We start from the raw sequence: 55,749 nt of genomic DNA on the forward strand, positions 1-55,749 counted from the left end.
TTCAGCTCGCCGCCGTGCTGGGCGCGCAGCGAGTAGAAGATGCGGGGCATGACGGGGAAGTCGAACGCCATGTGGCACTCGGGCTCGTCTTCGGTGCCGAAGAACGCGGCGGTCTCGGCGGGCCACTGGTTGGCCTCGGCGATGAGCACCCGCCCCGGGAACTCCTCGTCGACCATCGCACGCAGGCGCTTGATGAACTCGTGGGTCGCGGGCTCGCCCTCGCCGTTGCCCTCCTCGGTCTCGAAGAGGTACGGGATGGCGTCGAGTCGCAGACCGTCGACGCCCATCGACAGCCAGTGGCGCACGACGTCGAAGACGGCCTCCTGGACGGCGGGGTTCTCGAAGTTGAGGTCGGGCTGGTGCGAGAAGAAGCGGTGGAAGAAGAACTGGCGTCGCACCGGGTCGAAGGTCCAGTTCGACTCCTCCGTGTCGACGAAGATGACGCGGATGTTCTCGTACTCGTCGTCGGTGTCGCGCCAGACGTAGAAGTCGCCGTAGGGGCCCTCGGGGTCTTCGCGGCTCTGCTGGAACCACTCGTGCTGGTCGGAGGTGTGGTTCAGCACCATGTCGATGACGATGCGCATGTTGCGCTCGTGCGCCTTGGTGACGAGGTCGCGGAACTCGTCGAGCGTGCCGAACTCGGGCAGGATCGACTTGTAGTCGGCGATGTCGTACCCGCCGTCGCGGAGCGGCGACTGGAAGAACGGCGGCAGCCAGAGCGCGTCGACCCCGAGCCACTGGAGGTAGTCGAGGCGGGAGTGCAGACCCTGGAGGTCGCCCGCCCCGTCCCCGTTGCTGTCGACGAACGAGCGGACCATCACCTCGTAGAAGACGGCACGACGGTGCCAGTTCGGGTCGAGGGTCAGTCCGGGCTGCTGAATCGGGGCAGTGAAGCTCACGCGTGCAACTCTACGGTGGCTCGCGTCCCTTCGCGCGTCGGGTTCAAGGTGCGGCTCGTAGACTCGCGGGGTGATCGTCCGAGAGCCCCGCGTCCCGTCGCCCTACCGTTCGCGCCTCGCGGCGTTCGATGTCGAGGAGCGGGTCGCCGAGGTCGCCGGCAGCTCGACCCGCTACTGGACGTACGAGCCCGTGGGCCCCGAGGAGGCGCGGGTCACCGTCGTCGCCGTCCACGGCTTCCGCGGCGATCACCACGGTCTCGAGCCCGTCGTTGCGCATCTCACCGGGGTCCGGGTGATCATGCCCGACCTTCCCGGCTTCGGCGAGTCGTCGCCGCTCGCGGGCGAGCACAGCGTCGAGGCCTACGCGGCCTGGCTGACCGCGTTCGTCGAGGCGATCGGTCTCGGCGACGACGTCGTCGTGCTGGGTCACTCGTTCGGGTCGATCGTGACGTCGGCCGCCGTCGCCTCCGGGCTCCGCGCCTCCCGACTCGTCCTCGTCAATCCGATCGCGGCGCCGGCGCTGCAGGGCCCGAGGGGCGTGGTGACGCGCCTGGCCGTCTTCTACTACTGGGCCGGGGCCGCGCTGCCCGAGCGCTCCGGGCTCGCCGCCCTGCAGAGCCCTCTCGTCACGCGGTTCACGAGTCTCGCCATGGTCAAGACGCACGACCGCGGTCTGCGGCGGTGGATCCACGATCAGCACGACTCGTACTTCTCCCGGTTCTCCGACCGCCGTGTCGTGCTCGACGCCTTCCGCGCCTCCGTCTCGAGCGATGTCAGCACGTACGCGGCTGGCGTCGACGTGCCCACGTTGCTCGTCGCGGCCGATCGCGACGACATCACGGCTCTGCCCGCGCAGCACGAGCTCCGGGCGCTCTTCCCCGACGCGACCCTCGCTGTCATCGACGGGGTCGGTCACCTCATCCACTACGAGAAGCCCCGCGAGGCCGCCGCCGCGGTCGAGGCGTTCGTGCGATGAGGGTCGTCGTCGACTGCCGCTACATCAGGGTCGGGCGCCACGACGGCATCAGCCGCTTCACCGCGGGGGTGGTCGGGGCCCTGGCGACGACCCACGACGTGACCCTGCTCGTGAGCGACCCCCGGCAGCTCGACAAGCTGCCCGATCGACCGCACGTGCTCGTCAGCGCGCCCACGAGTCCCCTCGAGCCCCTCGTGGCGCTGCAGGTGAATCGTCTGCGACCCGACGTCGTGTGGTCGCCCATGCAGACGATGGGTTCGTTCGGGCGCCGCTACCCGCTCGTGCTCACGCTGCACGACCTCATCTACTACGCCAACCGCACGCCGCCCCCCGAGTTCGCCCTGCCGATCCGGCTGCTCTGGCGGCTGTACCACCTCGCCTGGTGGCCGCAGCGACTGCTGCTGAACCGCGCGGACGCCGTCGTGACCGTCAGCCGGACGACCCTCGACGAGATGCGCCTCCATCGACTCACCCGCCGACCCGTCACGGTCGTGACCAACGCGGCGGACCCGGTCGAGGCCGCGCCCCCACGCGCGGCGCCTCGTCACCGCGACCTCGTGTACATGGGCTCGTTCATGCCGTACAAGAACGTGTCGGCGCTGGCGAGGGCGCTTCCGCTGCTCGACGGGTACCGGCTGCATCTGATGAGCCGGGTGTCGGAACGCGAGCGCGCCTCCTTGTCGGCCCTGGCCCCCGCCGGGTCGCTGGTGTTCCACGACGGTGCGAGCGACGACGAGTACCGCGACGTGCTGCTCGGTGCGACGGCGGTCGTGACGGCCTCGCGTGCCGAGGGCTTCGGCATCCCCCTGGTCGAGGGGATGGCGCTCGGCACCCCGGCCGTGGTCAGCGACATCCCGATCTTCCGTGAGATCGGCGGCGAGGCCGCGGTCTACTTCGACCCCGAGTCGCCCGCCTCGATCGCCGCGGCGGTGCGTCGGCTCGAGCGCGAGTGGGCCGCCCGGTCCGCCGCCTCGATCGCCCAGGCCGGGCGATTCGCCTGGGACGCCTCGGCGTCGGCCCTCGCCGACGTGCTCGAGTCGGTCTCGGCGGCGCGCGGCACCACGACCCGCAGCTGACCCCTCCGAGGAGGCGCGGGCTCAGTCGCGCCCGCCGGCCTCCGACTCGAGGGCGTTCTGATAGTCGAAGTCGAACGTGCCGGGTCGCTCGGACTCGACCTCGATCGGGTCGTCGAACTCGCGCAGCACCAGATCGCCCCCGTCGGAGGCGAACGAGTGGATCGATCCGTTGCGGATCGGGATGCCCGCATGCGCCTCCGTGTCGGGGGAGACGTGGTTGACCACGGCGCGGATGACCGCTCCGTGCGTGGCCACGACGACGAGCCCGCCGTCGTGCCTGCGGGCGATGTCGGCCAGGGCGGGCAGCACCCGGGCCACCAGGTCGGTGCGGCTCTCGCGTCCTGGCACGGGGGTGCCCGCCGGGAAACGGGCTTCGACCTCGGTTCCGGTCAGGCCCTCCGCCTCGCCGTAGCGGCGCTCGGCGATCGCGGGGACGTGCAGAGGAGCGGGGAGCCCCAGGACGTCGGCGATGATCGCCCCCGTCTCGGCGGCGCGCACGAGGGGGCTCGCCACGACCGCGGTCACCCGCCTCCGCGACAGGAGGTCGCCGGTCTCGCGGGCCTGCGACCGCCCCAGGTCGTTCAGGGGGATGTCGGTCGCGCCCTGGATGCGCCGCGCACGGTTCCAGTCGGTCTCACCGTGTCGCACCAGGTACAAGAGGGTCACCGTCGTTCCTCCGATCGGCGGAACGACCCGTCAGGGGATCAGACGCTCCGCGAGGGCCGCCAGCGTCTCTGACGTGCCGGAGTTCAGCTTAACCGCGGCCCGACCGTCGCCCTTCGTGACGCCGCGGTTGACGACGACGACGGGCAGACGTCGACGCGTCGCCTGGTCGAGCAGGCGGATGCCCGAGTTGACGACCAGCGACGAGCCCGCCACGAGCAGCGCGTCGGCGGCGACGACGAGCGAGCGCGCCTCGGCGAAGCGCTCGACCGGCACGAACTCGCCGAAGAAGACGACGTCGGGTTTCAGCATGCCGCCGCACACCGTGCAGACCGGCACCTCGAACGAGTCGATGTCGTCCACCTCGACGTCGCCGTCGGGCGCGAGCCGGACGCTCTCGGGATGCTCGAGCCAGGGGTTCGCCGCCGCGAGTCGGGCGGCGACCATGTCGCGCGCGAACGACTGGCCGCAGGTCAGGCAGATCACCCGGTCGACCGTGCCGTGCAGATCGACGACCCGACGCGAACCGGCCCGCACGTGCAGGTTGTCGACGTTCTGCGTCACCACGCCGTTGATCACCCCGGCGCGCTCGAGGTCGGCCAGCGCGCGGTGGCCGGTGTTCGGCTCGGACGACCGGAAGGACTTCCAGCCGAGGTGGCTGCCGGCCCAGTAGCGCTTCCGATAGCGGTCGCTCGAGAGGAACTGCTGGAACGTCATCGGGTTGCGCGGGGGAGCACCCGCACCGCGGTAGTCGGGGATGCCCGAGTCCGTGCTGACACCGGCGCCCGTCAGCACGGCGACGCGGCGGCCTCGGAGGACCTCGACGGCGGCGTCGAGCGAGGCGGCATCGGCGGCGGGCTCGACGGCGCTGCTGCTCGAGGACGTGGCGTCCGGCACCATCGGGGCTCCTTCGGGTCGGTGGACGTTAGCCTAAACGTCGTCACCCCCCGTTTTCCTTCCGCCGGCCGGCCACGGCCCGGACCTCACCGCCCCGGAGCACCGTGCGCATCACCCGCATCACCGATCTCGACCACCCGGCTCTGGCCGACTACCGCCGACTCACCGACGTCGCGCTCCGCCGGGTGACCGAGCCGGAGGGCGGCCTCTACATCGCCGAGTCGTCGAAGGTGATCGAGCGGGCCCTCCGGGCGGGTCACGTGCCCCGGTCGGTGCTCATGACCGACCGCTGGCTGGCCGACATCGAACCGCTCGTGGCCGACCTCGAGGGCGAGATCTTCATCGGCGACGCCGCCCTGCTCGAGACGCTGACCGGCTACCACCTGCACCGCGGCGCCCTCGCGGCCATGCACCGCCCCGCGCTGCCCGAGATCGCCGACGTCCTCGCCGGCGCCCGCCGGGTCGTCGTGCTGGAGGACATCGTCGACCACACCAACGTCGGGGCGATCTTCCGGGCCGTGGCCGGGCTCGGCGCCGACGCCGTCCTCGTCACCCCCCGCTGCGCCGACCCGCTCTACCGCCGGAGCGTCCGCGTCAGCATGGGCACCGTGCTCCAGGTGCCGTGGACGCGCCTCCCCGACTGGCCGGAGGGCGGAGAGCTGCTGCGCGCCGCGGGGTTCGAGGTGGCCGCCCTCGCCCTGTCCGACGACGCGGTGCCGCTCGACGCCTACGCCGCCGATCCTCCTGAGCGGGTGGCGCTCCTCCTCGGCACCGAGGGCGACGGACTCAGCCGCGCGGCCCTCCGATCGTCCGACGTGGTCGTGACGATCCCCATGCTGCACGGCGTCGACAGCCTCAACGTCGCCGCGGCCTCGGCCGTGGCCCTCTGGGCCCTGCGCGTCCCGGCCGCCACGGTCGAGGGTCGATGAGCCGGCGCCCCGGGCGACCGCGCCGTCGTGTGGTCGCCGCGGCCGTCGCCGTGCTCGTCGTCCTGACGGGGTCGTACACGTCCCTCGCCCTCGCCGGCCCCACGTCGCCGCAGTCGGCCACCGCCTCCGTCTTCGAGGCCCCCCGTCAAGCCGCCCCGGCGCTGACGTTCCCCGATTACGGGGCCACGGCGGTCCAGGCGCTCGGCTACGACGACAGCCTGACGACGAGCGGCGACGACCGACCCCGACCGATCGCCAGCATCAGCAAGATCGTCAGCGCCCTCGTCGTGCTCGACGCGAGACCCCTCGACGGCGGCGACGGGCCGGTCATCACCTTCGACGCCGACGATGCCGCGCTCTACGACGCGTACCTCGCCCGGAACGGCAAGGTGGCGCCGATGCCAGCCGGTCTCCGTCTGACCCAGCGTCAGGCCCTCGAGGTGTCGCTGATCGAGTCGGCCAACAACTACGCCGACGCCCTGGCGCTGTGGGCCTTCGGCAGCACCGACGCGTTCGTCGCCGCGACCGACGCGTGGCTCGACGAGAACGGCCTGACCTCGACGACCATCGTCGAGCCGACGGGCATGTCGCCGGCGAACACGAGCACCGCGACCGACCTCGTCGCCCTCGGCCGACTCGCCCTCGCCGACCCCGTCGTCGCCGAGATCGTCCGCACCGACGCCGTGACCGTCCCCGGCGTCGGCGAGATCGAGAACTCGAACGAGCTGCTCGGACTCGACGGCGTCACCGGCATCAAGACCGGCACCCTCGACGAGGCCGGCGCCTGTCTGCTCTTCTCCGCCGACTACGCGATCGACGATCAGACGGTCACGGTGGTGGGCGTCATGCTCGGCGGCGTCGACCACGACGCCCTCGACGTCGACGTGCAGGCCCTGCTCGCCAGCTCGGTCGCGCGCTTCCAGACCATCGACCTCGCGCGGGCGGGCGACTCGTTCGGACGGTACGACATGCCGTGGGGTGCCGAGGGCGAGGCCGTCGCCGCCGACGACGCCTCGGTGCTCGTCTGGGGCGACGAGGCGGTCGACGCCGTCGTGACGACGGAGCCGATCGGGCCCGACGCGGCGGGGGCCGAGGTCGGGTCCGTGCGCTTCACGGTCGACGACCAGGTCGTCGACGTGCCCCTCGAGCTCGATCGCGACATCCCCGAGCCGGGGGCGTGGTGGCGGTTGACGCACCCGCGTGAGATCGCGGCCGGGCTCAGCCGCGCCTCCTGAATCGCACAGCCCCCCTTCGGCCTCACGAGGCGGACCGGGGGAGGACGGATCTCAGGGCTCGTCGCGGTGCACGACCATGACGGCGTCGGGCCGCTTCGCCTGCCGACCGTCGCCCGACGACTGGTGCCGGATCCGACGGACCACCCAGGGCACGAAGTACTCGCGCGCCCAGCCCATGTCTTCCGAGCGCGCCTGCCGCCACGGGCGCCGCGCGAGCGGCTCGGGCCGGTAGGGCTCGAGGTCGTTCTCGACGGCGAGGGAGGCCAGGACCATCCGCGCGATGGTGTGATGACCCAGCGGGCTGAAGTGCAGCCGGTCGGGTGCCCACATGCCCGGCCCGGAGAGCTCGCGGAGCGCCCACATGTCGGCCACCACGGCGTCGTGCCGCGCCGCGATCGAGTGCACGTGCTCGTTGTAGATCGCGACCTTGCCGCGCAGTCGGCCGAGCACGGGGGTGGACCCGATGTCGGGCCCGGTGAAGACGACGACCGTGGCCCCCTCGCTGCCGAGACGCTCGACGAGCCCCTCGAAGCCGGCGGCGACCCGGTCGGGGTCGGTGCCCGGGCGGATGATGTCATTGCCGCCGGCCGAGACCGTGACGAGGTCGGGGCGCAGCGCGAGCGCGGCGTCGGCCTGCTCGTCGATGATCTGCTGCAGCAGTCGACCGCGGACGGCCAGGTTGGCGTACGCGAAGTCCTCCGTCGACGACCCGAGGACCTCGGCCACCCGGTCGGCCCAGCCCCGGTGCCCGCCCGGCGAGCGTTCTTCGGGATCGCCGATGCCCTCCGTGAACGAGTCGCCCAGGGCGACGTAACGAGACCACGGATGTTGCTGCGACATGCCCACCACGTTACCCGCCGGGCGGATTACTCTCGACCCGTGCACGAACCAGGCCCCGTCTCGCCCATCACCCGCGGCACCACGCCCGATGAGGCGCTGCCCGACGAGCTCCTCGAGCGCTTCCGGCAGCGGGCGGCCGTGTCCGATCACGAGAACGCGTTCCCGGTCGACGACCTCGACGAGCTCAGGTCTCGCGGCTGGCTGCGACTGTTCGTCCCGGAGGACCGAGGAGGCGCGGGTCTCGGACTCGAGGCCGTCGCGGCCCTGCAGAGTCGCCTGGCCACGGCGGCCCCGGCGACCGCGCTGGCCGTCGGCATGCACCTGGTGTGGACGGGCTGCGCCGCACTGCTGCACGCCCGCGGCGACGACTCGCTCGGGTACGTGCTCGACGAGGCCGGCCGCGACGAGATCTTCGCCTTCGGCGTCAGCGAGCCGGGCAACGACCTGGTGCTCTTCGACTCGGTCACGAGGGCCGAGCCCGACGGCGAGGGCGGCTACCGGTTCACCGGCACCAAGATCTTCACCTCGCTCTCGCCGGTCTGGACCCGCCTCGGCGTGTTCGGCCGCGACGACGGCGACCCCGACGCCCCTGCGCTGGTGCACGGGTTCCTGCGACGCGAGGACGGCGGACACGAGTCGCTGGGGGACTGGGACACCATCGGCATGCGGGCCACCCAGAGTCACACCACGCGTCTCGAGCAGGCTCCCGTCGCGGCGTCGCGCATCGTCCGTCGTCTGCCGGTCGGACCGAGCGCCGACCCGTTCGTCTTCGGCGTGTTCGCGGTCTTCGAGACGCTGGTGTCGGCGGTGTACCGGGGGATCGCCCGGCGTGCCGTCGAACTGGCCGTCGAGTCGGCCACGACCCGGGGGTCGCGTCGAGCCGGCGGGGCGCCGCTCTCGGACGACGCGATCGTCCGCTGGCGGATCGCCGACGCGGCCATCGCGCTCGACGGCATCGAGCCGCAGGTCGACTCGATCGCCCGCGACGTCGACTCGATGGTCGACCACGGAGCGTCGTGGTTCCCCCGCGTCGTGGGGCTGAAGACCCGCACGACCGAGACCGCCCGCGCCGTCGTCGATCAGGCCGTCTCGGTCGCCGGCGGCGCCTCGTACCGCAGGTCGTCCGAGCTGGGACGCCTGCAGCGCGACGTGCTCGCCGGCAGGTTCCACCCCTCGAGCACCGACTCGGCGCACGCCACGACGGCAGCCTGGCTGCTCGGGCCCGTCTCCTGAGCAGCGGATGTCGGAGGCCCGTGTGAGGATGCACGGGTGAGCAAACAGGACGGCAGCGGGCGGCTGGTCACCACCGTGCCCACCGACGATGCGACCGCGCCGATCCTCCACGTCGACATGGACGCCTTCTTCGCGTCGGTCGAGCTGCTCGACCGCCCCGATCTGCGCGGACTCCCGGTCGTCATCGGTCACCGGTCGGACAGGTCCGTGGTCACGGCGGCGACCTACGAGGCCCGCAAGTACGGCGTCAACTCGGCCATGCCCATGGCGATCGCCCTGCGGCGCTGCCCGCAGGCGATCGTCCTCGAACCGCATGGCGAGAAGTACCGGCACTACTCGTCGATCGTCATGTCGATGTTCGACGACGTCACGCCGATGGTCGAACGGCTGGGCATCGACGAGGCCTTCCTCGACGTCTCGGGGGCGATCCGACTGCTCGGGTCCGTCTTCGACATCGCGACGGAGCTCCGTCGGCGCGTGCACGCCGAGACGGGTCTGCACTGCAGCATCGGCGCCGCGTCGACCAAGTTCGTCGCGAAGCTCGCCTCGAGCGTCGCCAAGCCCGACGGTCTGCTCATCGTGCCGCACGAGGCCACACTCGCGTTCCTGCACCCGCGTCCGATCAGCGGGCTCTGGGGGGTCGGCGGCAAGACGGAAGAGACCCTGCTCAATCTCGGCCTGCGGACGATCGGCGACGTCGCGGGCGCACCCCTCGACACCCTCGTCCGAGCCGTCGGGCCTGCCGGCGGCGCCAAGCTGCACTCGCTGGCCTGGGGCCGCGACCCCCGCTCCGTGACGACCACGGCCGAGGAGAAGAGCGTCGGGCACGAGGTCACCTTCTCGACCGACGTCACCGACCCCGTCGAGATCCGGCGCGAGCTCCTCCGCCTCAGCGACAAGGTCGGCGTGCGACTGCGCGCGGCGGGGATGAGCGGCCGCACCGTCGTGCTCAAACTGCGCACCACAGACTTCGCCACGATCACCCGGTCGAAGACGCTGGCCGAGCCGACCGACCTCGGGCGCCGCATCTACGACGAGGTGCGCGCCGTCTACGAGGCGACGGGCAAGCAGCACGAGCGCATCAGACTGGTCGGGGTGCGCGTGGAGCAGCTCGTACCCGGCGGGGGCGGCGGGCTCTCGCTCGGCCTGTGGGACGACGACGCCGACTGGCGCGAGGCCGAGTCGACGATGGACGCCCTGCAGGCCCGATTCGGTGCGGCCATGCTGACGCCGGCGTCGCTCCTCCGCCAGGGCACCGGTCGACCGGGCTCGGGCCGACCCGGCTCGGGTCGTCCGCCGCGGGGCCGTCCGGGGCCTTCGCCGGTCGAGCCGTCCGTCGACCCCGGGTACAGTGGGGTCGAGTGAGCACAGCTAGCGTGGACGACCCTTCGGGGCCCGACGACATCCGCGACGACGGCACTCTCGATCTGACCGACGTCGGCGTCTCGGCCGGCAACTCGGCCGCCGAGCACCTCTCGCCCGCGTTCCCCGAGAGGGCGGCCTGGGGCACCGCCGCGAAGCTGCGCGCCTGGCAGGCCGAGGCCCTCGAGCAGTACTTCGCCACCGACCCGGTCGACTTCCTCGCCGCAGCCACCCCCGGTGCCGGCAAGACGACGTTCGCCCTGCGTCTCGCCACCGAGCTGCTCTCGCGCGGGGTCGTCGACCGGGTGGTCGTCGTCGCGCCGACGGAGCACCTCAAGCGCCAGTGGGCCGACGCGGCCGACCGGGTCAACCTCCGACTCGACCCCATGTTCAAGAACGCGGACGTCACCTTCGGTCGGCACTACCACGGTGTCGCGGTCACATACGCCCAGGTGGGCATGAACCCCGAGGTCCACCGTGCGCTCACCGAGGCGGGTCGCACTCTCGTGATCCTCGACGAGGTCCACCACGGCGGCGACGCCCTCAGCTGGGGCGACGGGATCCGCGAGGCCTACGGCAAGGCGACGCGGCGACTCTCCCTCACCGGAACCCCCTTCCGATCGGACACCGCGGCCATCCCCTTCGTCACGTACTCGGCCGACGAGCACGGCATCCGGACGTCGCGGTCCGACTACGCCTACGGCTACGGTCGCGCCCTCGCCGACGGGGTCGTCCGGCCGGTGCTGTTCATGGCCTACGCCGGGCAGATGCGGTGGCGGACGCGCATGGGCGACGAGATGAGCGCCTCCCTGGGCGAGGCCGTGACCAAGGACATCACCGCGCAGGCCTGGCGGACGGCCCTCTCGCCTCAGGGCGACTGGATCCCGGCCGTGCTCTCGGCCGCCGACAAGCGCCTCACCGAGGTGCGTCGCGGCGTCCCCGACGCCGGCGGGCTGGTCATCGCCACCGATCACACGGTCGCGCGTCAGTACGCCGCCGTGCTGCAGAAGATCACCGGCGAACGCCCGACCGTGGTCCTCTCCGACGAGAAGGCGGCCAGCGACCGGATCCAGGCGTTCTCCGAGAGCGAGAGCCGATGGATGGTCGCGGTCCGCATGGTCTCCGAGGGCGTCGACGTGCCGCGGCTGGCGGTGGGCGTCTACGCGACCTCCGCCTCCACGCCGCTGTTCTTCGCCCAGGTCGTCGGTCGCTTCGTGCGTGCCCGTCGTCGGGGTGAGACCGCGTCGATCTTCCTGCCGAGCGTCCCGAGTCTGATGGCGCTGGCCGGGCAGCTCGAACTCGAACGCGACCACGCGCTCGACCGCCCGACGAACGCCGACGACGGCATCTTCGCCCCCGAAGAGGACATGATGGCGGCCGCCAACCGAGAGGAGAAGGCGTCGAGCCTGCTCGAGCAGCAGCCCTTCGAGGCCCTCGACTCGCAGGCCTCGTTCGACCGTGTCCTCTACGACGGCGGCGAGTTCGGCACCGGCGGCGAGATCGGGAGCCTCGAAGAGCTCGACTTCATCGGGATCCCCGGCCTGCTCGAACCCGACCAGGTGCGCGACCTGCTGCGGCAACGGCAGGCGACGCAGGCACGTCGTTCATCGAAGACGGGTCTGCCGACGGTCGCCGCCCCCGTCGAGACGGCCCGCCCCCTCTATCAGACGATCAAAGAGCAGCGTCAGGAGCTCAGCCGGCTGGTCTCCATCTGGTCGCGTCACTCCAACGAACCGCATGGTCTCATCCACGCCGACCTGCGGCGCATCAGCGGCGGCCCCTCCGTGGCGCAGGCCAGCACCGAGCAGATCCAGAAACGCATCGACGTGCTGCGCGGCCGCATCGGCAACCGCAAGTGAGTCGGACCCGGCCGAGGGCGCAGCTCCCCGCCGGGTCCGAACTGCGACGCAGCCGCTGGCGCTCCCGCCGCGTACGATCGGGGGATGCTGGATGAGATCGGTCACGATCGGTGGTTCGTCCGCCGCGACGCCGACGCTGCACCTCAGGCCCTGATCGAGCGGTTCGGCGGCGGGTACCGCCTGACGCTGTGGTCGCTCGTCGAGACCGAGCAACGGCCGCTGGGTGTCTTCACCTCGGCCGAGCAGGCGGAGACCGCGTGGTGGCGTCATCTCGACCGGGAGCGGGGTCAGCGCAGGGGGAGCACCTCCGCGAGGGCCAGGCGCCTCGGCGAAGACTGACCACGGGTCTGTCGGGCGACCGCCCTGCTGATCACCCGGGCCCGTTCGTCGCTCTGGTCGGACGTCCCTGCTCCCTGGGCGGACCACGATGTCACGCCGTCGTCCGAACAGCCCAGCACGGACCGTACGACCAGACCGCCCGTAGCACCCAGGGCGAGCAGGGCGTCGCGCCACGCGAGATCCGACTCGCTCGCGGTCGACGCGCCCGGTCGTTCGACCACGAAGGCGAGCCACGCCACGTGGAACTCGGCCACGACGGCCTCGAGGGCGACGCCCCAGTCGTCGACGGCGCGAGGTGACGGCCACTCCGAGATCCCCTCGAAGGGGACCATCATGGGCAGCTGCACATCGTCGGCGTCGAAGAAGAGCGTCCACAGCTGACGCCGGATGGCCACCGGCAGCAGCTCGGACGCCCGGGCGGCGAGGGCCGCCTCGTCCGGCACGGGGCGGTGAGGATCCGGGGGTGTTCGACAGGTCATGGCACCAGCGTGCCGAGGCGCGGACGTCGTCAGGACGCCGTCCACAGCCCGGACACGTGGGGGAGTCAACCGACCGAGGTGGGGAGGGAACGTCAGGGGCGGGTGACGAAGCCCTTGTCGACCATCCAGTCGAAGGCGACGTCCGCAGGCTCCTCGCCTTCGACGTCGACCCGCAGATTGAGCTGGCGGAGCTCCTCGTCGGTCAGCTCGGGCGAGATCTGGTCGAAGACGTCCGCGAGCCCGGGGTACGTCTCCAGCGTCGCGGCCGACAGCACCGGGGCCGCGTTGTAGGCGGGGAAGAACCCCTCGTCGTCCTCCAGCACGGTGAGGTCGAGCGCGTCGATGCGGCCGTCGGTCGTGAAGATCTCGCCGAAGTTGCAGTTGCCCCGGTCGGTCGCCTCGTAGACCGTCCCGGTGTCGAGGATGCTGACGTTGTCGGTCGGCACGCCGTCGGGGGCGCCCAGCTCGAGTCCGTAGCGCTCGAGCATGGGCTTGAACCCGTCGGCACGCGAGTTGAACTCCGCCTCGACGCAGAACGTCCGCTGCTCGACCGGGAGGGCCGCGATGTCCGAGAGCGTGGCGACGTCGCCCAGCTCGGCCACCGCCTCCGACCGGACCGCCATGGCGTACGTGTTGTTCAGCGGTGCCGGCTCGAGCCAGGTCAGGCCGTTGGCGACGTCGGCGTCGCGCACGGCCTCGTACTGCTCCTCCTGGTCGGGGATCCCCTCCGCCTCGCCGAGGTACGTGAGCCACGCGGTGCCGGTGTACTCGTACGTCATGTCGGCGTCGCCGTCGAGCATGAGCTGCCGCACGGCGACGCTGCCGGGCACGTTCGTGAGGTCGGTGACCTCGAAGCCCGCCGCCTGCGCCGCGAGGACGGCGATCTTGCCCAGCACGAGCTGCTCGGTGAAGTTCTTCGCCGTGACGGTGAGCGCGGCGTCGTCGGGCAGACCCTCGATCGCCTCGATCGAGCCGGGTGCCACGGCGGGGACGAAGGCCGTCGCCGGCTGCAGACCGCACCCGGTCAGTCCGGCCACGGTCGCGACCGCGACGAGGCAGGCGGCCGTTCCGCGGACGACCCCGAGGCGTCGCAGGCGGCGAGGTGTCACGAGGGCTGGGCGCCCGGTGGGGGTCGATGCCATGGGTCAGAGTCCCTTCGGACGGGCGACGTGCTCGACGAGTCGCCCCAGCCAGTCGATGAGCAGTGCGAGCAGTGCGATGAGGATCGCACCCGAGACGAGCACGCGCGGGAGGAAGAGGTTGACGCCCGTGGTGATCAGCAGCCCGAGCCCGCCCGCCCCGATGAACGTGGCCAATGCGGCCGAGCCGACGAGCAGCACGAGAGCCGTCCGGATGCCCGACAGCATCACCGGCACGGCCAGGGGCAGCTCGACCTTCATCAGGACGGAGAACGCGCTCATGCCCATGCCCCGGCCCGCCTCGACGAGGCGGGCGTCCACGCTCTGCAGGCCGATCATCGTGTTGCGCAGCACGGGGAGGACCGCGTAGAGCACGAGGGCCACCACCGCCGCCCGGAACTCGAAGCCGAGCCAGAACGCCAGGAGGACGATGAGGCCGATGGCGGGGGCGGCCTGCCCGAAGTTCGCGACCGCGAGGATGCCGCCGCTGACCTTCACGAACGGCTTCCGTGTGAGGAGGATGCCGAGCGGGATGGCGATGACGAGCACGATGAGCGCCGAGACGAACGTCAGCGCGAGGTGCTCGCGCATCAGCGACAGGAGGGTGTCGGTGTTCAACGTGGTGCGTTCGCCGGCGGTGAGGTCGGCGACCGACAGCCAGACCGCGAAGGCGACGAATCCGAGGAGGACCGCGATCGGCTGGGGCAGGAGAGCCAGCCAGGCCCGGCGTGGTCGCCCGCGCGCGCCGGCGACGGGGGCGGCGGCCGCGGCGCTCACGGTCGGCCGCCGTCGGCAGGACGCGCGTCGCCGCCCGGCGCCGCCTCGGAGTCCGCCGTGGGGAGTGAGCCCGCCGTCGACGTCGGCAGGGCGTCGAGGGGGCCCGTGTTCGTGCCCACGGGCGTGTAGTCGGCTGCGACGGCGGCGGCCTTCCGCGCCCTCGTGATGGCCTCCATCACGACCTCGACCGTGATGACGCCGATGAAGGAGTCCCGGCGCCCGGTCACGAGGGCCGCACCGGCGCTCGAGACGAGCATGGTGTCCAGGGCGTCGTTCAGGGTGGCGCCGCTGCCGATGACGGGCAGATCGTCGTCGACGGTCGACGGCACCGTGGTGAGTCGCGAGAGCTGCCTCGTGGAGGGCCAGGCGATGGGCCGGTTGCGCTCGTCGACGACGACGGCGTGATTGTGACCGGCGGCCTTCGCGCGGGCGAGCACCTCGGCGCCGGACTCGCCGGGAGAGGCGACCACCGCCTCCTCGAGATCCACGTCGCCGACGCGGCTGAGGGTCAGCTGCTTCAGCCCCGCACCGGAGCCGATGAAGTTCTCGACGAACTCGTTCGCCGGCTCGGCGAGGATGCGCTCGGGGGTGTCGTACTGGACGATGTGCGCGCCCTCCGAGAAGACCACGATCCAGTCGCCGAGCTTCACGGCCTCGTCGAAGTCGTGGGTGACGATGACGATCGTCTTCTGCAGCTCGTGCTGGATGTTGATCAGCTCGTCCTGGAGGCGCTGGCGGGTGATCGGGTCGACCGCGCCGAAGGGCTCGTCCATGAGGAGCACGGGCGGGTCGGCGGCCAGGGCGCGCGCCACGCCGACGCGCTGCTGCTGCCCGCCGGAGAGCTCGCGGGGGAACCGGTCGCGGTACGTCGCAGGATCGAGCGAGACCAGCTCGAGCAGCTCGTCGACGCGGGCCGCGATCCGCTCCTTCGACCAGCCGAGCATCTTGGGCACGATCCCGATGTTCGTCGCCACCGTCATGTGCGGGAAGAGCCCGCCGGCCTGGATCACGTAGCCGATGCGACGTCGGAGATCGTCGCCGTCGATGTCGGTGACGTCGTCGTCGCCGAGCACGATGCGGCCCTCGGTGGGCTCGATCAGGCGGTTGATCATCTTCAGCGTCGTGGTCTTGCCGCAGCCGGACGGGCCGACCAGCATGACGATCTTGCCGGCCGGGATCTCGAGGGTGATGCCGTCGACGGCCGGGGACGCCTGACCCGGGTACCGCTTGGTCACCTGCTCGAGTCGGATCGCCTTGCCGGAGACGTCTCCGGTGGACGGGACGGCGGGGGAGTCAGTTCTGGACACGGATACCTCGCGAGATGGTCAGGCGGCCGAGGCCGACGAGCAGGAGATCGAGCACGGCGGCGAGGACGACGACGCCCACGACCCCGGTGACGACGGAGGCGAGCGCGTTCGCACCCCCGGTTCGGGACAGACCCGAGAAGATGAAGCCGCCGAGACCCGGCCCCAGGCTGTAGGCCGCCACGGCGGCGATGCCCATCACCATCTGCGCGCTGACGCGGACGCCGGTGAGGATGATCGGCCAGGCCAGGGGGAGCTGCACCGTCAGCAGCGTGCGCATCGAGCCCATCCCCGCGCCGCGCGCCGACTCGAGCAGCGACGCGTCGACCTCGTTGAGCCCGACGACGGCGTTGCGCAGGATGGGCAGGGTCGCGAAGAAGGTGACGATGGCGACGGCCGGCGGCACGCCGAATCCGAGGAATGGGATCAGGAGGCCGACGAGCGCGAACGACGGGAGGGTGAGACCCACGGCGGACACGCCGTTGGCCACGGCACTCAACCAGGCGCTGCGGTGCACCAGCACCGCGATGACGACGGCCAGCACGACGGCCAGGACGACGCACTGCACCACGAGGGAGAAGTGCTGCCACGAGGCGAACCAGATCTGGTCCCACCTCGCGGCCACGTAATCGAACACCATCGTCGCCCGCCCCTCGTCTCGACGGGACCTCGTGGCCCGTCACCCCACGACCGACGAGGACGCGAAGGTGTTCCACCCTAACCAGGATGCGAGAGCCGTGTCATCGCGGGCTGGGCCCCCACTACGAGGCCGTCGCCGCGCCTCCTACGGTGAATCGGGCCCCGTGGTGCTCGGCGGGCAGCCGGTCGCCGCGTCCGAAGAGCTTCTGGCGGAGGGTGCCCGGCTCGTACCCGGTCGGGTAGACGCCGCGGGCCTGGAGCACCGGGATCACGTACTCGACGATGTCCTCGAACGTGCCGGGCGTGATGGCGTAGGCGAGGTTGAAGCCGTCGACGTCCGTCTCGTCCACCCACTCCTGGAGCTGGTCGGCGATCTCCTCGCCCGAGCCGACGATGCGCGGTCCGAGGCCGCCGATGCCCGCCGCCTCGGCGATGTCGCGGATGGTCCACTCCTTGCCCGTGTCGCCCGCCTGCGCCTGGAAGTTGGCCAGCGCCGACTGGATCGCATTGCTCTCGACGTCGCCGACCGGGTCGTCGAGCGAGTAGGTCGAGAGGTCGACGCCCATCCAGCCCGACATGAGCGTGAGGGCGCCCTCGTGCGACGCGTACCGCTGGTACTCCTCGTGCTTCGCCGCCGCCGCCTCGGGCGTCGCGTCGGTGATGATCGTCAGCAGCGTGTAGATGCGCGCCGAGTAGCGGTCGCGCCCCGCCGCCTCGAGGGCGTCGCGCAGCTTCGCGACGGTCGCCGCGAGGCGCTCCTTCGTGGGCGCGGCGACGAAGATCGACTCGGCGTTCCCGGCGGCGAACCGGATGCCGCGGGGGGACGCGCCGGCCTGGTAGATGACCGGCGTCCGCTGCGGGCTGGGCTCGGCGATGTGGATGCCGGGCACCTTGTAGTACGTGCCGTCGTGATCGATCGAGTGCACCTTCGACGGGTCGGTGAAGACGCCGCTCTCGCGGTCGCGGACGACGGCGTCGTCCTCCCACGACCCCTCCCAGAGCTTGTAGAGCACCTCGAGGTACTCGTCGGCCTGGTCGTAGCGCGTGTCGTGGTCGAGCTGGTCGTCGGCTCCCATGTTGCGGGCCGCGCTCGGCAGGTAGCCGGTGACGACGTTCCAGCCGACGCGCCCCTCCGTCAGGTGGTCGAGCGTCGACATGCGGCGGGCGAAGGGCACGGGGTGCTCGTAGGCCGTGCCGGCGGTGATCCCGAAGCCGAGGTGCTCGGTCGCGGCCGCCATGGCCGAGACGAGCAGGATGGGGTCGCCGACGGGGGTCTGGGTTCCGTTCCGCAGCGCGGCGTCGTGGTTCCCGCCGTAGACGTCGTAGGTGCCGAGCACGTCGGCGATGAAGAGCCCGTCGAAGACGCCCTTCTCGAGGAGGCGCGCGAGCGAGGTCCAGTAGCTCAGCTTCGTGTAGTCCGCCGAACGGTCGTCGGGGTGGCGCCACAGCCCGGGGGACTGGTGCCCCACGCAGTTCATGTCGAAGGCGTTGAACCGGATTCGTCGAGTCATGCGTCCATTGTTCGGGCACTCGCGCGACGTTTCACGGGCGGCGACACACGGCGTCACACAGTGCTCGTCGCCGGCCGGCTCAGGCCCCCGGGTGGACGATGAGCCAGGTGGCCACGGCGTCGACCGCGCCGAGGTTGCCGAGCCGGTGGGGCAGATCGCACGGGAACGTCACGGAGTCGCCCGCCCCGACGACCACGCGCTCGTCGGGGAAGTCGATGGTGAGCTCGCCCGAGACGACGGTGCCGACCTCGTACCCCTCGTGCGTGACGAGGTCGTTGACCCCGGTCGCCGAGGCTCCGGGCGGGTAGGTCGACTCGAAGAAGTCGACTCCGCGGAGGTGGCCGGGCGACAACCGCCGGAAGACGACCCCGTCGCCGAGCACGACCGGCCGGGTCTCGTCGGCCCGGGCGACGACCGGGCCCCGAGGAGGCGCGGTGTCGGTCTCGTCGAGCGCCCCCGCCGTCTCGGCCTCGAACACGTCCGCCAGCGGGACGCCCAGCACCTGCACGATGGTGAGCAGCCGGCTCACCGACGGCCGTCGAGCACCGCGTTCGAGCTGCGAGACGGCGCTCGGCGAGATCTCGAGCCTGGCGGCGAGCGATCGCAACGACATGCCGCGGGCGAGGCGGAGCTCTCGGAGGCGCGACCCGAGCACGGCCGCGTCGAGCTCGACGGGGTCGACGGAGGGGCGGGGCAGGCGCGGAACGGTCACGGTTCGCCGATCGGTCGGGTGTGAAGCGACTGCTGTCACACGCTCGTTACAAGCCGGAAACCGACGACGCCGTGTGAAGCCATAGATTCACAGCACGACGAGGATCACCTCCCACTCACGCTACCTCGTCCCTCAGGAGGCAATCGTGGCATCGAACACCGCACCGCCCGTCGAGACGGCAGCGCAGCACCCGTCGGGGGCGGCCACCGCCGCGAAGGCGGGCTACCACCCCGATCTGACGAACGACGACCTGGCGCCGCTCGCCCGGCAGACCTGGGGCGGCTACAACATCTTCGCCTTCTGGATGTCCGACGTGCACTCCGTCGGGGGCTACGTGACGGCGGGCAGCCTGTTCGCCCTCGGTATCGCCAGCTGGCAGGTGCTGGTCGCCCTCGTGGCCGGCATCCTCATCGTCAACGTCTTCACCAACCTCGTCGCCAAGCCCAGCCAGCGGACCGGCGTGCCCTACCCGGTCGTCAACCGAGCGGTCTTCGGGGTCCGCGGGGCGAACATCCCGGCGATCATCCGCGGACTCATCGCGACGGCCTGGTACGGCGTGCAGACCTATCTGGCGTCGCAGGCCCTGACCATCGTGTTCCTCAAGTTCCTCCCCGCCAGCGCCGCTCTGCTCGGGCCGTCGTTCCTGGGTCTCGACGCCCTCGGCTGGATCAGCTACGGCATCCTCTGGGTGGCTCAGGCCGCGCTGTTCTGGCGGGGGATGGAGTCCATCCGCCGGTTCATCGACTTCGCGGGCCCCGCGGTCTACGTCGTCATGATCGTCTTGGCCGTCTACCTCGTCTCGCAGGCCGGCTGGGGCGCCATCAGCCTGAACCTCTCCGCGGGGCCGCCCCTGGAGTTCGGAGCCTCGATCCCGCTCATGCTCTCGGCGGTGGCGATCGTGGTCAGCTACTTCTCCGGTCCGATGCTGAACTTCGGCGACTTCGCCCGGTACGGTCGCAGCTTCCGCGCGGTGAAGAGGGGCAACCTCCTCGGTCTGCCCGTCAACTTCCTCTTCTTCTCGCTGCTCACGGTGATCTGCGCCTCCGCGACCGTCCCGGTGTTCGGCCGTCTGATCACCGACCCCATCGAGACCGTCGACGCCATCGGGACGCCCTTCGCAATCCTGCTCGGCGGGCTGACGTTCATCACGGCCACCGTCGGCATCAACATCGTCGCGAACTTCATCTCGCCGGCGTTCGACTTCACGAACGTCAGCCCGCGTCGGATCAGCTGGCGCGCCGGCGGCATGATCGCGGCCGTCGGCAGCGTCGCCCTCACCCCCTGGAACTGGTACGGCGACGCGCAGGCGATCCAGTACTCCCTCGGGGTGCTCGGCGCGCTGATCGGCCCGCTCTTCGGCATCCTCATCGCGGGCTACTACCTCGTCGGGCGGCAACGCATCGCGGTCGACGACCTGTACACGATGGGCCCGGCCGGGCGGTACTGGTATCGCGGGGGAGTGAATCCGAACGCCGTCCGTGCGCTCGTCGGGTCGGGTCTCGTGTCCGTGGCGATCGCCGTCGTCCCGGCCCTGGTCGTCGACCTCGGCGGGCCGTCGGCGACCTGGATCAGCGACTACAGCTGGTTCGTCGGCTGCGGGCTCGGTCTCGTCTCCTTCCGGTTCCTCGAACGACGCCGGCCGCAGATGCCGTCGCTCGACGCCCACGACGAGACCGTCGACGACGGCACGACCGTCGACGACGGCACGATCGTCGCCACCGCCTGAGGAGCCCCGCACCATGCACGTCCGCGTCGTCAATCCGAACACCAGCGTCGGCATGACCCGATCGATCGGCATCGCGGCGCGGGCCGCGGCCTCGCCGTCGACCCGCGTCACGGCCGTCAACCCGACCATGGGGCCGGCCTCGATCGAGAGTCACTACGAGGAGGCGCTGGCCGTGCCGGGCCTCCTCGAGCAGATCGCACTGGGCGAGCGCGACGGGGTCGACGCGTACGTCGTCGCGTGCTTCGGCGACCCGGGTCTCGACGCCGCCCGCGAGCTCGCCCGGGGCCCGGTGATCGGCATCGCCGAGGCCGCGTTCCATGCCGCCTCGTTCGTCGCGCGTCGGTTCGGGGTCGTGACGACGCTCGGTCGCACGACCGGCCGCGCCCGCGAGCTGGTCGACCGCTACGGCTTCGGGCCGGCCTGCGTCGAGGTCAGGGCCTGCGAGATCGCCGTGCTCGAGCTCGACGACCCCGCCTCGGAGGCGCGGCGGGTCGTCGCCGACGAGTGCCGCGCCGTGTTCGCCGCAGGGGCCGACGCGGTCGTCCTCGGCTGCGCGGGGATGGCCGACCTGTGCCACGACCTGAGCGACGAGCTCGGCGCCCCGGTCGTCGACGGCGTCGGAGCCGCGACCGCCTTCGCGGAGTCGCTCGTCCGGCTGCGCCTGCGGACGAGCACCCGCGGCGAGTACGCCGCACCGCCGCGCAAGGACTTCGCGGGTCTGCTCGCGCCGTTCTCGCTCGCGGGCGCGCGCGTCTGACCGCGGCCGGGCACGTACCCTGAGGGGATGTCGACCCCGGTGCCCGACGCCCCCACCGCCTCCCCCCGTGTCCGTCTCGGACGCGACGTCGTCGTGCTCGGCGTCATCGCCTTCTTCGTGATGGTCGGCTTCGGCGTCGTCGTGCCCGTGCTGCCCGTCTACGCCCGGAGCTTCGGGGTCGACAACACCCTGGTCGGCGCCGTCCTCTCGGCGTTCGCCCTGATGCGCCTCGTGGCGAGCCCCTTCGTCGGCAAGCTGCTCGACCGGGCCGGCGAGAGGCTGGTGCTCTCGGTGGGGATCGGCATCGTGGCCGTCTCGAGCGGTCTGGCCGGGCTGGCCGAGACGTACCCGCAGCTGCTGCTGCTGCGCGGACTCGGCGGCATCGGATCGGCCATGTTCAGCATCGCCGCCATGACCCTCCTGCTCGCCACGACGGCGCCCTCGCACCGGGCGCGCGCCATCGGCTTCTACCAGGGCGGGTTCCTGGTCGGCGGCATGGCCGGGCCGGCCCTCGGCGGCGTGCTGGCGACGATCTCGCTGACGGCGCCGTTCTTCTTCTACGCCGCCACGCTGCTGATCGCCGGTCTCGTGGGCGTCGTCCTGCTGCGCCCTGCGAGAGGGCGCACGTCGACGACCTCGACCGAGCCGCCCGTGCCGTTCGCCGTGGTGCTCCGCGACATCCGGTTCCGCGCCGCCTGCGTCGCGAGCTTCAGCCAGGGGTGGTCATCGCTCGGCGTGCGGAGCGCGCTGGTGCCCGTCCTCGTCGTCGAGGTGCTCAAGGGCACGACCGCCTGGACGGGCATCGTCTTCGCCGTGGCCGCCGTCGCGCAGACGCTCGCCCTCGCACCGGCCGCGAAGCTGGTCGACACGGTCGGTCGCCGCCCGGCGATGATCGGGGCGTTCGCCGTCGCGGCCGTGACCCTCGCGGCGGTGGCGTTCTCGACCGACATCGTGATGCTCGGCGTGCTGCTCGCGGTCTACGGCGTCGCGACGGCCTTCATGGGCACGGCCCCGGCGGCTCTGGTGGGCGACGCGGCGGGCGGCCGCGGCGGGCGCCCGGTGGCCGTCTTCTCGATGTGCTCGGACCTGGGCGCCATCGCGGGCCCGCTGGTGGCGGGGCTGCTCGTCGACACGACGTCGTACGCGGTCGCCTTCGGGTCGGCCGGGGCCCTGCTGGCCGTGAGCGCGATCATCTCGCTGCGCCTGCCCCGGGGTGCGGCACCGACCCCGCAGACCGAGGAGGCGCGCCCCGGTTCCCCGGGACGCGCCTCCTGATCGATCGCTCGAGCGTTACTTCTTCTTCTTGGCTCCGCCGTCGGCCGGGACCGACGGGGTTACCTTCAGGAAGCCCGCGCGCGGGTCGGCCATGCCGACCAGCGGCGTCTGATCGCGTCCGCCGAAGAAGTTGGTGATCCAGCCCGTGAGGATGCGCCACTTGCGATTGAGCGTCGGCATCGCGTACAGGTGGTAGCCCCGGTGGGCGAGCCAGGCCGGGACGTTCTTCATCTTGACGTCCTTGATGTTCGCCGCGCCCTTGCCGATGCCGAAGCTCGCGACCGTTCCGACGGACTCGTGACGGTACTCGGCGATCGGCTGACCCGAGAGCTGCGCGATGATGTTGTCGGCGACGGTCACCGCCTGTCGGACGGCGTTCTGCGCGTTCGGCGGGTAGTAGGCCGGCTGCTGCTCGCTGAGCAGATTCGGGACCTGGGCGCCGTCGCCGAGCGACCAGACGCCGTCGAGGACGTCGCCCTCGTCGGTCTGCACCTGCAGCGTGGCCGACACGTTGACGTGGCCGCGCGGCCCGAGGGGCAGACCGAGGTCGGCGAGCACGGGGTTCGGCTTGACGCCGGCCGTCCAGACGATGGTGCCCGCGGGGATGGTCTCGCCGTCGCTGAGGACGACGTCGCCGTCGATGCACGAGGGCATCGTCGTCTTGAGGCGGATGTCGATGCCGCGCGAGCGCAGGTGCCCGAGAGTCCACTTGGACAGCTCGGGGCCGACCTCGGGGGCGACGCGGTCGAGGGCCTCGACGAGGACGAAGCGGAGCTCGTCGCGCGACAGGTTCGGGAACGAGTCGACCGCGGCCTTCGCCGCGTCGTCGAGCTCGGCCATCGCCTCGACGCCGGTGTAGCCGCCGCCGACGAAGACGACGGTCAGGAGCTTGCGTCGCGTGGCCGGGTCTGAGACCGAGGCCGCCTCGGCGATGTTCCCGAGGATGCGGTCGCGGACGTACTGGGCCTCCTCGACGCTCTTGAACCCGACGCCGTTCTCGGCGAGCCCGGGGGTGGGGAACGTGCGGGTGACGGCGCCGAGGGCCACGACCAGCTGGTCGTAGGCGATGGTGCTCGTGACGCCGTCGCCGGTCGTCACCGACACGGTCTTCGCCGCGCGGTCGTGACCCGAGACGGCCGCCTCGACGACCTTGGTCTTACGGAGCGCCTTGCGGAGCGGCACGGTGACGTCGCGAGGCGCGATGTGGCCGCCGGCGACCTCGGGCAGGAACGGCTGGTACGTGAAGTACGGGGCCTGATCGACGAGCGTGATGCTCGCGTTCTGCGGGGGTCGGCGTTTCTGGAGCTCGAGAGCTGTGGTGAGCCCGGCGGAACCGCCGCCGAGAATTACGATGCGCGTTGTCATAGATGTTTCCTCCCGCGTCGACCGTACCGTGCGTGATGCCCGGCGGTCCGACGCGCACGAAGTCCGTCGGGGATGCATCGACCCGGCGACCGCCGCGCGAGGCGCAGCGGTCGCCGGGTCGTCGTGGTGGTCAGCGGTCGGCGGGGATGTCCGAGTCGGTGAACTCGCCGTCGGCCTCGTCGGACTTCGCGCCGTGCGCCTCGTGCCCCTCGTCCCCGTCGGCGGGGATGTCGCTGTCGACGTACGAGCCGCTCCGCTCGGTCGTGGTCTCTTCGGTGCGCGTCACGGTCGCGTCGCCCGCACCGCCCGTCTTCTCCGTCTTCTCGGTGTGCTCGACGTTCTCGTTCGACTCGTTGCCCATGGTTGCCTCCGTCGGATGGTTCGCACGACGTGGTCGCCGCGCGTGTCGCTCACAGTAGGCCCGACCACGGGCCCGCGGGTCAGAAGCCCTCGTTCTCGCGCGTGACGTAGGGGGATTCGAGCGCGTCGAGCTCGTCGTCCGTCAGCCACAGGTCGACGGACGCGACCGCGTCGTCCAGGTGCTGCATCTTCGTCGCTCCGACGATGGGGGAGGTGACGGCGTCCTGCTGCCGCACCCAGGCCAACGCGACCTGCGCGCGTGAGACGCCCCGCGCCTCCGCGACCTCCGCGACGGCGGCGGCCACCTGGCGGTCGCCCTCCTCACGCTGACGGTAGAGGGTGCGGCCGAACTCGTCGGTCTCGCTGCGCGAGGTGGCGGCGTCCCAGTCGCGCGTCAGACGGCCGCGGGCGAGCGGCGACCAGGGCAGCACGCCCACGCCCTGGTCCACGCAGTAGGGGTGCATCTCGCGCTCCTCCTCCCGTTGGATGAGGCTGTACTGGTCCTGCATCGACACGAAGCGGGTCCACCCGCCGAGGTCGGCGGCGTGCTGCATCGACGCGAACTGCCAGGCCCACATGCTCGACGCGCCCAGGTACCGCACCTTGCCGGCGCGCACCAGGTCGTGGAGCGCCTCCATGGTCTCCTCCACCGGCACCTCGGGGTCGAAGCGGTGGATCTGATACAGGTCGATGTGATCGGTGCCCAGACGACGCAGGCTGTCGTCGACGGCGCTCATGATGTGACCGCGGCTGAGACCGGCGCCGTTCGGCCCGGGGCGCATCCGACCGTGCACCTTGGTCGCCAGCACCACCTCGTCACGCGTGGCGAAGTCGCGCAGGGCCCGGCCGACGATCTCCTCGCTGGTGCCGTCGGAGTACACGTCGGCGGTGTCGAAGGTCGTGACGCCGAGCTCGAGGGCGCGGCGGATGAACGGCCGGCTGTCGTCCTCGCCGAGCGTCCAGGCGTGCGAGCCCCGCTCGGGGACTCCGTAGCTCATGCAGCCGAGGGTGACGGCCGAGACCGTCAGTCCGCTGGTTCCGAGTCGTGCGTACTCCATGGGGGTCCTCTCGTCGTGTGCTGGCCCGAACCCTACGCCGGCGGCACCTGCGACCGCGGAAACCAGAAAGACCCGATCACCAGTGGTGATCGGGTCTTTCGTCTGTCTCAACACAGACCGTGTGAAGTTCGCCTGCAAGGCTTGTCTTCGGTGTCCGAGGGGGGACTTGAACCCCCACGCCCTATACGGGCACTAGCACCTCAAGCTAGCGCGTCTGCCATTTCCGCCACCCGGACTGGATGGTGCCGGCCGAAGCCGACCACGAAACATTAGCACGGCTCGAGAGGGCCTCTCGACCACAGGGCGGGTGGGCCGCTCGTCGCGGCCCGGCGACAGGGCCGAGGAACCCTCCGGGTAGCGTGGTCGCCATGACGACGACACCTGCGCAGCCCCTCGACGGCGACACCGCCGGTTCCGCCCCGGAGCCCGAATTGGACGAGACGGCGACGATCGCCCGCGACCTCATCCGCTTCGACACCTCCAACTACGGCGGGGGCCGGTCGAACGGCGAGGCCGAGGCGGCCGACTACGTCGCCGACCGGCTGCGGGCGCTCGGCGTCGAGCCGCAGCTGTTCGAGTCCGAGCCCGGGCGTGTCAGCGTCGTGGCCAGGATCGAGGGTCGCGACCGGGCCAAGCCGGGCCTCGTCGTGCACGGGCACCTCGACGTGGTGCCCGCCGATCCGGCCAACTGGTCGGTCGATCCGTTCGCCGGCGTGGTGCGCGACGGCATGCTCTGGGGCCGTGGTGCCGTCGACATGAAGAACATGGACGCGATGATGCTCTCGTCCATCGGCGACATCCTCCGGTCGGGCGAACGACCGGCGCGCGATCTGGTCGTCGGGTTCCTCGCGGACGAGGAGGCCGGGGGAGTACTCGGGTCGCACTTCCTCGTGAAGGAGCACCCCGAGCTCTTCGACGGGGCCACCGAGGCCATCAGCGAGGTGGGCGGCTACTCGACGTTCATCGACGGCCGACGGTCGTATCTGCTGCAGACGGGCGAGAAGGCCCTCATCTGGGTCAAGCTGATCGCCCGCGGAACGGCCGGCCACGGATCCCAGATGATCGAGGCGAACGCCGTCACCCGGCTCGCCGAGGCGGTCGCCGCGCTGGGGCGTCGACAGTGGCCGATCACGCTGACCGACACCACCTCCGCTCTGCTGCGGCAGGTGGCGCGGATCCTCGACGTCGACGTCGAACAGGTGTCGCCCGACGAGCTCGTCCTCCAGACGGGCACGGCCAGGGGATTCATCCGGGGGTCGCTCCGCACGACCACGAACCCCACGATGCTGACGGCGGGCTACAAGCACAACGTCGTCCCGGACACCGCGGAGGCGCTGGTCGACATCCGCTGCATGCCCGGTCAGGAGGCGGCCGTCCTCGACGAGGTGCGCGACCTCGTCGGCGACGACATCGAGATCGTGACGATGCACACGGACATCGGGCTCGAGACGCCGTTCTCCGGGCCCCTCGTCGAGGCCATCGAGGCCACCCTGCACCGTCACGATCCGGGTGCCCCGGTGCTGCCCTACCTGCTCTCGGGCGGCACGGACAACAAGGCGCTGAGCCTCCTCGGGATCGCCGGCTACGGCTTCGCCCCCCTGCGTCTCGACGAGGGCATGGACTTCCCCGCGATGTTCCACGGGGTCGACGAGCGCGTCCCCCTCGACGCACTATCCTTTGGCAGTCGCGTCCTCCGGGACCTCCTCGCGACGTACTGAGCACCACGCACCAGAAGGATCCCCATGGAGCAACTCCTCCAGGCACTCCTCCTCGGCCTCGTCCAAGGCCTCACGGAGTTCCTGCCCATCTCGTCGAGCGCGCACCTCCGGATCGTCGGCCTCCTGTTCTCCGATCCGAACAGCACGGTCGAGTTCGACCCGGGGGCGACGTTCACGGCCATCACGCAGCTGGGCACGGAGCTGGCGGTGGTCATCTACTTCTGGCGCGACATCAAGCGCATCGTGGTCCGCTGGTTCCAGGGCGTCACGGGCCGGATCCCGCGCACGGACCCCGACGTGCGGATGGGCTGGCTCGTCATCATCGGCACCATCCCGATCGTGGTCGTCGGATACGTCGCGCAGGAGTACATCCGCTCGGTCTTCCGGTCGCTCTGGATCGTCGCCGTCGTCCTCATCGTCTTCGGCATCCTCCTGGGTCTCGCCGACCACCTCGGCAAGAAGGCGGCGCGTTTCGAAGACATGTCGTACGGTCACGGCATCGCCGTCGGCGTCGCGCAGGTGCTCGCGCTGATCCCCGGCGTCTCGCGCTCGGGTGCTACCACGACCACGGCTCTCGCCCTCGGCTACACGCGGCCCGCGGCAGCGCGGTTCTCGTTCCTGCTCGCCGTGCCCGCGGTCTTCGGCAGCGGTCTCTACGAGCTCGTCCAGAGCTTCAGCGACCCCGGCCCCTACTCGCTGGGGCTCACGCTGGCGGCCACCGTCGTCGCGTTCGTCGTCGGGTTCCTCGTCATCGCGTTCTTCATGAACTACATCTCCCGCCGCAGCTTCATGCCCTTCGTCGCCTACCGGCTCGTCCTCGGCGTCGTGCTCATCGTGCTGCTCTCGACGGGCGTGGTGACGGCGTGAGGTCGTGGGCCCGCCCCCGAGTCCCCACGCTCCCGGGCGCCGGGCGTCTGCCGATGCTGCACGACACCGCCACCGGCACGCGCCGCGCCCCCGCGATCGTCGACGGCACGGCATCGTTGTACGTCTGCGGCATCACCCCCTACGACGCCACCCACCTCGGGCACGCGTCGACCTACCTCGCGTTCGACACGCTCGTCCGCGTCTGGACGGACGCGGGCGTCGACGTCACGTACGCACAGAACACGACCGACGTCGACGATCCGCTCCTCGAGCGGGCGACCGCGACGGGCGTCGACTGGCGCGAGCTGGCGGCCTCCCAGACCGACCTCTTCCGGTCCGACATGGAGCACCTCGCCGTCGTGCCGCCGACGCACTACGTCGCCGTGACGGACGTCGTGACGGACGTCGCCCGAGCCGTGGCGCGCCTCCTCGACTCCGGATCCGCCTACCGCGTGCCCACCGAGGGCTCCGCGGTCGACGACGTCTACTTCGACGTCCGGGCCGCCGAACGCGACACGTCGTGGCACCTCGGGCTCGAGAGCCGACTCGACCCCGAGACCATGGCGCGTTTCTCCGCCGAACGCGGCGGCGACCCCGGCCGCGCGGGCAAGCGCGACCCGCTCGACCCCCTCCTGTGGCGGGGCGCCCGGGAGGGCGAGCCCTCCTGGGAGTCCCCGGTCGGCGAGGGGAGGCCCGGCTGGCACATCGAGTGCACGGTGATCGCCGAGCAGACCCTCGCCTCGCCGATCACGGTCAACGGCGGTGGCAGCGACCTGGTGTTCCCGCATCACGAGATGAGCGCGGCGCACGGCCAGGCGCTGACGGGGGCTCCCTACGCCGACGTCTTCGCCCACACGGGCATGGTGGCGTATCAGGGCGAGAAGATGAGCAAGTCGCTCGGCAACCTCGTGAAGGTGAGCGAGCTCGTCGCCGGCGGGGCCGACGCCAGGGCCGTTCGTCTCGCCGTGGCCGCGCACCACTACCGGTCCGACTGGGAGTGGTTCGACAGCGACCTCGTCGACGCCGAGGCCCGCCTGCGCGTCTGGGAGACGTGGGCCGACACCGCGCCGACGCGGCCCGACGCCGCTGCGGACCACGCGACGACGTCGCCCCTCGGCGCGACCCCGGTCGAGTCCGTTCCCACCGGTCTGCTGACGAGCCTCCGCGCCGCCCTCGCCGACGACCTCGACACGCCGTCCGCGCTCGAGGCCGTGGACCGCTGGATCGCCTCCGGCGCCGACGCGACGTCCGTCGACCTCGACGCCGTCACCGCTCTGCTCGGCGTGGACCTGCTCGGCGTCGACCTGCCATCCCGTGCTGACGAGGCCACTGCCTGACTGATCCTCACCTAGGTCGCCGCTCTGGCAGACTGGCGTGGTCATGTCGCCCCGCAGCTCCCGTCCCGCCGCGCCCTCCGGCGCCGACGGCCCGTCCCGGGGCTCGATGCGGCGCGAGCGGGTCGTCGACTCCGCGCTGGCCGTCGGGTTCCTCGTGCTGGCGCTCGTCACCTCGGCGCTGGCGTCGGTGATCCTGAGCTCCGACGGGCACGCCATGCCCTCGACCCTCGAGACCCTGGCGGGCGCGGTGGCGGTGAGCCTTCCGATCGCGTTCCGCCGGAGGTTCCCGGTGTCGGTCATGATCATCGTCTCGACGGCGTTCATCGTGCTCGGGGTGAGGGGCCATCCCGACGACCTCCTGCCCTCCATCGCCGAGTTCCTCGTCGTGTTCTCCGCGAACGTCTGGTCGCCCTCGCGGCGCCGTGCGCTCGTCTGGAGCCTGGTGGTCGTCGTCGCCATGTTCGCCTGGCTCGCCATCGACATCGCGGCGCAGGTGAGCGACGACTCCGACTCCGCCGACGTCGTCCTGGCCTCCAGCCTCTACTCGGTCGTCCTGAACGCCCTGTTCTTCCTCGCCGCGATCCACTTCGGCCGCGTCTCGCGTGAGTCGAGGTCACGCCGGCGCGCGCTCGAGAGGTCCGACGCGGCCCTCCGTGCGGCCAACGACCGGATCGCCGAGCAGGCGATCGGCGACGAGCGCGCCCGCATCGCCCGCGAGCTGCACGACGTGGTGGCCCACCACGTCGCCGTCATCGGCATCCAGGCCGGTGCCGCGCGGCGCACGCTCGACCGCCCCGAGATCGCCCGTGGCGCACTCGCCGCCGTCGAGGACACCGCACGCACGACCATCGACGAGCTCGACCGCCTCCTGACCGTCATGCGCTCGCGCGACGGGCTGCCTCCCGAGCCCGTGGCCGGTCTGGCCGCCCTCCCCGACCTCGTGGCCGACACCCGCGCCCTCGGACTCGACGTCCGACTCGAGATCGACGGCGACACCGGCGACGTCCCCGACGGCGTCGGCGCCACGCTGTACCGGATCGCCCAGGAGGCGCTGACCAACACCCTGAAGCACGGTGCGGCCAGGTGCGCCGTCATCCGGGTCGTCCACGGCGAGGGGTCGGTCGGCCTCGAGGTCGTCGACGACGGACTCGGCTCGAGCGGGCATGCTGCACGCGCCGGGGGAGCCGGCCGAGGCGCGACCGGTGCGCTCGATCCGGCGGCGGCCCCCTCCGGTTCGGGTCTCGGGCACCGGGGGATGCGCGAACGGGTGGATCTGCACGGCGGTCGCCTCACCGTGGGCCCCCGCGAGGGAGGCGGCTACCGCGTCCGCGTCGACCTCCCCGTCGTGGCCCACCCTCCGAAGGGGGCTACCCTCTTCGAGGGGGAATGAGCATGGAGAAGACGAACGACCGGCCGGTGCGGGTGCTCCTGGCCGACGACCAGGATCTCGTGCGAGCGGGGTTCCGGATCATCCTCGAGACCGCCAGGGGCGTGACGGTCGTGGGGGAGGCGCGCGACGGCGTCGAGGCCGTCGACCTGGCCGCGAGCCTCGAGCCGGACGTCGTCGTGATGGACATCGAGATGCCCGGCATCGACGGCGTCGAGGCCACCAGGCGCATCCTCGGGTCGTCGGGCGAGCACCGCCCGTCGGTGCTGATCCTCACGACCTTCGCCCGGGGCGACTACCTGTTCCGGTCGCTCCAGGCCGGGGCGAGCGGCTTCCTGCTGAAGACCGCCGGCCCGGAAGAGCTCATCGAGGCGATCGGCGTCGTCGATCGCGGTGACGCGCTCGTCTGCCCCGAGCTGACCCGTGCAGTCGTCACCCGTGCGCTCGTCGACACGACGGAGAACGCCGTCGTGCCGAACGCACGGCTGAGTCTCCTCACGGGCCGCGAACGCGAGGTGCTCGACGGCATGGCTCGGGGCGCCTCCAACGCCGAGATCGCACGCGGGCTGTTCGTCGGCGAGGCGACCGTGAAGACGCACGTCTCGAACGTCCTCGCCAAGCTGGCGCTGCGCGATCGCACCGCCGCGGTCGTGTTCGCCTACGAGAACGGCGTCGTCGTCCCCGGCGAGCTGGGCGACGGAGGCGCGGCGGGGGTCGACTAGGTCAGCCGCGTCGATGGGCGGCGCCCTCCGCCCGGCGCTCAGGGGGCCGGCGGGTACCGCGGGTCGTCGCCCTTGCCGTCGCGTCGGCGGAGGTACTGCTCGAACTCCTGCGCGATGGCCTCGCCGCTCGCCTCGGGGGAGTCGACGGTGTCGCGCGCCTGCTCCAGCTGCTCGATGTAGCCCGCCATGTCGTCGTCGTCGGCCGCGAGGGCGTCGATACCGGCCTCCCATGCGGCGGCCTCCTCGACGAGGTCGCCGCGGGGCACGCTCACGGCGGACAGCTCGTCGAGCTTCTCGACGAGCGCGAGCGTCGCCTTGGGCGAGGGGGCGTTGTGCACGTAGTGCGGGACGGACGCCCAGACCGACAGCGAGGGCACGCCGGCCGTCTCGACGGCGTCGCCGAGGACGGAGAGGATGCCCACCGGGCCCTCGTACGTGCTGCGCTCGAGGCCGAGCTGACCTCGGACGTCGGCGTTGTCGCTGCTGACGAAGACGGAGATCGGCCGGGTGTGCGGGACGTCGGCGAGCATCGCCCCGAGGAACACCACGGAGGTGATCGCGTGGACGTCCACGAGGTCGACGATCTCGGCCGCGAACCCGCGCCAGCTGCGCGACGGCTCGGCGCCCAGCAGGACGAAGACCTCGGTGTCGGACCCGACGTCGGACGACGCGGCGATGACCTCGGAGGAGTCGGGTGCGGCGAGCAGCTCGATCCGCGGCCAGACGAGCGTCCGCCCGCCGTCGTCGTCGAGCCCGATCTGCGGGCGGTTGAACTGGTAGTCGATGTACCGCTCGCCGTCCAGCTCGGCCACCGGCTCGAGGCCCAGCGACTCGACGAGGCTCCGTGCGACCCCGCTGGCCGCCTCGCCGGCGTCGTTCCACCCCTCGAAGGCGACGACCAGGAGTCGCCCCTTCGCGAAGTCCGACGTGTTCGACGTGTTCGTCACCTGTGTCCTCACCGAGCCGGGCCCGCTGCACCGGCGTCTTGACCCTCCACAGTAGACCGTGCGTCGCCGGGTCCCCGGCCGGGTCGGCCGGACCGCCGGGCGCCTCCCGTAGACTCGATGCCCGTGACCTCCTCTCTTCCCGCCGCGGTCCTCTGGGACATGGACGGCACTCTCGTCGACACCGAGCCCTACTGGTACGAATGCCAGGTCGAACTGGTCGAGTCGTTCGGTGGAACCTGGACCAGAGCCGACGGCGACGCCATGATCGGCACGGGCCTGTGGGACTCCGCCCGGGTCATCCAGCAGCACGGCGTCGATCTCCCGCTCGACGAGATCATCGACCGCCTGACGACCGGGGTCCTGGCGCTCGTCGCCGACGACGTCCCGTGGCGACCCGGCGCCCGAGAGCTCCTCGCCGAGCTGCGGAGCGAGGGCGTGCCCACGGCGCTCGTCACGATGTCCATCCGGCGCATGGCCGACTTCATGATCGAGGCGATCGACTTCCCGGCCTTCGACGCCGTCGTGGCCGGCGACGAGGTCGAGAACAGCAAGCCCCACCCCGAGGCGTACCTGCGCGGCGCGGCCCTGCTCGGCGTCGACATCGCCGACTGCGTCGCCATCGAGGACTCCCCGCCCGGGGCCGCGTCGGCCGTCGCGTCCGGCGCCGTCGTCCTCGGCGTCGAGCACGCCGCACCGCTCGTCGACGACGCCGGGTACACCCGTGCCACGACCCTCCGCGGTGTGACCGTGGCCGACCTGCGCCGGCTGCACGCCGCGGCACGCGACACGAGCCGACCACCCGCCTCCGCCCTCTGACCGCGGGGAGCCGATCGGCGCCGACCCGCGCCTCCTCGGCTCCCGGCCCTCGACCGAGCCGCCCCTCCGACCGAAAGCAGCACCGCATGACCGCCACCCGTCGCCAGTCCGGCCCCTTCCTCGAGGGCGACAAGGTCCAGCTGACCGGCCCGAAGGGCAAGATGAACACGGTCGTGCTGACCCCCGGCGCGGTGTTCCACACCCACCGGGGCATGATCGCCCACGACGCGCTCGTCGGTCTGCCCGACGGCTCGGTCGTGGCGAGCACCACCGGCGACGAGTACCTGGCCCTGCGCCCGCTGCTCAGCGACTTCGTCATGTCGATGCCGCGCGGTGCCGCCATCGTCTATCCGAAGGACGCCGCCCAGATCGTCGCCTTCGCCGACATCTTCCCCGGCGCCACCGTCGTCGAGGCCGGGGTGGGGTCGGGCGCCCTCTCGCTCTGGCTGCTGCGGGCGATCGGCCCCGAGGGCAGACTGGCCTCGTTCGAGCGCCGTCAGGAGTTCGCCGACGTCGCCGAGGGCAACGTCGTCAGCTTCTTCGGCTCGGAGCAGCCGAACTGGAGCGTCACGGTCGGCGACCTCGTCGACGAGCTGCCGAAGACGATGCCCGACGGCACGGTCGACCGCGTCGTGCTCGACATGCTCGCCCCCTGGGAGTGCGTCGACGCGACCGCCGCCGCACTCACGCCCGGCGGACTGGTCGTCTGCTACGTCGCCACGGCGACCCAGCTCTCGCGCGTCGCCGAGGCCCTCCGCGCATCCGGCGTCTTCACCGAGCCCGACGCCTCCGAGACGCTCGTCCGCGGTTGGCACGTCGAGGGGCTGGCCGTCCGTCCCGACCACCGCATGATCGGGCACACCGGGTTCCTCATCACGGCACGACGGCTCGCGCCGGGTGCCGAGCTGCCGCAGCTCAAGCGCCGTCCGTCGAAGTCCGACTACTCCGACGAGGACGTCGAGCTCTGGACCCCCGGCGCCCTCGGCGACCGCACGGCCAGCGACAAGAAGCTGCGCAAGACGGCGCGCCAGGCGAGGTCGGCCGCCGACGCCGCCGTGGCCGCGACGGAGTCCGACGCGACCTCGAGGTCGGCCGGCGACCCGTCGCCCTCCGCCTGAACGGCGCCGATCTCCCCGCCCTCCCACCCCGACTAGGCTGTTCCCGCATCCGCGGCCCCGGCCGCCTCCCGGCCCGCCGGCCGCCGCAACGAAATGAGTACCCGTGCGCAAGATCCCCGCACTCGTCGTGACCCTCGGCCTCGTGGCCTCCCTCTCGGCATGCGCGACCAGCGCCGCCCCCGGGTCGGCCGGCTGCCCGCCCACGGGCGACGCCGCCTCGGTCGTGACCGCGACGGGTGCGTTCGGTGAGAAGCCCGAGGCGACCGTGCCCAGTCCGATCGTCACGACCGAGACCCAGGTCTCGACGGTGATCGAGGGCGACGGCGCCCGTCTGGTCGACGGCTCGCCCGTCCTCATCGACTACACGCTGTTCGACGGCAGCACGGGCACGGAGGTGGAGAACAGCGGCTACGACGGTTCCATCGGCAACCCGGTGACCGTCGGCGGCTCGGCCCTCGCGCCCCTGGCCGACGCGTTGGAGTGCTCGACGGTCGGTTCGCGCGTGGTCGTCGCCCTGAAGGCCTCCGAGCTCCAGGCGTCGCTGTCCGGCTCGACCGCCCCCGCGAGCGACGACCCCGACGCCGCGTACATCGCCGTGGTCGACATCCGCCAGTCGTTCCTGGCCAAGGCGAACGGACGCCTCGTCCCCGGGGCCGACGGCCTGCCCGCCGTGGTGACGGCACCCGACGGCGCCCCCGGCATCACCGTCCCCGTCGCCCCGGCGCCGACCACGCAGCAGACGCACCTCGTCCGCGAAGGAGACGGGTCGCGGCTGACCGCCGACTCGACGGCGGTCGTGCAGTTCACGGCGGTGACCTGGGCGGAGCCGTCGACCGTGGCCGGGTCGACGTGGACGAACGGCGACACCGCGACGACGGTGGCGCTCGACGACCAGACCCTGCCCGCCGCGCTCCGCGACGCGCTGGTCGGTCAGACGGTCGGGTCGCAGGTCATGACGGTCGTCCCCGCCAGCGACGAGAACCCCAGCACCTACGTCTACGTCTTCGACGTCCTGGGTTCGCTCTGACCGGCACGTCGATCCACGCGCCGCGACGGCCGGGGCGCCCCACCCCGGCCGTGGCCTAGGCTCGACCCGTGTCAGCCGCCCGCGCCCCTCGCGTACCCGTCGAAGAGCGCCTCTTCAGCCTCGTCCTCGCCCTCCTCGCGACCGAGCCCGGCCTGACGAAGTCCGACATCCTCGCCACGGTCCAGGGCTATCGGCAGAAGTACTCGCCGAACGGCGACAACACCGCTCTCGAGCGTCAGTTCGAGCGCGACAAAGACGACATCCGCGAGCTGGGCGTGCCGCTCGAGACCCTCGACGACCCGGCGGCGTCGGGCAACAACCAGATGCTCCGCTACCGCATACCCCGCGGCGCGTACGAGCTTCCCCTCGACATCGCCTTCTCATCGGAGGAGACCGCGCTGCTGACCCTCGCCGCCATGGTCTGGCGCGAGGGGACGCTCTCGGGCGAGAGCAGACGCGCGCTCCTCAAGCTCCGCTCGCTCGGCGGCACGGCGACCGTCCCCGGGCTCGACTACGCCCCTCGCATCCGCTCGCGAGACGCCGCCTTCGAACCGCTGCGCGACGCGCTCGACCGTGGAGTGCTCGTGCGGTTCCCCTATCTGAAGCCCGGCGAGTCCGAGGCGAGGAGGCGCGAGGTCGCTCCGTTCGCCCTCATCCAGCATCAGGGCCGCTGGATGGTCTCGTGCCTCGAGCCCGACACCGGCCGCCGGAAGACCTTCCTGCTGTCGCGCATCATCGGCCCGGTCGTCATCACCGCGGTCGCCGTCGAGCGTCCCGTCGATGCGACGGCGGAGTCGGCCCTCGCGGCGCTCGACGAGGTCTGGCGCACCAGGACGGCGCTCATCCGCGTGGTCGCCGGCTCCGACGCCGAGACCAGACTGACCAAACGACGCTCGACGGTGGTCCGCGACGACTGCCTCCTCGAGATCCACTTCTCCGACGAGCAGATCGTCGCCGACGAGCTGGCGTCCTTCGGGCCCGAGGTGACCGTGCTCGAGCCCGCCTCGGTCAGGGACCTGGTGATCGCGCGGCTGCGTCGGCTCGTCGCCGTCCACACCGAGGTCCGCGCCGCCGGGGGGAGTCACCATGGCTGAGAAGAGATCCGCCCTGCACGCCACCGACAAGCTGGCCTTCCTGCTCTCCCTGGTGCCGTACCTCATCGATCGGGGGCGGGTCTCCGTCGCCGAGGCCGCCGAGCACTTCGGCGTGTCCGTCGGGGAGATCCGCCGGGCGGTCGAGCTGATCGCCGTATCCGGCGTGCCCGGCGAGACGAACCAGTACCAGCACGACGACCTCTTCGACATCGCGTGGGACGACTTCGAGCAGAACGACGTCATCGTCCTCACGCACATGGTGGCGATCGACGAGTCGCCTCGCTTCTCGGCCCGTGAGGCCGCGGCGCTGATCGCGGGTCTGCAGTACCTGTCGTCGCTTCCCGAGAACGCCGATCGCGCCGCCATCGCCACCCTGATGTCCAAGCTCGCACGGGGCGCGTCGTCCGCTCCGAGCCAGGTCGCCGTCGACCAGCGCGAGACCAGCGACGTCCTGTCCCTCGTCGAGCTGGCCGTCGCCCAGGGTCGCCAGCTCGAGTTCGACTACGCGGGGGTCCGTGACGTCGTCGAGCGGAGGCGCGTCGACCCTCTGCGGGTCGAGTCCGTCGACGCCGACTGGTACCTGCGCGGCTACGACCATCTGCGACACGCGTTGCGGACGTTCCGGCTCGACCGGATCGCCCGACCGGCCCTGACCGACGAGCCGCTCGCGCACCGCCCGTCGGACGTCGTCCTGCCGGACACCCTCTTCGAGGGGTCGCCCGACGACGAGACCGTGACGATCGACATCGATTCGGCGGCCGCGCCCCTCCTCGCCGACTACGCCCCGGACGACGTCGAGCCCCTCGACGACGGTCGCTCCCGTCTGAGAGTGCGCGTCGGCCAGTTCGGGACGGTCGCGCGACTCGTGGCGGGCCTGCCCGGCGATCCCGAGGTCGTCTCGCCGATCGCCGCCCGCGCAGCCGTCGGCGACTGGGCCTCACGGGCGCTGGCCGGCTACGACGCCGACCCGCGTTCCTGACGACCGCTCGGGCTTCAGCTCGGGGGAGTGGAGCCGGGGTTAGACTGAGACCTCCCCTGCCACGCAAGGAGAACACCTCATGCTCGGAAACCTCACCGGATTCCACCTCATCATCGTCCTGGCGATCATCCTCCTGCTGTTCGGCGCTCCCAAGCTGCCGGCGCTCGCGAAGAGCATCGCCCAGTCGATGCGCATCTTCAAGAACGAGGTCCGCGACGACGACAAGGCACCGTCCGACGACTACACCCGTCGCGACGACGCCCGCCGCGACGAGTACAGCCGACGCGACGACGCGACGGCTCGTCCGACCACCGACGGTCCGGTCGTCCGCCCGTCGCAGAGCGACCTCCCGCCGAAGTCCTGATCCGTGGCCACGACGACGACTCGTGGCCGCAGCGGCGGAGAGCAGCAGCCGAGAAGCAGGGCCAAAGACGGTCGCATGTCTCTCGGGGCGCATCTCATCGAGCTCCGCAAGCGGCTGTTCCTGGCCGCACTCGCCCTCATCGTGGCGAGCATCGCCGGGTGGTTCCTCTCGCAGTTCGTCCTCGACTTCCTGCGTGAGCCCGTGACCCGCATCGCCGAGGCCCGCTCCCGCGAGGCGACCCTGAACTACCCCGGCGTCAGCTCCAGCTTCGACCTGCGCATCCAGATCTCGGTGACGGTCGGGGTCATCATCTCGAGTCCCGTCTGGCTCTATCAGATCTGGGCCTTCATCGTCCCCGCGCTCGTGCGCCGCGAGAAGCTGTACGCCATCGGCTTCATCGGCACGGCCATCCCGCTGTTCCTCCTCGGCTGCACGAGCGGACTCTTCGTCCTTCCGCACATCGTCGAGGTCCTCACCGGTTTCGCGGCGCAGCAGGACGCCGCCATCATCGACGCGAAGCAGTACTACGACTTCGTCCTCAAACTGGTCCTCGCCGTGGGCATCGCCTTCGTCCTGCCCGTGTTCCTGGTCCTCCTGAACTTCGTGGGCGTCATCTCGGCCGTGTCGATCATCAAGGGCTGGCGGGTCGCGATCCTGCTGATCACCCTGTTCACGGCGATCGCCACCCCCGCGGCCGACGTCTTCTCCATGTTCCTCCTCGCCGTCCCGATGGTGGTGCTCTACTTCGCCGCCGCCGGCGTGGCCTGGCTGCACGATCGCCGGGTCGCGAAACGTGCGGCGGCCCTCGACGCCGAACTCGCGACAGGATGACCTCATGAGCACCGAAGCGAGCCCCGCCGAACGATTCGCCGCCTCGAAGAACAGGGTGCGCACGCCGCAGCTGCAGTCGTTCCGCTCCCGTCTCGGCTTCGCCCTCGATCCGTTCCAGATCGCCGCATGCGAGTCGGTCGAACAGGGCAACAGCGTGCTCGTGGCCGCCCCGACCGGGGCCGGCAAGACCCTCGTCGCCGAGTTCGCGATCCATCTCGCCATGCAGCAGGCCCGCGACAAGGTCTTCTACACGGCGCCGATGAAGGCGCTCAGCAACCAGAAGTTCCAAGAGCTCGTGGCCGAGTACGGTGCGTCCGAGGTGGGCCTCCTGACCGGCGACACGAACGTCAACTCCCGTGCGCGCATCGTCGTGATGACGACCGAGGTGCTCCGCAACATGATCTACGCGGGGTCCGAGATGCTCGACGACCTCCGCTACGTCGTGCTCGACGAGGTGCACTTCCTGGCCGACCGGTTCCGGGGCGCCGTCTGGGAGGAGGTCATCATCCACCTCCCGCTCGACGTCCGTCTCGTGTCCCTGAGCGCGACGGTCTCGAACGCCGAGGAGTTCGGCGACTGGCTGCAGACGGTGCGGGGAGGCACCGACGTCATCGTCTCGGAAGACCGCCCCGTGCCCCTCGACCAGCACGTCCTGGTCGGCGGCAAGTTCCTCGACCTCTTCGACTCGAGCGGCCAGGCGGCCACGAACCGCGTCAACCCCGAGCTGCTGCGGGCCACATCCCTCTCGCGCAAGGGCGGGTCGGGTCGTCGAGGCGACGGCGGTTCGAGGCGTGGGCCGCGGGGCCATGTGATGGCCCCCATCCAGCAGGCTCAGGGTCGACTCGACCGCTGGAAGATCGTCGAGATGCTCGACGACCAGAATCTGCTGCCGGCCATCTTCTTCGTCTTCAGCCGGGTGGGCTGCGATCAGGCGGTCAAGCAGGTCCTCCGATCCGGCATCCGACTGACGACCGCCGATCAACGCCAGGAGATCCGCGAGATCGTCGAGGCCCGGTGCCGCACGCTCCGCGACGAGGACCTCGCCGTGCTCGGCTACTGGCAGTGGCTCGACGGACTCGAACGCGGAGTGGCGGCGCACCACGCCGGTCTGCTCCCGGCGTTCAAGGAGGTCGTCGAAGAGCTCTTCCAGAAGAAGCTGGTCAAGGTCGTCTTCGCGACGGAGACCCTCGCCCTCGGCATCAACATGCCCGCCCGCACGGTCGTTCTCGAGAAGCTCGAGAAGTTCAACGGCGAGGCCAGGGTCCCGATCACCCCGGGGGAGTACACGCAGCTCACGGGGCGTGCCGGTCGCCGCGGCATCGACGTCGAGGGCCATTCGCTCATCCAGTGGCAGCAGGGGCTCGACCCGCAGGCGGTCGCCTCCCTCGCATCGCGGCGCACGTACCCGATGAACTCCAGCTTCCGCCCGACGTACAACATGGCGGTCAACCTCATCGAGCAGTTCGGCCGTTCACGCACCCGTGAGGTGCTCGAGACCTCGTTCGCGCAGTTCCAGGCCGACCGCTCGGTCGTCGATCTCGCCCGCAAGGTGCGCACGCAGCAGGCGAGTCTCGACGGCTACGCCGCGAGCATGGAGTGCCACCTCGGCGACTTCCGCCAGTACACGCTCATCCGTCGCGAGCTGGGCGACCTCGAGAAGCAGGGCGCGGCGCGGGCCGACGCCCAGTCGCGCAGCGAGCACGAGAAGCGTCAGCGCCGGCTGGGCGACCTGCGGCGTGAGATGCGTCAGCACCCGTGCCACGCCTGTCCCGATCGCGAGCAGCACGCCCGGTGGTCCGAGCGGTGGTTCAAGCTCAAGAAGCAGACCGATCAGCTGTCGGCGCAGATCCGCAGCCGCACGGGTGCGGTGGCGAAGGTCTTCGACCGGGTGACCGACGTGCTGCTCGACCGGGGGTATCTCGTGCCCCGCGCCTCCTCGGAGTCCCGTCCGGCGTCGTCCCGAGGAGGCACGGGTCGGCTCCCCGCGACCGTCGAGGTGGACGTCGCCCCGGCCGGGCGCACCCTGCGGCGCATCTACGGCGATCGCGACCTCCTGGTGGCCGAGTGCCTGCGACTGGGTCTCTGGAACATGCTCGACGTCCCCTCCCTGGCCGCGATGGCCGCCACGCTCGTCTACGAGCCGAGGCGTGACGAGGGGCAGCTCGCCGAGCGGTTCCTCCCGCGGGGCGAGTACCGGACGGCACTCGACGAGACGCAGAAGCTCTGGGCCGAGCTCGACGACCTCGAGCAGGAGCACCGACTCCCGGGCAGCATCCCCCCGGCCCCCGGCCTCGCGCTGGCGATGCACCGGTGGGCACGGGGCGCCAGTCTCGACAGCGTCCTCGAAGACGCCGAACTGGCGGCCGGCGACTTCGTCCGCTGGACGAAGCAGACGATCGACCTCCTCGACCAGCTGTCGGTGGTGGCCGATCTGCCGGTCGGTCCGACGGCGCGGCAGGCCCTCGACGCCGTCCGGCGCGGCATCGTCGCCTATTCGGCGGTCTGACGACCACGGGCGGAGAGGCTCCCAGCCGGGTCGACCTAGAATCCTGAGGTGCCCTCCCGTGTGACCGAGCTCCGTCTGCCCCTCTGGTTGGCCCTCGTCGTGGCCCTGTTCGCCGGGCCCGTCCTCGACGCGGGGTTCCCCGACGGCGACGTCTGGCCGCTGACGTTCGTCGGCATCGGCCTGGTGCTCGTCGCGCTGAGGGGCCGCCGAGCCGGCAGCGCGTTCCTCGTCGGGCTGGTCGCGGGGCTGTCGTTCTATCTCATCCACATCCAGTGGGCCACGCTCTTCCTCGGCGTGGTGCCGTGGGCGGCGCTGGCGGGTCTCGAGGCGCTGTTCTTCGCCGGGGGAGCCGTGCTCATCACCCTGGCCTACCGCTGGGTGCCCGACGTCTGGCCCGGCACCCTCGGGCGCGCGCTGCTGCTGCCCGTCGTCGTGGCCGGGCTGTGGACCCTCCGCGAGTTCATCGCCGGCAACTGGCCCTACGGCGGCTTCGCCTGGGGCAGGGTCGCCCTGAGCCAGTCCGAGAGCCCGTTCAAGGGTCTCGTCGCCTATCTCGGCATCTCGGGCCTGAGCTTCCTGATGGTCGCCGTCGTCGCCGTCCTGATCGAACTGGCGCTGCTCAGCACCATCCGGGGTTCGACGCGGGTCCTGGCCGGTGCCATCGTGATCGCGGCGGCGCTGGCCGTCCCGGCATGGCCGACCTTCACCGACGGCACGGCGACGATCGCGGGTGTCCAGGGCAACGGCAAGGCCGGCTACTTCGACTCGGCCGATCGCGCCTACGGCGACCTGACCGACTCGCAGGTGCTGGCGATGCAGGGGCTCGACCCCGCCGCGAACGACCTCGATCTGATCGTCTGGCCCGAGGGCGGCAGCGACCGCGATCCGACCCGGGACGAGTTCGGCCGCTATGTCTTCGACGCCATCAACCGGGGCTACGGCGCACCGCTCCTGTCGGGTGTCATCACCGAGAGCCCCGACGGCGAGACCACGTACAACTCGTCGATCCTGTGGGACGACGGCGAGGTCGTCGGCCAGTACGACAAGAAGCACCCGGTGCCGTTCGGCGAGTACGTGCCCGATCGCGCCTTCTGGCGTCCGTTCGCACCCGAGCTGATCGACCTGATCGGCCGCGACTACACGCCGGGCACGCGCGACGAGGCGATCGATGTGGGCGACTTCGTGGCGGGCATCTCCATCTGCTTCGACATCGTGGACGACCAGCTGATCACGAACATGATGGATCAGGGCGCCCAGGTCATCGTCGCGCAGACCAACAACGCCGACTTCGGGTCGAGACCCGGGCAGACCGACGAGAACGAGCAGCAGCTCGCCATCGCCAAGATGCGGGCCATCCAGACGGCCCGATCGGTCGTCAACGTGTCGACCGTCGCCTCCACCCGGGTCATCGACGCCCACGGCGACGTCGTCGACGGAACGCGCGACTACGAGCCGGGCACGATGGTCACCACGGTCGATCTGGGCACGGGCACGACCCCTGCCGTCGTCGCGAGCCGGGCGATCGAACTGCTCGTGTCGTTCTTCGGCCTCGCCACGCTCCTGATGGCCGGTCTGTGGAGGGGCCGACGCCGGGCCGCCCGTGACACCGCGAACGGCCCCGTCACCACGATCCGTGGCGGTGACGGGGCCGTCCTGGTGCGCTGACCGGGCTGCGGCTCAGGCGCCGATCTTCACCTGACCCTTGCGGGCCCGGAGGAAGTCGAGCCGCTCCTGCAGCAGCTCCTCGAGCTCGTCGCGCGTGCGACGCTCGAGCAGCATGTCCCAGTGCGACCTCGGAACCTTCACGTCGGCCTCGTCGATCTCGACGAGCTTCCCGTCGGCAGTCAGAAGACGCCCCTCCAGGCCGCTCTTCGGCGACTGCCAGATGTCGGGGATGTCCGCATCGGCGGCGAACACCATCTCGAACGTCGTGCCGTCGGTCGTCTGGTAGACGGCCTTCTTGCGGGGCGAGAATTCGACGCCCTCTTCGCTCTGCAGGCTCTGACTACCCAGTCTCATACCGCGCAAACTGCGATCTGCCATTGTGTGGTCTCCTCTCGCGGTGCAATCTCCCGTTGTAACCCGGAATTCGGTGCGGTTGTTTCGCCCGACGGCCTTTCACAGTGCCTTCACAGTGCGGAGATGCCTGGTCAACGCAGTTCTTCGAGTGCCAGATCCACCCGATCGGTGACGATCCCGGCGACCCCGAGCGCGACGAGGCGGTGCATGTCCGCGGGGTCGTCGACCGTCCAGACATGGGTCTCGACCCCGACCGAGGCGAGGTCCGCGACCCGCCGGGCGGTCACGATCGTGACCGGCCCTCGCCGTTCGGGCACCTGGATCGCCCCGCAGCCCGCGAGCACCGTGGCGAGCAGACGGCGTCGGACGGATCGGAGGGGGATCACCCCGATCAGGACGGCCGAGACGACGAGACGAGACGAGGCCGAGGTGGCGACACCCGGCAGCCCGGCCACCGTGCGGGCGCGGCGCGACTGGTCGAACGACGTCACCAGAACGCGATCGACGGCACCGGCCCGGCGGATGGCCTGGATGGTCGGCTCGACGGCGTCGTCCGACTTCACGTCGATGTTGAAACGCGTCTCGGGGAACGCGTCGAGCGCCTCGACGAGGGAGGGCATGGTCTGGTCGTCGGGCAGGCGGATGCTGGAGACCTCCGACCAGTCGAGGTCGAGGAGGCGCTGGTCGCGACCTGCGAGTCGTCGCAGGTCGGCGTCGTGGCTGATGACCGCGACTCCGTCACGAGTGGCGTGCACGTCGGTCTCGAGGTAGTCGGCACCGATCGCGATCGCCTCCGCGAAGGCGAGCATGGTGTTCTCGGGCGCCGTGGTGTGCAGTCCGCGATGGGCGAGCAGCCGGGGAGTCTCGGGGTCGAACCACCGGGTGGGGCGATCAGCCGCGTGCGTCGTCACGGTCGGTCGCTCGGGGGAGTCGCCGACCCGTCGTCCGATCCGTTCGGGGCGGCGGTCGGGCCGTCGGCCGATCCGCTCGCCGGGTCGACGGAGCCGGGCTCGGTCACGGTCGGGAATCCGAGGTCGGGTTCCGATCCGAGGTCGACCGTGCTCGCCAGATCGGGTGTGGCGTCCATGTCCGCCACCGACGGCCCGGGCCGGGGCACCCAGCCCGGTGCGTCGGGGTTCTTGGGAGCGAAGAAGCCCGAGCCGATGCCCTTCAGGGCCTCGGTCAGCTCGCTCGGGATGATCCAGAGCTTGTTCGCCGACCCGTCGGCCAGCTTCGGGAGGGTCTGCAGGTACTGATAGGCCAGCAGCTTGGGGTCGGGATCGCCGGCGTGGATGGCGTTGAAGACGGTCTGGATCGCCTCCGCCTCGCCCTGGGCTCGGAGCACCTGCGCCTTCGCATCGCCCTCGGCTCGGAGGATCGCCGCCTGACGCATGCCCTCGGCCTCGAGGATCTGCGACTGCTTCGTCCCCTCGGCCGTGAGGATGGCTGCACGTCGGTTCCGCTCGGCGCGCATCTGCTGCTCCATCGAGTCCTGGATCGACAGGGGCGGATCGATGGCCTTGAGCTCGACGCGGCCGACCCGGATGCCCCATTTGCCGGTGGCCTCGTCGAGGACCACCCGCAGCTGCCCGTTGATGTTGTCGCGACTGGTCAGCGCCTCCTCGAGGTTCAGACCGCCGACGACGTTCCGGAGGGTCGTCGTGGTGAGCTGCTCGACGGCCCCGAGGTAGTTGGCGATCTCGTAGGTGGCCGCGCGGGCGTCGGTCACCTGGAAGTACACGACGGTGTCGATCGACACCACCAGGTTGTCTTCCGTGATGACCGGCTGGGGCGGGAACGACACCACCTGCTCGCGCATGTCGATCAGCGGCCGGACGCGGTCGATGAACGGCACGAGCAGATTCAGACCCGGGTTGAGCGTCTTGTGATAGCGGCCGAGTCGTTCGACGACACCGGCGCTGGCCTGGGGGATGATCCGCACGGCCCGGAAGAGCACGACCAGGACGAGCACGACGACGATGGCGACCACCACGATCGTGGCGACGGTGGCGGGGGTGACGGAATCCATGGGCTAGTCCCTTCGCACGGGGACGACGAGAGCGGTCGACCCCTGGATGGCGGTCACGACGACCGGCGCGCCGGTGTCGAGAGGTGTGATGGACTCGCCCGGCATCGGGGGAGTCGTGAGCAGTCGGGCGGTCCACGTGTCGCCGTTGGTCAGCTTGACCTGCCCGGCGTCGAGCCCGATGGGCACGACGACCGTGCCATGCAGCCCGAGCAGGGCCTCGATGTTGCTCGGCGTCGGATCCCCGCCCTTCTTCAGCGCCTTGAGCAGAGCCGGCCGCACGGTGAAGAGCAGGAGGACGGCGACGATGCCGCCGGTGACGATCTGCAGCCACCACGGTGCGCCGAGCAGACCGGAGACGAGTCCGCCGCCGCTCCCGATGGCGAGCATGAGGAACGTGAGCTCGAGGGTGGTGACCTCGATCACCACGAAGAGGAGGATCAGCGCGATCCAGATGATCCATGCGTACTGGGCGACGACGTCCATCCCCGAACCTCCCTCAGTTCCCCTGTTATGGAAAAGTATCACCTCCCACCGACGTCGAGTAGGTGCTTGGTAGTCTCGGGGCTGGTCCTCAGGGAGGCGCGCTCCGTCGAGATCGACGTCGCACCTCCTCGGCGCCCCGCAGCATCCGCACCCCGTTCCGCCCGCTCAGTCAGGAGTACGCCTTGTCCAACCCCCTCGCCGCCGGCTCGTTGTCCGGCGCCCGTGCCCTCGTCACCGGTTCATCGCGCGGCATCGGCGCCGACACGATCGCGTACCTGGCCGAGGCCGGTGCCAAGGTCGTCGTCAACTACCGCAATAAAGAGCGCCGGGCGCTGCAGCTCGTCGACAAGATCGAGGCCGCCGGGGGAGAGGCCATCGCGATCGGGGCCGACCTCACCGATCCCGAGAGCGTCCGGGGCATGTTCGCCACGGTGGGCGAGCGCTTCGGCGGGCTCGACATCCTCGTGATGAACGCCTCCGGCGGCATGGAGAGCGGCATGGCCGAGGACTACGCCCTCAAGCTCAACCGCGACGCCCAGGTGGAGCTGCTGACCGCCGCGCTGCCGCTGCTGGCCCCGGGTTCGCGGGTCGTCTTCGTCACCAGCCACCAGGCGCACTTCATCGAGACGACCGAGACGATGCCCGAGTACCTGCCCGTCGCCCTCAGCAAGCGGGCCGGCGAAGACGCCCTGCGCGCGATGATCCCGCAGCTCGAGGCGGCCGGCGTCGAGTTCGTCGTGGTCTCCGGCGACATGATCGAGGGCACCATCACGGCGACCCTCCTCGAGCGCTCGAACCCCGGCGCCATCTCGTCGCGCAAGGAGAGCGCCGGCAAGCTGTACAACGTCGCCGAGTTCGCGGCGGAGGTCGCATCTGCGGCCGTCGACCCGGTGCCGACCGATCACACCCGTTATGTCGGAGACACGAGCGACTTCGCGCCCCTGTCATGACCGAGCGGGTCGTCCGGGCGACGTCTCGGTTGATAGTCGTCGACGACGACGGCCGGGTCCTGCTCATGCTGACCAAGGCCCCCGACACCAGCGGCGTCGCCCGCTGGATCACACCCGGCGGGGGAGTCGACCCGGGTGAGACCCAGGCCGAAGCGGCCATCCGGGAGCTCCGCGAGGAGACCGGTCAGATCATCACCGACCCGGGCGACGTCGTGTACGTCGAGGACTTCGTCGTCCCGTGGGACGACGCTGATCACACGCACGGTCACGCCGAGTTCTTCATCGTCAGACTGCCGCATTTCGAGATCGACGACGCCGGCTGGACGGACGACGAACGCGTCGACATCCTCGAGTCGCGCTGGTTCACGATCGACGAGCTCGACGGACTCGACGCGGCCGACGACGCCGTCGAACCGGCGGCGCTCGTGCCGCTGCTGCGCCGCATCCTCTGAGTCGTTCCTCGACCGAGACCCCTTCTCGGCCGACTCAGCAGTGCGCTGATAATGCACATTATGTCAGCTTGGCGATCTCGAACACCCCTCTCGCGCCTCCTCGGTGTTGGCTCGACGCATGACCAGCGCACCCCATGCACGCGACGCACACGACGACGAGCGAGACGGCCCCGACGGTCGGCACCGCCGACCGGAGGGCCTCGACGACGCGACCGTCGACGCCCTCGGCGAGCTCTCGGCGGCCCTCGAGGTCGTCGAACAGGCCCGAGGGTTCCTCTACGGATTCCACCGGCTGACCGGCAAGGCCGACCTGGCCCTCGGCGACGCCGTCGAGAAGCTGCGGGCGGCCGGGCACGGCGAGATCGCCGACCGGCTCGACCGGGAGCTGATCGGCCGCAACGTGATCGACGGGCGATGGACCTTCCAGATCGTCGAGGACTACGACGACGGCTACTACGCGCTGTTCCGCGAGAGCGAGAAGAACGCTCGTGATGCTCTCGCCGGCGGCAGGAGACATCTGTTCGAGGCGGAGATGAAGGAGGCGCGGCGCACGCCGGGCCATCGCCACCATGCAGCGCTCCCCCACGACCCCGACGACGGGGAACCCCACGGTCCCGCCTGAGATGATGTCGGCATGACGCCGATCGATCAGCCCCGAATCGAGGCCGCCGTCCGCGAGCTGCTGGCCGCCGTCGGCGAGGACCTCGCCCGCCCCGGCCTGGAGGCCACGCCGCGACGGGTCGCCGAGTCGTACGCGGAGTTCTTCTCCGGTGTCGGAGTGGACGCCGCGCAGGTCGTCCGCGACAGCGTCGTCGCCGCCGGAGCCGAGCAGTCGGGCGAGCTCGTGATCGTCCGCGACATCCGCTTCCGCTCGATGTGCGAGCACCACCTGCTCCCCTTCGTGGGCGTCGCCCACGTCGCCTACGTGCCCGGGCGCGAGATCGTCGGGTTGGGGGCGCTCCCCCGCCTGGTCGACACCGTGGCGTCGCGCGCCCAGCTGCAGGAGCGTCTCGGCGAGGAGATCGCGCAGGCGCTGAGCGACGGCGCCGAACCGACCGGGGTGCTCGTCGTGCTCGACGCCGCGCACGGCTGCGTCACCACCCGCGGGCCGCGCCAGAGCGGCAGCAGCACGGTGACCCTGGCGAGCCGGGGCTCACTGACCGACCCTGCGGCGAGGGCGGAGGCGATGGCGCTGATCGGCGCCCCGCACGACGGGCGCTCGGCGTGACGGCGTCACCCGACCGGTGGGTCGAGGGCGCTACGACCCCCTTCCTCCCCCCGCTGCACTCCCCCGTGCGACGGATCGGCCGGCGCACGTTCGACTTCTCCCGTCAGGTCGCGGTGATGGCGATCGTGAACCGCACCCCCGACTCGTTCTTCGACCAGGGCGCCACCTTCGCCCTCGACCGGGCCGTCGCGGCCGCCGTCCAGGCCGCCGACGACGGCGCCGACTGGGTCGACATCGGCGGTGTGCCGTTCGCGCCCGGGCCCGAGCTGCCCGGTGCTGAAGAGCTCGAGAGGGTCCTCCCGGTGGTCCGGGCCCTCTCGGCCCGCTCCGACGTCGTCGTCTCGGTCGACACCTTCCGGGCCGACGTCGCCGAGGCGGTCATCGCGGCCGGAGCCGGCGTGATCAACGACACCACGGGGCTGCACGACTCACGGCTGGCCGACGTCGTCGCCGACAGCGACGCGACGCTCGTGATCACCCACAGCCTGGCCGCACCGCGCCGTCCCCACCCGAGTCCGCACTACGACGACGTGACCGTCGAGGTGATCGACTTCCTCCGCCGGCGGGTCGACCTCGCCCTCGAGCACGGCGTCCCCCTCGAGCGCATCGTGGTCGACCCGGGCCACGATCTGAACAAGACGACGCGGCACACCCTCGACGTGACGCGCCGACTCGCCGAGGTCGCGGCTCTCGGCCACCCCGTGCTCGCCGCCGTGTCGAACAAGGACTTCATCGGCGAATCGCTCGGGCGAGAGAAGCCCGACCGCCTGCCGGGTTCGTTGGCCGCGGCGACGGTGAGCATCATGCTCGGCGCCCGCATCGTCCGCATGCACGACGTCAGAGCGGCCGTCGACGCCGTCCGCATGGTCGAGGCCATCGCGGGCTGGCGCGAGCCCGTCCGCGAGGTGCACAACCTGGGCCCCGAGTCCGCCCCTCGAGCCGGCGGGGTCCCCGACGCCGAGGAGGCGCGCTCATGACCTCCCCGATCCTCACGAGGGTGCTCCCCGGCCCTCCCGAGCCGCTCGACCACGAGGCGCTCGTGGCGCTCCTCTCCCCCGTCGACCGGAGCATCCCGCGGGTCGGCGCGAACGCCGTGTCCAGCATCGACGGCTCCGCCAGCGTCCACGGCCTGTCGGGAGGGCTCGGCAGCCCGGCCGATCTGCTCGTCTTCGATCTGCTCCGTCGTGTGTGCGATGTCGTGGTGGTCGGCGCCGGAACCGTGCGCTCCGAGGGGTACGGCGCGATGCGTCTGCACGACGACGACGTGGCCTGGCGCCGGTCGCACGACCTGCCCGATCACCCGGTGTTCGCGATCGTGTCAGGTTCCCTCGACCTCGATCCGTCGAGCGCCGTGTTCGCCGAGGCCCCGGTGCGCCCCCTCGTCGTCACGACGGAATCCTCACCGCGCGACGCGAGGTCGCGACTCGAGGGCGTGGCCGACGTGGTGGTCTGGGGTGCGGACCGGGTCGACCCGCGCCTCCTCGTGGCCCTGCTCGTCGAGAGGGGTCTGCCGCAGATCCACACCGAGGGCGGCCCGAGTCTGCTCGGCGACCTCGTCGACGCCGATCTGCTCGACGAGCTCAACGTGACCGTGTCGCCGACGCTCGTGGCCGGCGAGGGCCCGCGCATCGTCTCCGGCTCCGGCGCGGGGGCGGTCCGCGGGATGACCCTCGATCACCTGCTCGCCTCCGAGGATGTGCTGCTGGCCAGGTACTCGCGCCGCCGTCCGACCTGAAGGAGGCGCGCCCCGGTTCTCGGGACGCGCCTCCTCGATCGCCCTCCCCGGGTCAGGCCCTCTCGCCGAACCCGTCGTCGATGAGTGCGATCAGCTCGTCGACCGCCGCCTCCGCGTCGGGTCCCGTGGCCATGATCGCGACGGTCGACCCCGCACCGACGTTCAGACCCATGATGCGGAGCAGGCTCTTGGCGTCGACGCCGTTGACGGTGATGTCGGCCTGGAAGGCGGACGCGTGCTTGACCAGCTCGGCCGCGGGGCGGGCGTGCAGCCCCGAGGTGTTGACGATGGTCGTCGACCGCTCGACGGCGTCGCCGCCACGCAGATCGCGTTCGTCGGCGTGCACATCGGCGATCCCGGTCGCGCCGGACGCCGCAGCGGCCACCTGCGCGAGCTCTCCCCCGGTCTCGGCGGCCACCGCGGCGGCCACCGCACCCTCGACGAGCGGTGCGTCGGCGATGACCACGCGCTCCTTCTCGGCATCGTCGAGGAAGTCGACGACCGTCTCGGAGGTGAGGATGGCCGAGCCGAGGTCGCAGAGCAGGACGGCTCCGCCGCCGGCCGAGGCCGTCGTCAGGGCGGCCGAGATGCGGTCGAAGCTCGTGCCGATCCCGCCCTCGTCGGTGCCGCCGGCGGCGACGAGCGTGGTCGACGGGGCCATCTGCCTCGCCAGCTCGACGACCCCCTCGGCGATCTTGGCGCTGTGCGAGACGATGACTATTCCGATGGTGGGCATGCTCTACGACTCCTTGTTCGACTCGGCCGCCGTGTCGGCGGCCGCGGTGATGATGAGGGACGACGACTGGGCTCCCGGGTCGCGATGCCCGATGGCGCGGTCGCCGAGGTAGCTCGCCCGTCCCTTGCGGGCGACGAGCGGCTCGGTCGCGGCGGCGCCCTCGGCGGCGGCGTCGGCCGCGGCCCGGAGGACGTCCGCCGGAGGGGCGCCGCTCCCTGCTGCCGCGGCGGCCGCGTCGACGGCGGGGGTCCAGGCGTCGACCATGGTCTTGTCGCCCGTCTCCGCCTTGCCGCGGAGGACCACGCCGTCGCGCGCCGCGGTCAGCAGGGCGACGACCGCTCGGGCGTCCAGCTCGGACGCGTCGCCCAGGGCCGCCGCTCCCTTGAGGTAGGCCGTCCCGAGAAGCGGGCCGGCCGCTCCCCCGACGGTCGAGATGAGGGTGGTGGCGACGAGCTTGACGAGAGTCGCCGGCGTCGCGTCGTCGGGCGTCTGGCCGATGCGCTCCCGGACGGCGGCGAATCCGCGGGCGAGGTTCTCGCCGTGGTCGCCGTCGCCGATCTGGCGGTCGAGTTCGCTCAGGGTGTGCCGCTCGGTCGTCAGCACCTCCGCCGTCCGTTCGATCCAGGCGCGCACCCAGGTGGAGTCCAGTGTCATTCGGTGTTCCTCTCGTGGTCGGTGAGGGCTGTCACGGTCAGCGTCCGCGCCGCAGCGCGGCCGTCTCGACGGGTGCGTCCCAGAGCTCGGTCAGCTCGTCGTCCAGCCGGGTCACGGTGATCGACAGCCCCTGCATCTCGAGCGAGGTCACATAGTCGCCGACGAGGCTGCGCGCCACGGTCACCCCCTGCTCAGAGAGCAGCTCGCCCGCCCGGCGGTATGCGATGTAGAGCTCGATGGAGGGAGTCCCGCCCATGCCGTTCACGAAGAGCAGCACCCGGTCGCCCGCTGCGACGCCCAGGTCATCGGTCACCGCCGAGAGCAGGCGCTCGACGATGGCGTCCACCGGCTCCAGCGGCATGCGCTCGCGGCCTGGTTCGCCGTGGATGCCGACGCCGAACTCGATCTCGTCGTCGCCGAGCATGAAGCCGGGCTCGCCGGCGTGGGGAACGGTGCCGGCGGCGAGTGCGACGCCCATCGATCGGGTCGCGGCCACGGCACGACGGGCGAGAGCCGCCACGGTGGCGAGGTCGTCGCCCCGCTCGGCGGAGGCACCGGCGATCTTCTCGACGACGACCGTCCCGGCGACGCCGCGACGACCCGCTGTGAACAGGGAGTCCTTGACGGCGACGTCGTCGTCGACCAGCACCGACTCCACGGTGATGCCGTCGGCCTCGGCGAGATCGGCCGCCGTCTCGAAGTTGAGCACGTCGCCCGTGTAGTTCTTGACGATGTAGAGCACCCCGGCTCCCCCGTCGACCGCCGACGTCGCCGCCAGGATCGGATCGGGGGTGGGCGAGGTGAACACGGGGCCGGGCACCGCTGCGGAGAGCATCCCGTACCCCACGAACCCGGCATGGAGCGGCTCGTGTCCGCTGCCGCCGCCGCTCACGATGGCCACCCTGCCCGGCGTCGGCCCCTCGGCGCGCCTCACGAACGTCGGATCGTGCGACACGACGACCAGGTCGGCATGGGCCGCCCCGAATCCCGCGACGGCCTCGGCGACGACGTCCGCCGGATCGTTGATGAGCTTCTTCATCGAAGGTCCTCCTCGTGATGGGAGCCCGTCGACCGGGCTCGCTTCATTCCTCCACGAAAGTACTCCGCTCGGACATCCGTGCACATGTGTGCAAACCACCTGATTCGGCCAGTCATGGTGTGCCGTCCCCGCACTAGTGTGTGCTCACACGCTCACCGCGGGTTGCACAGTCGCAGCCCGCCCGACGACTAAGGAAGGTCGACGTGGACCTGGGACTGATTTTTCTCTCTGAAGTGGTGGGCACGGCGATGCTCATCCTGCTCGGTGGCGGCGTCGTCGCCAACGTGGCACTCACGAAGTCGAAGGGCTTCAACGGCGGGACGCTGATGGTCAACTTCGGTTGGGGCCTCGCCGTCTTCGCCGGTGTCACCGTCTCGTACTCGTCCGGTGCGGCGCTCAACCCGGCCGTCAGCCTCGCGCAGCTGATCCTGGGCAACATCGACTTCGTCGCGTTCCTCGTCTACCTGGCCGCGCAGATGATCGGTGCGATCATCGGCGCCGTGCTCGTCTGGCTCGTGTACAAGAACCACTTCGACGAAGAGCCCGACCCCGCCGCCAAGCTGGGCGTCTTCTCGACCGGGCCCGCCATCCGCAACTACGGCTGGAACCTCGTCACCGAGATCATCGCGACCTTCGCATTCGTGCTGGTCGTCATCGGCTTCACCAACGGCGGCACCCCGGCCGAGCTCGGCGCCATCCCCGTCGCCTTCCTCGTGATCGCGATCGGCGCCTCCCTCGGTGGGCCCACCGGCTACGCCATCAACCCTGCCCGCGACCTCGGCCCGCGCATCGCGCACGCCTTCCTCCCCATCAAGGGCAAGGGCTCGAGCGACTGGTCCTACGCCTGGGTCCCCGTCGCCGGCCCGCTGATCGGTGGCGCCCTCGCCGCCGTCGTCTCGGGCGCGCTGCTCCCCATCGCCTGACCCGAACCCACGACTCATCGCTGATCGCGGCGGGCCCACGCCCCTCCGGGGCGAACCCGGCCCGCCACGGTCGACACCATCAACGACGAAGGAGACACACCCGTGAGCGACGACTACATTCTCGCCATCGACCAGGGCACCACGAGCACCCGCGCCATCATCTTCGACCACTCGGGCACCATCGTGTCCACCGGTCAGAAGGAGCACGAGCAGATCTTCCCGCGTGCAGGCTGGGTCGAGCACGACCCGCTCGAGATCTGGACGAACACCCGCGAGGTCATCGGCCAGGCCCTCTCGCGAGCCGACATCACGCGCCACAACATCAAGGCCGTCGGCATCACCAACCAGCGCGAGACCGCCGTCGTGTGGGACAGGACCACGGGCAAGCCGGTCTACAACGCGATCGTCTGGCAGGACACCCGCACGCAGTCCATCGTCGACCGGCTCGCCGCCGACGGTGGCGTCGAGCGCTTCAAGCCCATCGTCGGGCTGCCGCTCGCGACCTACTTCTCGGGAACCAAGATCGTCTGGATCCTCGAGAACGTCGAGGGTGCACGCGAGAAGGCCGAAGCGGGCGACCTCATGTTCGGCACCACCGACTCGTGGGTCATCTGGAACCTCACCGGCGGCGTCGACGGCGGTGTGCACGTCACCGACGTGACGAACGCCTCGCGGACCCTATTCATGGACCTCGAGACGCTCCAGTGGCGCGACGACATCCTCGAGGCGTTCGACGTGCCGAAGTCGATGCTCCCCGAGATCAAGAGCTCGTCCGAGGTCTACGGCACGGTCGAGTCCTCGAACCTGCTGCGCGAGGTGCCGATCGCCGGCATCCTCGGCGACCAGCAGGCCGCCACGTTCGGTCAGGCCGCCTTCGACCAGGGCGAGTCGAAGAACACCTACGGCACCGGCAACTTCCTCATCTTCAACACGGGCGAGGAGATCGTCCACTCGAAGAACGGTCTGCTGACGACGCTCGGCTACAAGCTCGGCGACGCCGCCCCGCACTACGCGCTGGAGGGGTCGATCGCCGTCACCGGATCGCTCATCCAGTGGCTGCGCGACAACCTCGGAATCATCGGCTCGGCGGCGGAGGTCGAAGAGCTGGCCAAGACCGTCGACGACAACGGCGGCGTGTACTTCGTGCCGGCGTTCTCGGGCCTCTTCGCGCCGTACTGGCGTTCGGACGCCCGCGGTGCGCTGGTGGGTCTGACCCGCTACGTCAACAAGGGCCACATCGCCCGCGCGGCGCTCGAGGCCACGGCCTTCCAGACCCGCGAGGTGCTCGACGCGGTCAACGCCGACTCGGGCGTCGACCTGACCGAGCTGAAGGTCGACGGCGGCATGACCGCCAACGACGCTCTCATGCAGTTCCAGGCCGACATCCTCGACGTCCCGGTGGTCCGCCCCGTGGTCGCCGAGACCACGGCGCTCGGCGCGGCCTACGCAGCCGGTCTCGCGGTCGGCTTCTGGGAGACCCTCGACGACCTGCGTCAGAACTGGCAGGAGGACAAGCGCTGGACTCCGAACATCGAGGCCGATGAGCGCGACCGCACCCTGCGCCTCTGGAAGAAGGCCGTCACGAAGACCTTCGACTGGGTCGACGACGACGTGAACTGAGTCCCGACGACGAACGGGCCCGCTCCCCTCGGGGAGCGGGCCCGTTCCGCGTCTCAGGCGGTCGTCCTGTCCATCGACCCCGTCAGCCCGTCCATCGAGCCGAGGAGGCTCGGGTCGGCCGCCCGGGGCGACCTCACGCCGTCTTCGTGGCCGTCACCCACGCGTCGAGCTTGGCAGCGGCCGCGCCCGTGTCGATCGCCTCGGCCGCCACCGCGAGCTGCTCACGGAATCGCGCGACGACGGGGCGGTCGCGCTCCGACGGGTCGACGGCGAGCCGGTACGACACCAGACCGGCCGCGGCGTTCAGCAGCACGATGTCGCGCACCGGTCCCGTCTCGCCGGCGAGCACCCGGCGGGCGACGTCGGCGTTGTGCTGCGCGTCCCCGCCGACGAGGTCGGCGATGGCGGCTCGTGGGATGCCGAGCTCGAGCGGATCGAAGTCGTGCTCGGTCACGGACCCGGTCGAGATCTCCCAGATGTGGCTGTGACCGGTGGTCGTCAGCTCGTCCAGGCCGTCGTCGCCACGGAACACCAGCGCAGTCGCCCCCCGCGTCTGGAACACGCCGACGATCAGTGGCACCTTGTCGAGCGAGGCCACCCCGACGGCGCTCGCCTCGGGGCGCGCCGGGTTGACCAGCGGACCGAGGAAGTTGAACACCGTGGGCACGCCGATCTCACGCCGGACCTGTGCCGCGTTCCCGAACCCCGGGTGGAACGCCGCGGCGAAGGCGAACGTCATGCCGACCTCCCGGAGGACG

General features: G+C 71.1%; 56 protein-coding genes and 1 tRNA gene (2 of these 57 only partly in view). 33 read left to right on the forward strand and 24 right to left on the reverse strand.

All coding sequences use genetic code 11. The features are described 5' to 3' along the window. On the reverse strand, positions 1-899 hold the 5' portion of the coding sequence (gene treS / locus SOM11_RS03595) for a maltose alpha-D-glucosyltransferase (protein ID WP_192060377.1). It extends 841 nt beyond the left edge of the window; only the first 899 of its 1,740 coding nucleotides appear in the window; the start codon lies at positions 897-899; its stop codon lies beyond the left edge, outside the window. 70 nt (positions 900-969) lie between these two features. On the opposite strand from treS, the gene SOM11_RS03600 reads away from it, so the two are divergent. Further along, positions 970-1,875 (forward strand): alpha/beta fold hydrolase, encoded by a 906-nt coding sequence (locus tag SOM11_RS03600; protein ID WP_320477198.1) that lies wholly within the window; start codon positions 970-972, stop codon positions 1,873-1,875. Beyond that, the gene (locus SOM11_RS03605) at positions 1,872-2,951 is read left to right on the forward strand and encodes a glycosyltransferase family 1 protein (protein WP_320477199.1); all 1,080 of its coding nucleotides are present in this window, start codon (positions 1,872-1,874) and stop codon (positions 2,949-2,951) included. The genes SOM11_RS03600 and SOM11_RS03605 overlap by 4 nt, the downstream gene beginning before the upstream one ends. 21 nt (positions 2,952-2,972) lie before the next feature. Here the strand turns inward: SOM11_RS03605 and SOM11_RS03610 are convergent, their stop codons facing one another. Together SOM11_RS03610 and SOM11_RS03615 are read right to left on the reverse strand one after the other, a co-directional pair. Continuing rightward, positions 2,973-3,617 carry a histidine phosphatase family protein gene (locus SOM11_RS03610; protein ID WP_192060379.1) on the reverse strand — a complete coding sequence of 215 codons (645 nt, stop codon included), beginning with the start codon at positions 3,615-3,617 and terminating at the stop codon, positions 2,973-2,975. 30 nt (positions 3,618-3,647) lie between these two features. Beyond that, positions 3,648-4,514: an NAD-dependent protein deacetylase gene (locus SOM11_RS03615; protein WP_192060380.1), complete on the reverse strand. Its 867-nt coding sequence runs from the start codon at positions 4,512-4,514 to the stop codon at positions 3,648-3,650. Between the two features lie 101 nt (positions 4,515-4,615). Between SOM11_RS03615 and SOM11_RS03620 the strand changes: the two genes are divergently transcribed. Both SOM11_RS03620 and SOM11_RS03625 read left to right on the forward strand, forming a co-directional pair. After that, positions 4,616-5,440, forward strand: coding sequence for a TrmH family RNA methyltransferase (locus SOM11_RS03620; RefSeq protein WP_192060381.1), 825 nt, complete (start codon positions 4,616-4,618; stop codon positions 5,438-5,440). Continuing rightward, positions 5,437-6,675 carry a D-alanyl-D-alanine carboxypeptidase gene (locus SOM11_RS03625; protein ID WP_320477200.1) on the forward strand — a complete coding sequence of 413 codons (1,239 nt, stop codon included), beginning with the start codon at positions 5,437-5,439 and terminating at the stop codon, positions 6,673-6,675. The genes SOM11_RS03620 and SOM11_RS03625 overlap by 4 nt, the downstream gene beginning before the upstream one ends. A 51-nt stretch (positions 6,676-6,726) precedes the next feature. Here the strand turns inward: SOM11_RS03625 and SOM11_RS03630 are convergent, their stop codons facing one another. Continuing rightward, positions 6,727-7,515, reverse strand: coding sequence for an SGNH/GDSL hydrolase family protein (locus SOM11_RS03630; RefSeq protein ID WP_320477201.1), 789 nt, complete (start codon positions 7,513-7,515; stop codon positions 6,727-6,729). Positions 7,516-7,554: 39 nt separating this feature from the next. Between SOM11_RS03630 and SOM11_RS03635 the strand changes: the two genes are divergently transcribed. The 4 genes from SOM11_RS03635 to SOM11_RS03650 all read left to right on the forward strand — a co-directional run bounded on the left by SOM11_RS03635 (position 7,555) and on the right by SOM11_RS03650 (position 12,308). After that, positions 7,555-8,748, forward strand: a complete 1,194-nt coding sequence (locus SOM11_RS03635) for an acyl-CoA dehydrogenase family protein (protein ID WP_320477202.1) — start codon at positions 7,555-7,557, stop codon at positions 8,746-8,748. A 36-nt stretch (positions 8,749-8,784) separates the two neighbouring features. Then, entirely contained in the window at positions 8,785-10,113 is a 1,329-nt protein-coding gene (dinB, locus tag SOM11_RS03640; RefSeq protein WP_320477203.1) for a DNA polymerase IV, read from the forward strand. Positions 10,114-10,175: 62 nt separating this feature from the next. Further along, positions 10,176-11,969, forward strand: a complete 1,794-nt coding sequence (locus SOM11_RS03645) for a DEAD/DEAH box helicase (protein ID WP_192060593.1) — start codon at positions 10,176-10,178, stop codon at positions 11,967-11,969. A gap of 84 nt (positions 11,970-12,053) precedes the next feature. Continuing rightward, positions 12,054-12,308, forward strand: coding sequence for a hypothetical protein (locus tag SOM11_RS03650; protein ID WP_320477204.1), 255 nt, complete (start codon positions 12,054-12,056; stop codon positions 12,306-12,308). Here SOM11_RS03650 and SOM11_RS03655 read toward each other — a convergent pair. The 7 genes from SOM11_RS03655 to SOM11_RS03685 form a co-directional block, all read right to left on the reverse strand. Further along, positions 12,257-12,787, reverse strand: coding sequence for a hypothetical protein (locus tag SOM11_RS03655; protein ID WP_320477205.1), 531 nt, complete (start codon positions 12,785-12,787; stop codon positions 12,257-12,259). The genes SOM11_RS03650 and SOM11_RS03655 overlap by 52 nt on opposite strands. A 92-nt stretch (positions 12,788-12,879) precedes the next feature. Beyond that, entirely contained in the window at positions 12,880-13,929 is a 1,050-nt protein-coding gene (locus SOM11_RS03660) for a glycine betaine ABC transporter substrate-binding protein (protein WP_320477206.1), read from the reverse strand. Positions 13,930-13,932: 3 nt separating this feature from the next. Next, positions 13,933-14,703, reverse strand: coding sequence for an ABC transporter permease (locus SOM11_RS03665; RefSeq protein WP_371740726.1), 771 nt, complete (start codon positions 14,701-14,703; stop codon positions 13,933-13,935). Next, entirely contained in the window at positions 14,700-16,010 is a 1,311-nt protein-coding gene (locus SOM11_RS03670; RefSeq protein WP_192060389.1) for an ABC transporter ATP-binding protein, read from the reverse strand. The genes SOM11_RS03665 and SOM11_RS03670 overlap by 4 nt, the downstream gene beginning before the upstream one ends. Then, positions 15,997-16,647 carry an ABC transporter permease gene (locus tag SOM11_RS03675; RefSeq protein WP_197981868.1) on the reverse strand — a complete coding sequence of 217 codons (651 nt, stop codon included), beginning with the start codon at positions 16,645-16,647 and terminating at the stop codon, positions 15,997-15,999. The genes SOM11_RS03670 and SOM11_RS03675 overlap by 14 nt, the downstream gene beginning before the upstream one ends. Positions 16,648-16,768: 121 nt before the next feature. Next, positions 16,769-18,157: an LLM class flavin-dependent oxidoreductase gene (locus SOM11_RS03680; protein WP_320477207.1), complete on the reverse strand. Its 1,389-nt coding sequence runs from the start codon at positions 18,155-18,157 to the stop codon at positions 16,769-16,771. A 79-nt stretch (positions 18,158-18,236) separates the two neighbouring features. Then, entirely contained in the window at positions 18,237-18,869 is a 633-nt protein-coding gene (locus tag SOM11_RS03685; RefSeq protein ID WP_320477208.1) for a helix-turn-helix domain-containing protein, read from the reverse strand. Positions 18,870-19,014: 145 nt separating this feature from the next. On the opposite strand from SOM11_RS03685, the gene SOM11_RS03690 reads away from it, so the two are divergent. From SOM11_RS03690 to SOM11_RS03700, 3 genes are read left to right on the forward strand one after another with little or no spacing between them, the layout of a single operon-like run. Next, on the forward strand, positions 19,015-20,595 hold the full coding sequence (locus SOM11_RS03690) for an NCS1 family nucleobase:cation symporter-1 (protein ID WP_320477209.1): 1,581 nt from the start codon (positions 19,015-19,017) through the stop codon (positions 20,593-20,595). Positions 20,596-20,608: 13 nt separating this feature from the next. Continuing rightward, entirely contained in the window at positions 20,609-21,352 is a 744-nt protein-coding gene (locus tag SOM11_RS03695) for an aspartate/glutamate racemase family protein (RefSeq protein ID WP_192060391.1), read from the forward strand. A 27-nt stretch (positions 21,353-21,379) separates the two neighbouring features. Then, positions 21,380-22,627: an MFS transporter gene (locus SOM11_RS03700; protein ID WP_320477210.1), complete on the forward strand. Its 1,248-nt coding sequence runs from the start codon at positions 21,380-21,382 to the stop codon at positions 22,625-22,627. A 15-nt stretch (positions 22,628-22,642) separates the two neighbouring features. On the opposite strand, the gene SOM11_RS03705 is transcribed toward SOM11_RS03700, so the two are convergent. The 4 genes from SOM11_RS03705 to SOM11_RS03720 form a co-directional block, all read right to left on the reverse strand. Then, complete coding sequence (locus SOM11_RS03705) at positions 22,643-23,992, reverse strand: NAD(P)/FAD-dependent oxidoreductase (RefSeq protein ID WP_192060393.1); 1,350 nt, start codon at positions 23,990-23,992, stop codon at positions 22,643-22,645. Positions 23,993-24,122: 130 nt separating this feature from the next. Beyond that, on the reverse strand, positions 24,123-24,353 hold the full coding sequence (locus SOM11_RS03710; RefSeq protein ID WP_320477211.1) for a hypothetical protein: 231 nt from the start codon (positions 24,351-24,353) through the stop codon (positions 24,123-24,125). A 79-nt stretch (positions 24,354-24,432) separates the two neighbouring features. Next, positions 24,433-25,410: an aldo/keto reductase gene (locus SOM11_RS03715; RefSeq protein ID WP_320477212.1), complete on the reverse strand. Its 978-nt coding sequence runs from the start codon at positions 25,408-25,410 to the stop codon at positions 24,433-24,435. 151 nt (positions 25,411-25,561) lie between these two features. Then, positions 25,562-25,646 (reverse strand) — tRNA-Leu (locus tag SOM11_RS03720). A 132-nt stretch (positions 25,647-25,778) separates the two neighbouring features. Here SOM11_RS03720 and SOM11_RS03725 point away from each other — a divergent pair. Genes SOM11_RS03725 through SOM11_RS03745 form a run of 5 tightly spaced genes read left to right on the forward strand, consistent with a single transcriptional unit; the run spans position 25,779 to position 31,441 of the window. After that, a complete protein-coding gene (locus tag SOM11_RS03725; RefSeq protein WP_192060396.1) occupies positions 25,779-27,128 on the forward strand; it encodes a M20/M25/M40 family metallo-hydrolase in 1,350 nt (449 codons plus the stop codon). 24 nt (positions 27,129-27,152) lie between these two features. Beyond that, positions 27,153-27,995 carry an undecaprenyl-diphosphate phosphatase gene (locus SOM11_RS03730; protein ID WP_192060397.1) on the forward strand — a complete coding sequence of 281 codons (843 nt, stop codon included), beginning with the start codon at positions 27,153-27,155 and terminating at the stop codon, positions 27,993-27,995. Further along, on the forward strand, positions 27,992-29,332 hold the full coding sequence (gene mshC / locus SOM11_RS03735; RefSeq protein ID WP_320477213.1) for a cysteine--1-D-myo-inosityl 2-amino-2-deoxy-alpha-D-glucopyranoside ligase: 1,341 nt from the start codon (positions 27,992-27,994) through the stop codon (positions 29,330-29,332). Before SOM11_RS03730 ends, mshC begins: the two co-directional genes overlap by 4 nt. Before the next feature lie 43 nt (positions 29,333-29,375). Continuing rightward, positions 29,376-30,722: a sensor histidine kinase gene (locus tag SOM11_RS03740; protein WP_320477214.1), complete on the forward strand. Its 1,347-nt coding sequence runs from the start codon at positions 29,376-29,378 to the stop codon at positions 30,720-30,722. Beyond that, a complete protein-coding gene (locus SOM11_RS03745) occupies positions 30,719-31,441 on the forward strand; it encodes a response regulator (RefSeq protein ID WP_192060400.1) in 723 nt (240 codons plus the stop codon). The genes SOM11_RS03740 and SOM11_RS03745 overlap by 4 nt, the downstream gene beginning before the upstream one ends. A 38-nt stretch (positions 31,442-31,479) precedes the next feature. Here the strand turns inward: SOM11_RS03745 and SOM11_RS03750 are convergent, their stop codons facing one another. Next, entirely contained in the window at positions 31,480-32,388 is a 909-nt protein-coding gene (locus tag SOM11_RS03750) for a proteasome assembly chaperone family protein (protein ID WP_192060401.1), read from the reverse strand. A gap of 123 nt (positions 32,389-32,511) precedes the next feature. Between SOM11_RS03750 and SOM11_RS03755 the strand changes: the two genes are divergently transcribed. From SOM11_RS03755 to lnt, 9 genes are all read left to right on the forward strand, one after another. Beyond that, entirely contained in the window at positions 32,512-33,204 is a 693-nt protein-coding gene (locus tag SOM11_RS03755; protein WP_192060402.1) for an HAD family hydrolase, read from the forward strand. Between the two features lie 86 nt (positions 33,205-33,290). Next, entirely contained in the window at positions 33,291-34,322 is a 1,032-nt protein-coding gene (locus SOM11_RS03760; protein ID WP_243213474.1) for a tRNA (adenine-N1)-methyltransferase, read from the forward strand. Between the two features lie 103 nt (positions 34,323-34,425). Then, positions 34,426-35,349 carry a hypothetical protein gene (locus tag SOM11_RS03765; protein ID WP_320477215.1) on the forward strand — a complete coding sequence of 308 codons (924 nt, stop codon included), beginning with the start codon at positions 34,426-34,428 and terminating at the stop codon, positions 35,347-35,349. Between the two features lie 68 nt (positions 35,350-35,417). Next, complete coding sequence (locus SOM11_RS03770) at positions 35,418-36,443, forward strand: WYL domain-containing protein (RefSeq protein ID WP_320477216.1); 1,026 nt, start codon at positions 35,418-35,420, stop codon at positions 36,441-36,443. Continuing rightward, positions 36,436-37,422, forward strand: a complete 987-nt coding sequence (locus SOM11_RS03775) for a WYL domain-containing protein (protein ID WP_320477217.1) — start codon at positions 36,436-36,438, stop codon at positions 37,420-37,422. The genes SOM11_RS03770 and SOM11_RS03775 overlap by 8 nt, the downstream gene beginning before the upstream one ends. Positions 37,423-37,501: 79 nt before the next feature. Next, positions 37,502-37,786: a twin-arginine translocase TatA/TatE family subunit gene (gene tatA, locus SOM11_RS03780; RefSeq protein ID WP_243213479.1), complete on the forward strand. Its 285-nt coding sequence runs from the start codon at positions 37,502-37,504 to the stop codon at positions 37,784-37,786. Between the two features lie 75 nt (positions 37,787-37,861). Continuing rightward, on the forward strand, positions 37,862-38,617 hold the full coding sequence (gene tatC, locus SOM11_RS03785; protein ID WP_243213481.1) for a twin-arginine translocase subunit TatC: 756 nt from the start codon (positions 37,862-37,864) through the stop codon (positions 38,615-38,617). Positions 38,618-38,621: 4 nt separating this feature from the next. Beyond that, entirely contained in the window at positions 38,622-41,123 is a 2,502-nt protein-coding gene (locus SOM11_RS03790) for a DEAD/DEAH box helicase (protein ID WP_320477218.1), read from the forward strand. Between the two features lie 48 nt (positions 41,124-41,171). Next, positions 41,172-42,788, forward strand: a complete 1,617-nt coding sequence (gene lnt / locus SOM11_RS03795; RefSeq protein ID WP_320477219.1) for an apolipoprotein N-acyltransferase — start codon at positions 41,172-41,174, stop codon at positions 42,786-42,788. Positions 42,789-42,800: 12 nt separating this feature from the next. On the opposite strand, the gene SOM11_RS03800 is transcribed toward lnt, so the two are convergent. The 4 genes from SOM11_RS03800 to SOM11_RS03815 form a co-directional block, all read right to left on the reverse strand. Next, on the reverse strand, positions 42,801-43,166 hold the full coding sequence (locus SOM11_RS03800; protein ID WP_192060410.1) for an RNA polymerase-binding protein RbpA: 366 nt from the start codon (positions 43,164-43,166) through the stop codon (positions 42,801-42,803). 107 nt (positions 43,167-43,273) lie between these two features. Then, positions 43,274-44,053 (reverse strand): glycerophosphodiester phosphodiesterase family protein, encoded by a 780-nt coding sequence (locus tag SOM11_RS03805; RefSeq protein WP_320477220.1) that lies wholly within the window; start codon positions 44,051-44,053, stop codon positions 43,274-43,276. After that, the gene (locus tag SOM11_RS03810; protein ID WP_320477221.1) at positions 44,050-45,171 is read right to left on the reverse strand and encodes an SPFH domain-containing protein; all 1,122 of its coding nucleotides are present in this window, start codon (positions 45,169-45,171) and stop codon (positions 44,050-44,052) included. Before SOM11_RS03810 ends, SOM11_RS03805 begins: the two co-directional genes overlap by 4 nt. Before the next feature lie 3 nt (positions 45,172-45,174). After that, positions 45,175-45,654, reverse strand: coding sequence for an NfeD family protein (locus SOM11_RS03815; protein ID WP_192060412.1), 480 nt, complete (start codon positions 45,652-45,654; stop codon positions 45,175-45,177). 182 nt (positions 45,655-45,836) lie between these two features. Between SOM11_RS03815 and SOM11_RS03820 the strand changes: the two genes are divergently transcribed. The 6 genes from SOM11_RS03820 (at position 45,837) to SOM11_RS03845 (ending at position 50,019) form a co-directional block, all read left to right on the forward strand. After that, positions 45,837-46,604, forward strand: coding sequence for an SDR family oxidoreductase (locus SOM11_RS03820; RefSeq protein ID WP_192060413.1), 768 nt, complete (start codon positions 45,837-45,839; stop codon positions 46,602-46,604). Then, positions 46,601-47,056: an NUDIX hydrolase gene (locus tag SOM11_RS03825; RefSeq protein WP_192060414.1), complete on the forward strand. Its 456-nt coding sequence runs from the start codon at positions 46,601-46,603 to the stop codon at positions 47,054-47,056. Before SOM11_RS03820 ends, SOM11_RS03825 begins: the two co-directional genes overlap by 4 nt. A 118-nt stretch (positions 47,057-47,174) precedes the next feature. Continuing rightward, positions 47,175-47,678, forward strand: coding sequence for a hypothetical protein (locus SOM11_RS03830; RefSeq protein ID WP_320477222.1), 504 nt, complete (start codon positions 47,175-47,177; stop codon positions 47,676-47,678). A 12-nt stretch (positions 47,679-47,690) separates the two neighbouring features. Continuing rightward, positions 47,691-48,284 (forward strand): GTP cyclohydrolase I, encoded by a 594-nt coding sequence (gene folE, locus SOM11_RS03835; RefSeq protein ID WP_192060416.1) that lies wholly within the window; start codon positions 47,691-47,693, stop codon positions 48,282-48,284. Then, complete coding sequence (gene folP, locus SOM11_RS03840; RefSeq protein WP_320477223.1) at positions 48,281-49,261, forward strand: dihydropteroate synthase; 981 nt, start codon at positions 48,281-48,283, stop codon at positions 49,259-49,261. Before folE ends, folP begins: the two co-directional genes overlap by 4 nt. Further along, a complete protein-coding gene (locus tag SOM11_RS03845; protein WP_320477224.1) occupies positions 49,258-50,019 on the forward strand; it encodes a pyrimidine reductase family protein in 762 nt (253 codons plus the stop codon). The genes folP and SOM11_RS03845 overlap by 4 nt, the downstream gene beginning before the upstream one ends. A gap of 52 nt (positions 50,020-50,071) precedes the next feature. On the opposite strand, the gene dhaM is transcribed toward SOM11_RS03845, so the two are convergent. From dhaM to dhaK, 3 genes are read right to left on the reverse strand one after another with little or no spacing between them, the layout of a single operon-like run. Further along, a complete protein-coding gene (gene dhaM / locus SOM11_RS03850) occupies positions 50,072-50,755 on the reverse strand; it encodes a dihydroxyacetone kinase phosphoryl donor subunit DhaM (RefSeq protein ID WP_320477225.1) in 684 nt (227 codons plus the stop codon). Positions 50,756-50,758: 3 nt separating this feature from the next. Next, positions 50,759-51,409, reverse strand: coding sequence for a dihydroxyacetone kinase subunit DhaL (dhaL, locus tag SOM11_RS03855; protein WP_320477226.1), 651 nt, complete (start codon positions 51,407-51,409; stop codon positions 50,759-50,761). Positions 51,410-51,446: 37 nt separating this feature from the next. After that, on the reverse strand, positions 51,447-52,448 hold the full coding sequence (dhaK, locus tag SOM11_RS03860; RefSeq protein ID WP_320477227.1) for a dihydroxyacetone kinase subunit DhaK: 1,002 nt from the start codon (positions 52,446-52,448) through the stop codon (positions 51,447-51,449). Positions 52,449-52,696: 248 nt separating this feature from the next. On the opposite strand from dhaK, the gene SOM11_RS03865 reads away from it, so the two are divergent. After that, the gene (locus SOM11_RS03865; RefSeq protein WP_197981916.1) at positions 52,697-53,371 is read left to right on the forward strand and encodes an MIP/aquaporin family protein; all 675 of its coding nucleotides are present in this window, start codon (positions 52,697-52,699) and stop codon (positions 53,369-53,371) included. A gap of 102 nt (positions 53,372-53,473) precedes the next feature. Beyond that, a complete protein-coding gene (glpK, locus tag SOM11_RS03870) occupies positions 53,474-54,991 on the forward strand; it encodes a glycerol kinase GlpK (RefSeq protein ID WP_192060422.1) in 1,518 nt (505 codons plus the stop codon). Positions 54,992-55,124: 133 nt separating this feature from the next. Here glpK and trpD read toward each other — a convergent pair whose 3' ends face one another. Continuing rightward, positions 55,125-55,749: the 3' portion of an anthranilate phosphoribosyltransferase gene (trpD, locus tag SOM11_RS03875; RefSeq protein ID WP_320477228.1), read on the reverse strand. It continues 431 nt past the right edge of the window; the window shows 625 of its 1,056 coding nt (coding positions 432-1,056); its start codon lies beyond the right edge, outside the window; its stop codon occupies positions 55,125-55,127.

Origin of the sequence: Frigoribacterium sp. CFBP9029 (assembly GCF_034045305.1) — a bacterium.
In the GTDB taxonomy this organism is placed as follows: domain Bacteria; phylum Actinomycetota; class Actinomycetes; order Actinomycetales; family Microbacteriaceae; genus Frigoribacterium.

What these genes read in the sequence shown, in the direction of transcription:
- dhaM (WP_320477225.1), bottom strand. Translation starts at nt 50,755, where the DNA reads ATGCCCACCATCGGAATAGTCATCGTCTCGCACAGCGCCAAGATCGCC.
- SOM11_RS03700 (WP_320477210.1), top strand. Translation starts at nt 21,380, where the DNA reads ATGTCGACCCCGGTGCCCGACGCCCCCACCGCCTCCCCCCGTGTCCGT.
- tatC (WP_243213481.1), top strand. Translation starts at nt 37,862, where the DNA reads ATGTCTCTCGGGGCGCATCTCATCGAGCTCCGCAAGCGGCTGTTCCTG.
- SOM11_RS03655 (WP_320477205.1), bottom strand. Translation starts at nt 12,787, where the DNA reads ATGACCTGTCGAACACCCCCGGATCCTCACCGCCCCGTGCCGGACGAG.
- SOM11_RS03705 (WP_192060393.1), bottom strand. Translation starts at nt 23,992, where the DNA reads ATGACAACGCGCATCGTAATTCTCGGCGGCGGTTCCGCCGGGCTCACC.
- SOM11_RS03695 (WP_192060391.1), top strand. Translation starts at nt 20,609, where the DNA reads ATGCACGTCCGCGTCGTCAATCCGAACACCAGCGTCGGCATGACCCGA.
- SOM11_RS03675 (WP_197981868.1), bottom strand. Translation starts at nt 16,647, where the DNA reads ATGGTGTTCGATTACGTGGCCGCGAGGTGGGACCAGATCTGGTTCGCC.
- SOM11_RS03740 (WP_320477214.1), top strand. Translation starts at nt 29,376, where the DNA reads ATGTCGCCCCGCAGCTCCCGTCCCGCCGCGCCCTCCGGCGCCGACGGC.
- SOM11_RS03605 (WP_320477199.1), top strand. Translation starts at nt 1,872, where the DNA reads ATGAGGGTCGTCGTCGACTGCCGCTACATCAGGGTCGGGCGCCACGAC.
- SOM11_RS03730 (WP_192060397.1), top strand. Translation starts at nt 27,153, where the DNA reads ATGGAGCAACTCCTCCAGGCACTCCTCCTCGGCCTCGTCCAAGGCCTC.
- SOM11_RS03625 (WP_320477200.1), top strand. Translation starts at nt 5,437, where the DNA reads ATGAGCCGGCGCCCCGGGCGACCGCGCCGTCGTGTGGTCGCCGCGGCC.
- SOM11_RS03650 (WP_320477204.1), top strand. Translation starts at nt 12,054, where the DNA reads ATGCTGGATGAGATCGGTCACGATCGGTGGTTCGTCCGCCGCGACGCC.
- SOM11_RS03725 (WP_192060396.1), top strand. Translation starts at nt 25,779, where the DNA reads ATGACGACGACACCTGCGCAGCCCCTCGACGGCGACACCGCCGGTTCC.
- SOM11_RS03815 (WP_192060412.1), bottom strand. Translation starts at nt 45,654, where the DNA reads ATGGACGTCGTCGCCCAGTACGCATGGATCATCTGGATCGCGCTGATC.
- tatA (WP_243213479.1), top strand. Translation starts at nt 37,502, where the DNA reads ATGCTCGGAAACCTCACCGGATTCCACCTCATCATCGTCCTGGCGATC.
- SOM11_RS03825 (WP_192060414.1), top strand. Translation starts at nt 46,601, where the DNA reads ATGACCGAGCGGGTCGTCCGGGCGACGTCTCGGTTGATAGTCGTCGAC.
- SOM11_RS03865 (WP_197981916.1), top strand. Translation starts at nt 52,697, where the DNA reads ATGCTCATCCTGCTCGGTGGCGGCGTCGTCGCCAACGTGGCACTCACG.
- SOM11_RS03710 (WP_320477211.1), bottom strand. Translation starts at nt 24,353, where the DNA reads ATGGGCAACGAGTCGAACGAGAACGTCGAGCACACCGAGAAGACGGAG.
- dhaL (WP_320477226.1), bottom strand. Translation starts at nt 51,409, where the DNA reads ATGACACTGGACTCCACCTGGGTGCGCGCCTGGATCGAACGGACGGCG.
- SOM11_RS03680 (WP_320477207.1), bottom strand. Translation starts at nt 18,157, where the DNA reads ATGACTCGACGAATCCGGTTCAACGCCTTCGACATGAACTGCGTGGGG.
- SOM11_RS03615 (WP_192060380.1), bottom strand. Translation starts at nt 4,514, where the DNA reads ATGGTGCCGGACGCCACGTCCTCGAGCAGCAGCGCCGTCGAGCCCGCC.
- SOM11_RS03745 (WP_192060400.1), top strand. Translation starts at nt 30,719, where the DNA reads ATGAGCATGGAGAAGACGAACGACCGGCCGGTGCGGGTGCTCCTGGCC.
- SOM11_RS03845 (WP_320477224.1), top strand. Translation starts at nt 49,258, where the DNA reads ATGACCTCCCCGATCCTCACGAGGGTGCTCCCCGGCCCTCCCGAGCCG.
- SOM11_RS03800 (WP_192060410.1), bottom strand. Translation starts at nt 43,166, where the DNA reads ATGGCAGATCGCAGTTTGCGCGGTATGAGACTGGGTAGTCAGAGCCTG.
- SOM11_RS03775 (WP_320477217.1), top strand. Translation starts at nt 36,436, where the DNA reads ATGGCTGAGAAGAGATCCGCCCTGCACGCCACCGACAAGCTGGCCTTC.
- SOM11_RS03760 (WP_243213474.1), top strand. Translation starts at nt 33,291, where the DNA reads ATGACCGCCACCCGTCGCCAGTCCGGCCCCTTCCTCGAGGGCGACAAG.
- folE (WP_192060416.1), top strand. Translation starts at nt 47,691, where the DNA reads ATGACGCCGATCGATCAGCCCCGAATCGAGGCCGCCGTCCGCGAGCTG.
- SOM11_RS03810 (WP_320477221.1), bottom strand. Translation starts at nt 45,171, where the DNA reads ATGGATTCCGTCACCCCCGCCACCGTCGCCACGATCGTGGTGGTCGCC.
- SOM11_RS03830 (WP_320477222.1), top strand. Translation starts at nt 47,175, where the DNA reads ATGACCAGCGCACCCCATGCACGCGACGCACACGACGACGAGCGAGAC.
- SOM11_RS03715 (WP_320477212.1), bottom strand. Translation starts at nt 25,410, where the DNA reads ATGGAGTACGCACGACTCGGAACCAGCGGACTGACGGTCTCGGCCGTC.
- SOM11_RS03660 (WP_320477206.1), bottom strand. Translation starts at nt 13,929, where the DNA reads ATGGCATCGACCCCCACCGGGCGCCCAGCCCTCGTGACACCTCGCCGC.
- dhaK (WP_320477227.1), bottom strand. Translation starts at nt 52,448, where the DNA reads ATGAAGAAGCTCATCAACGATCCGGCGGACGTCGTCGCCGAGGCCGTC.
- SOM11_RS03790 (WP_320477218.1), top strand. Translation starts at nt 38,622, where the DNA reads ATGAGCACCGAAGCGAGCCCCGCCGAACGATTCGCCGCCTCGAAGAAC.
- SOM11_RS03630 (WP_320477201.1), bottom strand. Translation starts at nt 7,515, where the DNA reads ATGTCGCAGCAACATCCGTGGTCTCGTTACGTCGCCCTGGGCGACTCG.